This window comes from Streptomyces sp. NPDC027962, assembly GCF_055566095.1.
This window is the reverse complement of the sequence record NZ_JBVHTA010000019.1, coordinates 92,808-144,355: the sequence shown is the minus strand read 5'-3', so window position 1 is coordinate 144,355 and position 51,548 is coordinate 92,808. Positions and strand designations below refer to the sequence as shown.

Sequence of the window (51,548 nt, the reverse complement as noted above, 5' to 3'; positions counted from 1 at the left end):
GAGATGTCTCTCCGCCCTTTCGAACGGCCACTGGCCCTCCTCGGACTCAGCTGACCAGCACCGCCCCCAGAACCTCAGACTTTGCAATCACCCTGGTAAGACTGGCGCCGTGGTGCGCACATCTGGAGACGGTGAGGTGCGTGCTGCAACCAGACCGGTCATCGAGCTGGCTTTCTATGGCGATCTCTTCCCGGATGACACCTACGCGGAAGGCTACCTCCCCTGGAAGGGCAGGCATCCGGGCACTGTTGACGGAACCTCGGATGTGTGGACGGCGAACCGTACTCCCGAGGTGGGAGACGAACTGCTGCGTCCGTTGGTGGCCGCCGCTCTATATGTGACGGAGCACATCGCGCCGCGGATCATCGAGCTGCGCAAGCAGGTACCCGATGAGGCGCCGGCCTTTGGGAATCGGTACCCGAGAAAGCCGCCGATCCGGGAGTTCCAACAGCTTCTCCAGCGGTACGTCCGGTCCGGGATGCCGCTCCCTCAGGTCTACGTCGCAAAGGTCGTTGAACGGCTCAATGATGGCTGGTCAGCAGAGGATCCGTTGCTGCTGCTGTCGTTGTCGCATCTGGCGAGGGAGGCGGGTTTCCGGCAGTTCCGTCGCCCCTGGCTCGATAAGTTGCGGCCGTTCTTCGAGGAAGCCGTAGCCCAAGTAGGAATCGAGTACCCCTACGGACGAGACGCGGAACTCATCAGACGGGCAGACGGAGAGGGCGAGGTTCCTTGGACAGAGCCGGTATCCCCTCGGGACGTCGCTCTCCAGATGTCTATGCTGGTTTGGGCAGCAGCGGTGATCGTGGTGGCTGCTGTGGCCGGCATGCGGTCGTGTGAGTTGATGGAATTCAAGCGTGATTGCTGCTTGCCGCCTGAAGAGCGTGCTCCGGGGCTTTTTCGCTATCGCGTCCAGGGGAAACTGATCAAGGGGCAGAAGTTGGGCGGAGTTCGCGACGAGTGGGTCGTGGTGAAGGAGGTGTGGGACGCTATGAGGACTGCGGCAGCTGTGACTCCCACCCGTGAGCGGGCCGGCCGAATCTTCGGACGATTCGCCTTTGACTCATGGTCCAATCAGTTTCGCGCCTGGGTCAACGGGCACGCTGGACGTCGTCTGGGGCTTGATCCGATCCCGGACGGCGCGGTCACGTTGAGGATGCTGCGGCGGACGCTCGCTGTGGAGATGGCATACCGGCCGCACGGGCTGATGGCGACGAAGTTTGCACTGAAACATCTGCATGCGACCACGACCGAGGGCTACACACGCCGTCCGGGTGGCGCCCAGGGCAAGTTCCTTGCCGAGGTTCAGAGTCTGGAGGAGACCCGCAACGTGGAGATCCTCGTGGAGGAGTTCGCGAACTTCCAGGACGGAATCATGCCCGCCGGACGGGGAGCGACTGAACTTGTGACGTTCTTCGAGTACATCGACGAGCTTGTGAAGGAGCACGCGGCGGACGAGACGAATGTGCTCATGAACGACACAGAAATTTTGGGGCTGATGCGCAAACGCGCGAGCATCCTCCACGTTGGGCTGGCGAACTACTGTTGGTTCGCTGATCCTTCCCGGGCGCTCTGTCTGATCCTGGCCGGCTCCACGGACGCGGATCAGCCCTTGATCGGGATGTGCGACTCGGCCCGCTGCCCGCAGGCGACCCATCATCAGCGACATCGGCCTGTATGGGCCGAACACGAACGTAAGCAGAAGGTGTTCCTCGGGCAGCTCGGTGTCACGCGCAAGCTGGAGGGCCCGCGCCAGCAGGCCGAACTGGAGCGGACTCAGCGGGTCTTGGCAGAAATCGACGCCGCAGGAGCGGAGACGTGAGGATCACGGCCGAGCAGAGGCGGCAGAACGAGGACCGAATCCGCGCCGCCATGGATCGCTTGCTGCGAGGCGAGATTCCAGCCGGTGGCAGGTGTGACGTACAGACTCTGGCGGCCGAAGCTCAAGTGGCGCGGGCCGCATTCTACAGCGGTCGCCCGTACGAGCATCTGCGCAATGAGTTTGAGCGCAGGTTGGCCGCCCTACGTGAAAGCGGGGCGATCCCCGACCCGAGGGACGCGCAGATCGCCCGCTTGAAGGAGTCGATCGCGAAATTGAAGGAGCGATTGGCCGTCAGCGAGGCGAAGGAAACCGAGCACGACAGCTTCCGTGAGCTGGCTCTGTCACGACTGGCTGCCCAGCATGACGAGATCGAAAGGCTTCGGGAGTTGCTGAACGTCAGTGGCGCGGTTCTACCGCTCGTCGGGAGGGTTCCAGGTCAGAAGTGATCAATCCTTACTGAAGAATGCTCGCCGATTATGGAGAGCGTGCTTACCCCACTGGATGGGCGTTGATCCAGGAGAGACCACCGAGGTCGAGTCGGTGGCGTGCGCGTGTGACGGCGACGTAGGCGAGGCGGGCGTCGGTGTCGGTGATCGGTTCCGGGACCGGCTGTCCCTGAGCATCGAGTTGGTCAGTGTCCTTGGGAGGCGGGAAGTCGTCGCCGATCTTCACCGTGGACCATTCGCGTCCTTTCGCTTTGTGAGCCGTGGATACGGTCACGTCGGCATGCTCCTCGTCCGTGAGTTCATCGACCGAGGCGAGGATCGCATCGGGACCGTGCGTGTCGACGAGGTCGACGAAGGGCTGGAGGTCGCCGCCGGCGGGGTCGTGGACCGCGTAGTCCTGTACTTCGCCCCAGGAAGAGAAGAGGACGAGTTCGGGGTGGTTGGTGCGACGTCCTTCTTTGAGATCGCGAGCCGCCAGCGCCAGTGCGGCGAGCGTGTGCCCACCACGGGTGAGTGCTACGCGGTGGCCTTCGGACAGGAGTCGCATGACTTCAGCCATGGCGCCGATGTTGGTGCGGCACAGCACCGCATCTGGGTGGGCGATGTCGCCGACTTCAGTGGGGATGACCTCGCTGCCGGTCAGGCGGATTGGCGCGTCGGCGAGTTCGAGCCAGCGGTTGGCCTCGGCGGCGAGGAGGGGGCCGAAGCGGAAGGAACGCGACAGCATGAGGGCGTTGGCGTCGAAGTCGGTCATCACGTCGCGGGCGCCACGCCAGCCGTAGATGGCCTGGGCAGAGTCGCCGACCATGACGAGTTGGGCGTGGGCGCGCTGGGTGTTGAAGACCTGTTCCAGTACGGGGTTGGTGTCCTGGGCTTCGTCGAGGAAGAGGAAGTCCGCTTCGATCTTGGGTTGGGTCAGGGCCCACATCTTCAGGTAGTGGTCGTGTTCGAAGCGGACCGCGCCTTGGTCCGGGTTTTGCAGGTCAGTCCAAGCCTTGGCTGCGAACGGCAGGACTGCGTCGGCGAGTTGGAGGTGTTCGGCGTTCGTCGCCAGGCGGCGAAGTTGCGGTACATGGTGGCGGGCCAGTGCGCGGTCGGCTGAGTAGCAGAAGCGCGTCACGGTGCGTAGCACTGTGTGGGAGAGCGTCTTGTGGCTGATCTCGTGTTCGCCGATGCGGGTCGGCCGGGTGATGCCGAGGGCCTGGCCGGTCTTCCAGGCAGGCTGGCGGGGGCCGTTGAGTCGGCTGGCATAACGGTGGCCGAGTGCTGCGTATGCGGTCGCATGGGCAGTCTTGCACGTCACCGTACGTGGGAAGCGTGTGGCGGCGTCGCGAGCGATGTCCTTGTTGAAGGCGAGGTAGCGGCCACGTCGTTTGGTGCTGGCGGCGAGCATCGTGAGCGTCGTGGTCTTGCCCGTTCCGGCTCCCGCTTGCAGGACGAGATGGCGTCCTGCTTGGAAGACGTCGGCGGCTTGGACCTGCTCGTCGGTCGGTGTGGGCACAAAGGCTCCTCAGGAAGAGGTGGCGGAAGGCTTGCCGCCTGGTCGGCGGTTGTGATGGCTGAGGAGAGTGTTCGCTGCGCAGAGCAGCAGTTCTTCTGGGGTGTGTTGTGCCAGCAGCGCGTCCAACTGGGTCGCCAGATGGCGGGCGCGCTCTTCTTCGTGCCGAGCAACAGTGTCGGTCACGGTCTTTCTCAGGAAGTCCCGGGGCCGTTGACCGCAGGCTGCCGCAGTCTGTCGTAGGGCGGGCAGTGTGGCTGAGAGCGAAGTTCAGCAGGGCCCGGCCCTGCCGGTCCGGGTAATGACTGGTCAGTACATCGAGGGGCAGCACAGCAACGAGTCGATGCCGAAGTGCTCGCAGCGCGCGCCCAGGAGTCTTCGCGCGCTGCAGAGTCAGCAGTCGGGTGTGGTCGGCGTTACTGGCCAGAGTTACAAGACGACGGGCACGATGTAGCTCACAGTCGGTGGCGGGCCGGGTCAGGGTGATCTCAATCGCATGATGCGCGGTCACGACTGCGCGGCCCTCCTGCTCCGGCCGGCAGGCCCATGAGGTCGGGCGAGTGTCGGTAGCCGGGTGTGGATGTGCTCGTGGTGGATGAGCGGATCGAAGGGCTCCCACTCGGTCACCGTCACATCGGCGGCCGTGGGAGTGACGGCGTGCTCGGGGCAGCGTTGAGCCCTCCACCGCAGTTGCTCGGCATAAGGCAGGCCGGTGAGCGTGTAGACAGCCATTGCCGCGCCGGGCAAAGGAAGTTGGCCGTGCGTTGTGATGGTGGGCACGAGAGTCCACACGCCCGCCCAGGTCTCAGGTGTGAGCAGTGGACTCGTGCAGCGGTGGCGGCGTCGGGTCTGCGCGACGCACTGGATCTCGTCCACCGGTCGGTTGGCGAGGTAGCGCACGTACAGAAGTTGCACGACAGGACGGGTCGGCCGGCAGGTAGTCGTCGGTGGGGCTTCGGTGTTCGACAGGGCGGAACGGGAAACGAATGCTCCGCTGTCGATCAGGCGCCGGCTGCAGACCGCCAGAGGTCGCAATCCTGCCAGTTCGGGTACGAGCGGAAGGGCGTCGCGGGCGGGGCACAGAATGGCGTGCGGCAGGCGGCACCAGCCGCATCCGTCGCCTGCCGGATTAGCGACACCGCAGCTGACGTGCCAGTGGCAGGTAGCGGGCACCTTCTCGGCAGGCAACTCCTGAGGATGCAGGCGGATGGGCCGCTCGCCGGTGCGGTGGTACCACTCGACTCGGTTGCCGCAATCCCGGCAGCGGTCACTCTGACCGCACTACAACAAACGGCTGGCACTATCGCCGCCTACGCGCAGAGAACGCCTCGCGCGGACATGGACGAAGCTGCCATCCCAACGACGTGGGGAAGGGGGTGTAGATCGCATGCGGGTGAACCTGCCAGCCGACACGCCATTCAACCGGCGTCACTACCGCAGGTGTCCCTCGGACTGCCGCATCAAGTGAGACTGACATTCGGGAATGCGCTCGCGCGTTCTTATCGGGCCACCCATTCGGGCGGTTGGCGATTGCCGCCCCCGAGGGCTGTCAGCCGTCGACCTTCTCGGGGGGCTCGTGTCCGTTGCACAAGGTGGCGAAGAGCTCGTCGAGCGGGGTGCTCAGGGCGTGCGCGAGGGCATGCCAGGTCTTCAGAGTCCCGATCGTCCGGCCCTGCTCAATCTCGATAAGCGTCCGTCTGGCGAGGCCGCTACGGGCGGCGAGCTCGTCATAGCTCCATCCTCGGGCCGCCCGCAGGCGCGCGAGCTCCAGGCGGAGTGCCTCGAAGTCCGGATCGGGCGGAAAGATCGTCACTTGACCATCCGACGGGGCAGACCCCTGCCCTGTCAGTGCAGACCTCTGCCCTATTTCCCCAGGTGGTGGCGCGGGCGAGAGGGCAGATGTCTGCACTACCGTGTGCGGCCGTCGCTCTCTCTTGAGCGGACAACGGCGCGGGACAGGACTGGGAGGAGCGCGCGCCCTATGAGGCTCCGCACAACACACCCGACGGCGCGGCGTGCCTGGATTGTGGAGCTGCGGCCCAGTTCTGGCGGGCCGCAGCTTGTGTGTCAGCAGTGCGACCACCAGGGCGCGCTGCTCGCTGCCGTATCCGCGCGCTCCGCGGCGCTCGAGCATCTGGCTGGACATGCTCGGCGTGACGTTCTGCCGACATACCTGCGCACCTGTCAGTGCCATGAACGAGGCTGTCGCTGGCACCCCCGGCACCGTGGCTGCGCCGGTCCTATCCGTTTGCTTCTGGCGCGTGAGCGGGGTGGACGGCTCTGGCGCCTCGCCGATGCGTGTACGGCCTGTGCGTCGGTGACGGAGCAGGCCGCCATGGTTCCGGAAACCTTCCTGCGTGCGGCGGTGACGTCGTCGGACAGTGTCGCGCGGCGCCGCAAGCGACGGCCCAGGGGGCCGGGCGACCAGATTCGGGTCCGGGAGATGCTCAGTTACCTGGCCGCAGCCCTGCCAATCCGCACCGGGGCTGGGGCCCGGCTGCTCGCCGTGCAGTGCGCACTACGCATGGACTCTCAAGGACGGGTCCGGCTGCCGACTGGAGTCCTGCGCAGCCTTCGCCTCGGTCATGATCCGCTGCCGTGGAGCGAACTGGAGCAGGCGCGGTGGCTCCGTAGAACGCCGACCGCCCCGGGCTCTGCCAGCAGGGTAGTGGTTGCCCAGATCCTCGACGAAATGTTGTTTGCCCCCGCACGCCCAGACCGCAGGAGTGCTGCTGACTGGGCGCTGCGCATGGCGAAAGGCGGCTGTGCGGGCACTGATGACCCCCTTGTGCGGTTGACCGTCCTCTGCCTTGCGGCACACACGGACCCATCTACCGGTCGAGGGTGTGCTGAGACGGACCGGATCGCGCGTGAGTGTGGACTCATCCCTGCGGCTCTGTTTCCAGTGCTCGACCGAATGGCGGCATCCCTCGCCTCCTGGGGCGTGGCCCTTGCCTCAGGAGACCTGTGGTGGGAGCTGCTGCCGATGGGCGGTCGGTGCCAGCAGGCGGTCGGCCGATCGGGCGGCGGTGTGAGTCCCGAGGGCTGACGCGACCCCCCGGTGCTTGATTCGTTACGAAAGGTGTCGGTCGGCTGCAAACCGTTACCCGTCCGCCCCGTCCTGAGTTACTGCATCACGCCTGCGTGAGGTGCGTCGAAGGGGTGATTTTCCCAACTGTGCTGCCTGGTTGCGGAAGTGACGGGGTGGTGCCTGTTTCGTTCGTTGCTCACCTCGCCAAAGAATCGCTGATGTGTTCGAATCTAGTCGCTGACCGGGGCTGATGGGGTTAGAGTAATCGAACGAGCGTACGATGAGCATATCGGGCTTATGGATGAAAAGGGGTGGAGTGATGGAGGTGCGGCATGGCGGGCTTCGCTCATCTGCACGTCGCGTCCGGTTACTCCGCTCGCTACGGCGCATCTCACCCCGAGCAGCTCGCCCGGCGGGCGGCCGGGCGGGGCATGTCCGCGCTCGCGCTCACCGACCGGGACACGGTCACCGGCGCCGTCCGGTTCGCGCAGGCCTGCGCGAAGGACGGGATCCGGCCCCTCTTCGGCGTCGATCTGGCAGTAGAAGCCCTTGTGCCCTCGCCAGCCGCCCAGCGCCGCCGCGCCCCGGCGCGTGGCGGTGCACACGTTGTCGAGCCGCCGCTGCGGTTCGTGCTGCTCGCACAGAACCGGGCGGGCTGGGCGCGGCTGTGCCGCATCACGTCGGCCGCCCACGTCGGTGCTGTGTCTGGTACAGCGCCGGTGGTGTCGTGGGAGGCGCTGCGCGAGTACGGCGGGCCCGGCCTGACCGTGCTGCTCGGACCGCTCTCAGAGCCTGTGCGGGCGCTGTCGGTGGGCCGGGAGGACGTCGCGATGAAGTTGCTGGCGCCCTGGAAGGAGATCTTCGGAATGGGGGCCCGATTGGAAGCCGTTGCGCAGAAACGTTTCGGCATCGGTCCGGGATCCCTGCGTCTGGCCGCCCGCACTCTCGCCCTGGCCGACCGCGCCCACACCCCCGCCGTGCTCTCCAACGCCGTCCGCTACGCCGACCCCGACCAGCACCGCCTCGCCGACGTCCTGGACGCTGCACGACTACTGAGGCCGATCGACCGGCGTCGCCTGGACAGCGGACAGCGCTGGCTCAAGGGCGAGCGAGGAATGGAAACCGTCGCGCGAATGATCGCCGAATGTGCCGGAGGGGACATTCGGCGGACCCGCCGCCTCGTAGCGGACACTGCCGCCACGGCGGCCGAGTGCACCGTCGATCCGGTGGCGGACCTCGGGCTCGGCGCCCGGCACTTCCCGGAACCGGCGCTGTTCGGCGCCGAGCCCCGAGCGGGCGCAGCCGCGCAGCTGCTGCGGCGGCGGTGCGAGGCGGGCATGGTTCGACGCGGCCTCGACCGTGACCGAAGGGCGCTCGACCGGCTGGACGAAGAACTCAAGGTGATCTCCGCGCTGGACTATGACTCGTATTTCCTCGCCGTCGGCCAGGTCGTGGCCGACATCCGGGCAAAGGGCATCCGGGTCGCGGCCCGCGGCTCCGGCGCCGGCTCGATGGTCTGCCACGCGCTGGACATCGCCACCGCCAACCCGCTCGATCACCGTCTTCTGTTCGAGCGCTTCCTCAGCGTGCGCCGGGCCTCGCTGCCCGACATCGACATCGACGTGGAATCCGCCCGACGGCTGGAGTGCTACGACACGATCTTCGACCGGTTCGGCAAGGAACGGGTCGCCGTCACCGCGATGCCCGAGACCTACCGTGCCCGCCGGGCATTGCGTGACACCGGCCTGGCCCTCGGCATCGCACCCGCGGACGTAGACCGGATCGCCAAGAGCTTCCCGCACCTCCGCGCTGCCGACATCACCGGCGCCCTCGCCGAACTGCCCGAACTGCGCCAACTGGCTGCCGAGGCGCACCGCTACGGTTCGCTGTGGGAGCTCGCCGAAGGCCTCGACTCCCTGGTCCACGGCATGGCCATGCACCCCTGCGGCGTGGTCATCAGCGACGCCACCCTCCTGGACCGACTGCCGGTGCAACCCACCCCACAGGGCGATTACCCCATGGCCATGGCCGCGAAGGAGGAGATCGAGGCGCTGGGCAATATCAAACTGGACGTCTTGGGCGTCCGGATGTTGTCCTCAATGACTCATGCGATCACCGAGATCGAACGGGTGACCGGCAACCGCATCGATCTGGACGACCCGAAGCAGGTGCCGCTCGATGACGTCTTCGCATTCAAGCTCATCCAGGACAGCCGGACCCTGGGCCTGTTCCAGCTGGAGTCGCCCGGCCAGCAAGACCTGCTGTCCCGGCTGCAGCCGCGCAACCCGCAGGACGTCATCGCCGACATCAGCCTCTTCCGCCCCGGCCCGGTTGCCGGCGGCATGCCCGAGCGCTACATCGCCGCCCGCCATGGCGGCACACCGTCGTACGCCCATCCGGACCTGGAGCCGGTGCTCGCCGACACCTATGGCGTGACCATCTGGCACGAGCAGATCATCGAGACCCTGTCGGTCATGACCGGCTGCGACTACGCGCTGGCGGAGATCGCCCGGCGAGCGCTCGGCGACAAGGAGCGGCTGCCGCAGATCAGGGAGTGGTTCCACGGCCTGGCACGCACGCGTGGCTACAGTGCGGCGGTCCGGGACGAGGTCTGGAAGACCGTCGAGGCCTTCGGCGCCTACGGCTTCTGCCGGGCGCATGCGGTCGCCTTCGCTGTACCGGCTCTGCAGAGCGCCTGGCTCAAGGCGCACTACCCGGCGTTCCTGCTGGCAGGCCTCCTGGAACACGACCCCGGTATGTGGCCCAAGCGGGTCCTGGTCGCCGACGCCCGCCGGGGCGGCGTACAGATCCTGCCCGTCGACATCAACCGTTCCCAGGCGAAGCACACCGTGGAGAAGACCGACGGAGACCAGTGGGGCGTGCGGCTCGCGCTGTCCGCGGTGCACGGCATCAGCGAGGAGGAGTGTGCTCGGATCGAAGAGGGGCAGCTATACGGATCGCTGTCGGACTTCTGGCAGCGGGCACGCCCCAGCAGACCGGTCGCCGAACGCCTCGCCGAGGTCGGTGCCCTGAACTGCCTCCACGACGGCCGCCTCACTCGGCGTGATCTTCTGCTCCAGATCGCCGAGTTGCACCGGCAGTCCCGCACCCGTTCTGCGCACGAGGGGCAACTGCCCATCGACGCGAACGCTGTTGGCGGAGCGGAGCCGAGCGGCCTGCCAGAGATGACCGGACGCGAAGCCCTGAGCGCGGAATTGAGCACCCTGGGCATCGACGTCTCCAAGCACCTGATGGAGCACCACCACCGCCTCCTGCGGGAGATCGGCGCGACCGACGCGGCACACCTGGCCAGCTTGCGCGCCGGGCAGCAGGTTCTCGTCGCCGGTGTACGGGCCTCCACCCAGACCCCGCCGATCGCCAGCGGCCGGCGCGTCATCTTCGTCACCCTGGAGGACGGCTCCGGCCTGGTCGACCTGGCCTTCTTCGAGGACTCCCATCCCGCCTGCGCGCACACCGTCTTCCACAGCGGGCTGCTGCTGGTGCGTGGCGCGGTCCAGGTGCGCGGCACCCGCCGTACCGTCGTCGGCACCATGGCTTGGGACCTGGACGAGATCGCCGCCGCCCGCCGCGACAACGGCCCCGAGGCCGCCCTCGCCCTCCTCGGCGAGAGCCGCCCGCACCCGACCCCCGCCCAGCCGCAGCGCACCTTGGCCAACGGCACCACCGGCGCCCGCCTCCACCCCTACGCCGACCTCCAGCCCGCAGGCACCCGCTCCGCCGACCTGAAGAAGTTCGGCCACCGCAGCCCCGGGAGCGCGGGATGAACGGGATGACCACGCGGCAGCGCCACATTGCCCACCTTTACCTGCACGCCGTGCTGACCGGGGATCAGTACGCCGATGTAATCGAACTGATGTCTGGCGTCACGCCTCATGTCCAGGCCGTCCCGCCCAACGCCGTGCAATTGGACCTGACATCGGCGCTCCGGTACTTCGATCTGTCTCCCTACAACGTGGTCCAGTTGGCGAAGATCAGGCTGAAGGCGCTGTACGGCATTGACAGCAGCGCCGGGCTCGCGGGCAACCGCATGCTGGCGGCCATGGCCGCCGACGCCTCTGCACCGGGAGACACCACCTGTGTTCCGATGGGTCAAGCGGCCGACTGGTTGTATCCGCGGCTGGTCACTGCCCTGCCCGGGATCGGCCGCACCACAGCGGAGACGCTACGCAGATACGGCCTGCACACCATCGGGCAGGTCGTCGATCTGCCCGCCGGAACCCTGCAGCGACTGCTCGGCGCAGGTCCCGCCCGGCTGCTGGTCGAGCGCGCCCGTGGACACGACCCACGCCTGGTCACCCCGGGGGAACCTGCGGCGCATCTGGTCGCTGACCTGGCGCTGGAGCGGGACTGTCTCGACCCGGCACAGCATCACCGAGCAGTCCTGGGGCTCGCCGACCAGATAGGCCAACGCCTGCGCGGCGAACGCCGGATCACCAGTCGGCTCACCCTCACCGTGCGGTACGCCGACAGCAGTTCCACCACACGTACGCGCACGCTGCCGGAACCCACCAACCACTCACCCGCCCTTGCGGCAACCGCCCTGGGTTTGCTGAACGCCCTTGGGCTGCAGCGGGCGAGAGTTCGCGCCTTCGTGATCCGTGCCGACGCACTGCTGCCGGCCGACAGCGCCTACCACCAACTCTCCATGGATCCGGGCGACGATCGCGCCCGCGTGGCCGAAGCCGCCGCCGACCGCGCCCGCCGCCGCTTTGGACCCGGGGCCATCCGCCCAGCGACTCTGGCGGACTGACTGCTGCGCACCTCGCCGGGGGTTCGATGCTGTTGCACCCCGGCCGCCACGCGGACCGACTGGGTGTCGATGATCACCAGGGACGGGTCCTCTAATCGTCTGGACCGCTCCCGCACCTGGCAGCGCAGGATCTCCTGGATCCGCTGGTCAAGGCCATCCTGGCGCCACAGGGTGAAGTAGTAGAACACCGCCGACCAGGCTGGGAGGGCGTGCGGCAGGAGCCGCCACTGACAGCCCGTCCGGTTCTGGTAGAGCAGCGCGTTCACTACCTCACGCAGGCCGCAGGATCCCGGGTCCCCCGGTAGCCGACCGCGCACCCGCTCCTGCTTCCACGCGGTGACCAGCGGCTCGATCAACGCCCACAGCCCGTCGGACAGGTTCCTCGCCAAGAAGCACCTGCGCACCAGGAAGTTCGGCTGGGCGGTTGTTGCCTTCGCCGCCGAGGACTCCCTGGGACTGATCGCCCTGCACGGAACCGTTGTTGCACCCAGACCGTTTCGGGACTGGCGAGGTGGGCCGAATGCCGGTGGTGAACGGCGTCGGTGAGCCGTGTGCGGGAGAACCGCACGCACTCCGCCACCGCGCCAGTCCCCGCCCCTACATGAAGCGGACTGTCCGAGGTTTGACCAAAACGCGGGAAGTGCTCCTGATCTGCAACGATAGGACTTGCTGAGGGTCCCGTTGGTTGCGAGGAGAGAAGCACTTCTCAGGTGAAGTAGCGTATCGGGTCGTACCCGCCTGTCCGTGTCGAGGGCGGCGGCCGCGGGGTGGTCTCCCAGGCCGGCTCCGTCCTGCTGGTGGAGACGATCCGCAAGACCGGCCTTGATCAGGCGATATCCGCCGCGCTCGCTCCGTGGCGCAAGCACCGGACCTTCCACGACCCGAGGAAGGTCCTCCTGGACGTCGCCCTCGCGGTCGCGCTGGGCGCGGACTGCCTGGCCGGCGTCGGCATGCTGCGGGCGGAGCCGGGCGTGTTCAGGGCCGATGGCCTCCGCCTGACGGTCTCCCGCCTGATCGGCAGTCGGCCGCAGGAGGGATGCGGGTTCTGGCCGCGCTCCGTACGGCCCGAGCCGAAGTACGCGAACACGTCTGGAGGTTGGCCGGTGACGCGGCGCCGGACTTAGTCGGACAGGTGATCGCGGACATCGATGGGGTCCTCGTCCTGGCGCACTCCGAGAAGCAGGACGCCGCTGCGATGGTCGGTCTGGAACGCGCGCCCGGTGCCGGGCTAGGGTCGCCCACGCTCAGTGGCGCGTCCTGGCCCGGCGATGCGCCCGAAGGCGCACGGAGGAGTCGCTCAGCCGACACACTCGCCCGGTGTTGGCAGCCAACGCCGGATCGGCTTCTTCGCCGCCGCCGCGCCAATGTGGTGCGCGCCTCGCCGTCGTGGGTGACGCGTTCCCACGCAGATCGCTTGACGGGCTCGCGCAGTCGCCACCGCGCGTCATGTGCGTGCTTCCGCCAGGCGTGCGGCTGGAGGATCACCCCCGGGGCTCACGAACGTGGTCCTCCCGCTCGAAGACCACGAAGCTCATGGGGGTTCCGGCGGAGAGAACGTCGATAATCGCAAGCCCGTAGTGCTCCGCACAGGTCGCATTGGTGATCGCCACAGTGTGTCCGGTGTCAGCGACGGCACGGCGACACGCAACGCTGTTCGACGTTACCGGCTCGGCCTTCACGTGGTCCGCGAGGGACAGCGAGGCCAGCAACCGGACGGTGGCCGGATGGTGGTAGATCTTCGAAAAGCCGGTGGGCCGTTGAGCGTTCCGCGACGGAACAGCCAGCACCATGTCCGGCAGCGGCGCAACGAAGGCCTCGACCGCCCGCAGAGCGGGGTCGAAGAAGAACCGTCGGATCTCAGGGTAGGCACCGGCCACCAGAAGCGCATCGTGGTGGCCCGCTTTCACTCTCTCTGCGGCCTTCTCGAAGGTCGGGTAGCCCAGCAACGTACTTGCTCGGCCTTGGGCGGCCCACTCCATTCCCACCGTCACACAGCACGTGAGGCCGGCAGGGTCGTCTGCCAGCGTGGCGGCAGAACGGGACCGAAGAGCGTGATCGAACTCTGCGCGAAAAGCAGGCTTAAGATCATTCATTGTTTTCAGTTCCATGAAGAATAAATTCACCGTCCTCAGAGGAATGCTCTCCGTGAAACGAGCGGAGCGCGTCGCGGCCACGAGAAAACCAGTCTTCATGCACCGTGATGCGCTGGGTCTCTGCGATCACCACTCAAAATCCGTAATCACCCAGGTGGAGAATTCTTGCCACTCTGCCACGCCACGCCGATGCACTGGGTGATAAAGGTAAGTTTCTACGTCCGCCTGATTCTTGAAGCCGCCGATGATGGCATAGTCATATGCAATCTCTCGTTGAGCCAGATTGCGCCCGCATTCCCATTCAAGAATCTCTGGTATTTCGTTCGGAAGGGCCCGGACGTTCGCTTCTGCTTCGAGGAATCTCGGGTCGTCCCAGCTTACGCCGACGTCAAACTTGAACAGAACGACATGTCGAATCACTGCTTCTCCATCTTGAATGCGTTTTCATGGAAACTTCGGAAATGCCGCCACATTTACCCGTAGCTTCAGGAAGACCGGGTGGACTCTGGGTGCGGTAGAAGGGAAGGCGGACGCCCGGGTTCCATTTCAGCGGGAGGGGCACTGCTCCAGGTTATGGTTGTAGTGGACCTTCAAGCGGCGGACTTGCGGTGGTTGACATTACCCGACAACGCCAGCTAGCGTCAGGGAAAATTCGGTTGACTACTGTATGAGCTAATGTCCGTTTCGCGCTACATGGATCTGCTATGCGGAGACTGTGGATGTGGGTGGTCGGAGCGCATTTCCCTTTCGATCCCTAGCTGTGGACCGTCTGCAGTGCACCTGGGGGGCAGTGCCGCAGGCGCCACTTTGCGTCTTTGGCGGTAGCACCTCCTCATTTTCGCAATCGGCGCACGGCAGTGTCTAAGGATTTCCCCCAGCCTTGCTCAGGCGACTGCGAGCACATGGAGATCCCCTGGCTGGCAACTCGGTCATTAAAACCTGCTCGCGTCATCCGTGGGGGAGCGCTCAGCTCACTCCAGAATATTAGCGAGGATATAATGAAGATCGCCGATTTGAACCTCGTCCCGAGTGAGGAACAGAGCCAGCTCATTGCGCTGAGCAGGGGAGGTACTCTGCCTTTTCCTGCGGAGAAGACTGCTGCCGATCTCTTCCGGGAAAGGGCAGCAGAATCGCCTGGTAACCGGGCTGTCGTGTTCGGGGAGGAGCATCTCACCTACCAGCAGCTGGACGAATGGTCGGATCGGGTTGCCTGCGATCTCATTGAAGAGTACGGAATTTCCACGGATAGCGTTGTTGCGTTGTGCTTCGGTCGTAGCATTGAGATGATCGTCGCAATACTCGCCGTGTGGAAGGCCGGTGGTTCCTACGCCCCCATGGAACCGGACATCCCCGATGATCGAGTGCGGTACATCCTGGAGGACACTGCCGCGCGGATAGTCCTCTGCTGCGAGGGGCAGCTGAACCGGGTGTCCGATCTTTGCGCAGAAAGTGAAAACAGGGCGGCCAGAGTCCTCGACGGCGAGTGGGGGCGCCAAGGACGCCGGCGGGATCACCCGGTGGCGCGGAATGCCGAGACTACCGCTGGCAGTCTGGCTTATGTCATCTACACCTCAGGGACGACCGGGTTGCCCAAGGGGGTGGCAATCGAGCACCGATCCGTTGTAAACCATGTGTCGGTAAGCGCGGCCCGATACGGCATGGCGGGTTCGGGAGAGGAGGTGCTGCTCCAACTGCTCAGCTACGCCTTCGACGGCGGCGTGTACCCGATGGTTCTTGCCCTGCTGACCGGAAACACGCTGGTCCTGACCCCGGATCAACTCTGGCTGTACGGCGACCGCTTCACGGACTACCTCAAAACTCATGGCGTCACCCATGTGAACGGGACGCCTACTCTTTTCCAGCATGCTGGCATAGGTGCAGTACCCACGCTGAAGCGCCTGGTGGTCGGGGCTGAAGTGCTTGATGCCGCGTGCCTCAACGAGATGACCCGTGTCAACAAGGTTCCCGTCTTCAACGAGTACGGACCGACGGAAGCCACGGTGTCGACCGTTTCGCAGCAGGTGCGGAAATTCGATCTTGCCATTGGTCGGCCCCATGACAATGCGCAGGTCCTGGTGCTTGACGACGCAATGCGGCCGGTTCCAGTGGGTGCGGTGGGTGAGATCTTCCTCGCTGGACCAGGCGTAGCTCGCGGCTATTTGAATCAACCACAGCTTACAGCGGAAAAGTTCATTCCAAATCCTTTCCAGACTGACGCCGACAAGGCAGACCTCTCGCATGGCCCCGGGGGGGCTTATAGCCGCCTGTACCGCACTGGGGATCTCGCTCGATGGCGTTCAGATGGAGTCCTTGACTATGTGGGACGTAACGATTCTCAAATAAAGATTCGCGGATTCCGGGTAGAAGTCGCCGAGGTCGAGTCGGTGATCAGCTCGTACCCCGGGGTAATGGACAGCGTGGTGCTGCCCATTTGGTCCGCCGCGCGAGATGCCGAGGAGGGAGGTGTTACTGCTCTCGTCGGCTACTACGTTGCCGACACGGCACTGGTCGAACGGGAGATGCTGCGGCACCTGGAATGCAAGCTGCCGTCCTACATGGTTCCCGGTGCGCTGATCCACATCACTGAACTGCCGGTGACGACGAATGGAAAGTTGGACACCCAAGCACTGCGTGCCCTTCAACCAGCCAGTAAGAGCGATGACGCAAACATCGGCACAGAATTGGAAGTCCGCATACAGTCCATTGCGGCAGAGATCATCGGGGTCGCACCGGAGGCGATTGGTTTGGAGGACGATCTTTTCCAGCTCGGTCTCAACAGTATTCTGGCGGTCAAGCTGATCACCCGCCTCGAGTCAGATCTGCAGAGCGAGATCGGGGTCGCCGCCCTTTTCTCGTATCCGTCGGTCGCGGAACTCGCGGCAAGCCCGGAGGTGGCCGACGCGGCTTCTCTCACCTGAACGTTCACAGCACGGGGTGTAGAGCGAACGGGGCGTCCGCCGGCTGAAGAGCCGGCAACGACTTCACACTGATGTCGAGTTGACGATTGCGACGCGTGACGGCGAGGCTCCTGGCAGGCGTGGACGACTCTGGTCAAGAAGTCAAGGAATCGTCTGCCAGGAGCCTCGTGGGCTCCGACCCGTCCGTGATCGTTCCGAGCAGCAGCCTACGAAACAACTGTTGACCGTGTCCTATGTGGTGACGCGGATGACGGTAGTTGCGGGGGCGTTCGTAGCGGTGGTTGAGTCGGCGGTAGCCGGTCAGCCAGGACATGGTTCGTGGGTGTTTGCGGCGGAGACGCCGACGACGAGGGGTAGTCCGTTCGCGTCCGACAGGACGTGCATTTTGGAACCCGGTTTGCCCGGGTCCCACGGGGCTCGGACCTGTGAGTTCACCCCCTTTTTCGCCCTCACCCACATCAGGCGTGTCCTGCGTACCACCGCCCTGCGGACGCGTCTTCGACAGAGGGATTAGCGGCTCGGTGATCTCCCACAGCCCGTCCGGAACAATCCAACTCCACGTACCCAGCCCCATGAACAGCCCAACGGCCGCCTCACCACAAAGGACACGGGCTAAATACTCAGGCGGTGCTTGATTTGAGCAAAGTACGGAATGTGCTGGTAGTCCTTCACCTCTGAATCGAAGACAGTGTAGGCGTCCGTGAGCCCGAGGAGCCTCTCCTTCACCGCTTCGACCGGCTCCGAGTGGATGCGGCTTTCAATGCTCTCAATTTCTCCGATGAAGGCCGCGAGTACTGCGGGTAGATCGGGAGTGAGACCGATCCTGCCCTCTACGAGGCGAATACCACCGTGCTCCGAGAGATAGTTGAAGAGCAGTTGCGAGGCGACTGCGTCGTAATTGGGGCGCGGAATTCCTTCGACAGCGTACCGCAGAAGCCGCTCTGCGAGAATGAATTCGTAGGCCAAAACGGCCTCTTCGCGAGGCAGATCCTCGTCATTCAGGCAGACGAGCATCCCGGATACGTCGACCCGTAGCTCTTCCAGACCTGCCAGAGGTTTCGCCTTCTTCGATGAGAGGAAGTTCGGAATAGGCATGTCTCCCTGCCGGTGATGGTACTCGTGCAGCCGGACCCACCAGGCAGCCGCCTGCTCAACTTTCTTGTCGGAAGCTCCCTGGATCACGGGAAAGCTACCCAGCACCATGACTGCGTCGATCATTTTCCGGGTGATCCGATTGTGCCGCTCAACAAACTTGTCGATGAAGTAGAAGATAAGGTCGTCAGGCTCTTGGATTCCGTCGATGTGATTCTCCGGAAAGAGAGCAACCACGACCCTGGAACGGAACCCGGCGGTTGAACCAACGATGCTGACAGGCATGGTGTTGCTTGCATACCGGTCCGCCAGGTGAGGATCCGTTTCCAGGGCCTCGTAAGCCAGGAAGTCCAGGCTCAACTTGGGAAAGTAAGATGCATCGAAAAGTGAAAAAATGTGGTTGTCCCGACGCGTGTTGATGTGCGCCTTGACGGCTTCGAGGCGACTTCCTTCCCGAAAGGATCGCGCATCCTCGAGAAAAGCCTGCACAGCGGCGAGACGGTACAGCGAGGGGCTGCGCTCAATTTCTTTGACGATCCTCTTGAGATTCTCTTCATCACGAAGTTCGGAGCGCCCTGGAAGCGTATTCCGGATTTCGTGAACTGCCGCAACTATCTCGTCCATTTTATCCACTCCGTGACAATTTGAATGATTACCGGGACCCAGTCGGCACCGACTCCTGGCCGGCTCAGGATTCAAGAGCAAGGGAGATGAGATCCCGCTCCATCGCTGTAAGGAGAGCACACATCTCATCAAGACTGAAAGTTGAGGAGTTTGCGAACATAGAGATGCCGAGGTGCGAATCGGTCTCCATGAACTGAATCAGGAAATGCCAGATTCGCATGTCCATCGAATCCTCCTCCTCTAGTTGCGAGGAATTTCTGAGCTTGAATATCTCCTTAGCTGTCAATATATCCTGGATCCGTTTACGCGGCTCACGGATATAGTTTGCATGGTAGAGAAAACTATCAGGGTCGAACCCGCGCCGGACGGCGATCTCCTGCTCGATGGAGTTACGCTCGGCAGGGTCGTATGCCCCATTGAGCAGCGAAAGGAATACCTCTCGGTTCGCTGCTCCACTGCCTATGGCATTGCCTTCCTTCCCTCTGTCGAAGAACGCTATACCACGCTGAGCCAGAACTCCGATGTATGAGTCCGTCTCTGGCCTTGTTCTGTTCGATGACATCACCGGCAGGGGGCACTGAGGGGAGTCGAAATGGCTGCACAACCGGTGAGCCAAGGTTTTGAAATACACTGCGGACCGAATACTCTTGTGGTGTTGAACGAAGCGGTCGACGGCGTGGAGAGCGGCAGGTGAGTTCAATGTCATTCTGAGGGTTTTCGAGCTCCTCTTACCGGAGAGAGGCAAAAGGGGCGTCGAGACGCGGGAAAGGCGGTCCTCCCAGTGCTTAAGGCTTTTGGCGCCGGCCCGCCGGCCCTCCTCGGAGCCCTCGTAGGCGGCTTGGTCCAGTGGCTGCAGGCTCAGCGGCTCCAGCACACTCTGCTGCACGTGCCCCAGGTAGCGTTGCCTCAGCAGAGTGCCACCCGTCGCGTCCGACACAATGGGGCTCGAGATGAGAAACGCCTTGTCTAGCCGTCCCCGGTGGGTGAACAGGACCGCCCGCACGGGAGGGGCCGAGGCGTGGTCCAGACGCCTGGGCAGGAGCTCACCGATCACCTCGCCCGCTTCCTCGCCGGCTTCGCACAGATCAACCCGCATCCGGTAGCCGGATCGCACGGTCTGCCTCGGCTCTCCGCTCTCGTCGGAGTAAGTCGTCCTGAGCGTCTCGCATTCCTCCATCAGCCGGGCCAACGCGGTCAGTCCGGTGGGCACGCTCACTCCCGTCGGCACAGGCAACTCCAAAAGAGTATTGAGATTTCCCTGACGGTCCGCCAAGCCAGCGAGGGCGTCCCATTTGTCGCGTTGCGCCCAGGTGAGCGCAGCTGAAGAATCTCCCCTTGCTCCCTTGATGTGGATTTCTTCGACACGCATGGACATAAGCCTGGTCTTTCTCTTTCGAAGGAGAGTGGGACACCGACGGACCGAGGTCGCGCGAACGGCAGTGAAATGCTCCGCGCCCGACGTCTGTCATGGCGTCATTCAGGTTTGATTCCCTCACAGATGGCCGTCGAGAAATCTTCGAAGCTCCCCGAGCCAAGCAGCTCAGCCAGATCGATCTCCTGCGCCAGGATTTCTTCCAGCCGGGTCGCCAGTTTCACCGCAGTGAGGGAGTCTCCGCCGAGGTCGAAGAAGTTGTCCGTAGCCTTGACCTGTGTACCGAAGGCTTCGCTCGCTACGCGGAGCACCACCGAAAGGTTTTCTGCGGCTTCCATGTCTATCTTCTCTCAATGTGTTGTGATCGCCGACGGGAATCGACGCACGCAGCGGAAAGGCGATGAGTCTCGTCAGATTACGCGCCACATCCAATCATGACGGTCCGCTACCTTGCCGTACTGAATGGCGAGAAGGTGTTCACGCAGCGCCACGGTCCGTTTCCCCGGAGTGCCCTCACCCATCACAAAACTGTAGTTCTCCCCCTTGAATCCGACGACCGGGGTAATCGCTGCAGCAGTACCCGAGGCGAACGCCTCGGTGAAGCTTCCCTCAGCCACCCCGGAGCGCAGCTCATCGAGAGAAATAGACCGCTCAGCGGGAATCAGTCCGAATTCCGGCGCCAGGGTGAGTACGGAATCACGGGTAACTCCTCCCAGAATTGTCCCGAGCTTGGGAGTGACCAGGTAGCCGTCCGAGGTGACGAAGAAGAGATTCATCGTGCCGGCCTCGTCCACGTTCCCGCTTCCTCCGACGCCGTCCAGGTACACGACCTGATCACAGCCATGCTGCTTGGCCTCGAGTTGCGCGGCAACGCCCGCGGCGTAATTTCCTCCACATTTCACTTCACCCGTGCCGCCCAATGTGGAGCGGGTATAGCGGCTAGTGACCCACAGCTGCACTCCCTGCTGGCCGGAGGCGAACAGAGAGCCGGCCGGGCAGGCTATGACGGAATAGATGGCGCGTTCAGCAGGTCGAACGCCCAGGAACTCGCCCGCAGCGAACATGAAAGGTCGGAGATAAAGGCTCCCGTCTCCCGTGGTGGTTGGAACCCACGGCTCGTCCGCGCGCAGGAGCGCTTCGACACTTGCGATGAATTCCTCTTCCGGCAGTGGAGGAAGCGCCAGACGCTCTGCGGAGCGCGCGAACCGCCGAGCGTTGAACATCGGCCGGAAGAGGAAGACTCCGCCGTCTCCGTGCCGGTACGCCTTTAACCCTTCGAAGATCTCCTGCGCGTAGTGCAGCGCGGCCGTGCCCGGGTGCAGAGTGAAAGATTCGAGTGGACTGATCCGACGCTCGTGCCAGTTCTTCTCGGGCGTCCACACCGCTGTTGCCATATGGTCAGTGAAGTGCCGACCGAACTCCGGCGATGCGAGAATGTCGTGGCGATCCGCGTCAGGCAGGGGAGCCGTGGAGCGGGTGAGAGGGTAGTGGGGAGTCATGGACTGCTCACCTCCACAGGTCCAGGGTCGGCTCGGCCGGCTTCACTTCGCCCTCGCAATCTGCGTCAGGATGGATTGGTAGGTGGCCGCAAAGCCCTCGATCGTGCCCTGATCGAACAAAGAGGTGGCATAGATGATGGTTCCCGCCAGTGACTCACCCGCATCGTTCACGACCAAGCCGAGATCGAACTTGGACATGACGTCCGACTCGTTCTCGGACGAGTGTCCGTCCGGGGTGTGGGTCCGCAGCAGCGAGGCAGCACGGGACTCTTCCTCGGTTTTCCGGTCAGCTTCCCTTTCTGCAAACGAGTTGACGTCGAACCAGATCTGGAAGAGCGGATGGCGCGAAGGGTCCGCGGGCAGTTTCAGCTCGGCGACGAGTCGCTCGAAGGGCAGTTCCTGGTGCTCTTGAGCCTCGACCACGCGCGCACCGACTTTTCTGATCAGCGCCTCCACTTCGTCTTCGGCATCGATGTCGAAGTCAAGTGCGAGCGAGTTGATGAAGCAGCCGATGAGTTCGTGCGTCTGGCGGTGCGTCCGGTTGGCGACGGGGACGCCGACGAGCAGGTCGGAACGACCGGTGTACGCCTGGAGCGTCAGGAAGTAGGCGGAGAGCAGCACGCTAAACAGTCCGGCTTCGGTCTTCCGCGCCAGTCGCCGCACCGCCAACGACGTCTGCGGGTCGAGCTCGAACATCACTCGATGACCGCGGTGGTCCATCCTGGGTGGGCGGGGCCGGTCAGTGGGCAGATCAAGCCGCCGCCGTCCTTGCAGCCGTCCCTTCCAGTGGCCGAGCAACTCGGTGAGGCGCGCACCATCGATGCGCTCACGTTCCCAGGCGGCATAGTCCTTGTACTGGATGGACGGCTCGGACAGCTCCACCGCTCCTTCGTACAGCCGCTCGAGCTCTTCCAGCAACAGGTCGGCGGACCACCCGTCGAACGCGATGTGGTGGACGAGTATGCCGACGAACGTGCGGTGTCGTGCGCCCTCGCCCGCCTGCTGCTGGTAGAAGGTGACGCGCAGAGGTGCCTCGTTCGCCAAGTCGAATGCGTAAGCACCTTCCGCACCGAAGCGTGTGGCCAGGTCGTCCTCGTCCGTCACCGTAAGGTGCCGGATGTCGAGCGGTGCCGTCTCGGGGGTGAGCACCGCTTGGTACAGGTCGCCGTCGGGCCGCTGACGAATGACCGTTCGCAGCGCCTCATGGCGCCGGCTCACTTCGCGGAAGCATCGCTCGAGCACGCTTGTGTCGACGTCTGGCACGACCTCGTAGCACAAGTGGATGTTGTACGCGGTTGTTCCGTTCTCGTACCGGTTGAGGAACCAGTGGCGTTCTTGCGCGAACGACACCACCTGCTCGGACTCCGAATCCACCGCGAGACGCGGAATGGCCGCCGTCCCAGCTGACGTCAATGTCAGGCAGTCGACCAAGCCCGCGACGGAGCGGTGCCGGAAGACGGACGCGATGTTGACTTCGGTGCCGAGTTCAGTGCTCAGCCGGCTCGCCAACTTGATCGAAAGGATGCTGTTGCCACCCAGTTGGAAGAAGTCGTCGTGCACGCTGATCTGTTCGGAATCGGCATCCAGTACCTCGGCCAGCACCCGGCGAGCCACCGCTTCGCGGTCGTTGCGCGGTGCGACCAGCTCACGGGCGGAACTGAGCTGTGGCGCGGGCAGGGAGGCGGTATCGAGCTTTCCGCTGATCTTGCGTGGAAGTGCGTCGACCTGGACCAGGGCTGCGGGGACCATGTAGGTCGGCAGCTTCGCCTGCAGCTGCTCGAACAGCGTGTCAGGAGCAGTTCCGGAGTCAGCCACGTAGTAGCCGACCAGATGACTCTGCTCACCGTCGGCGCCGGCCTTTCGGACGACGACGGCACACTGGCGCACCCCCGAGACCTTGGACATGACGGCCTCGATCTCCCCCAACTCGATCCGGTGGCCGCGGATCTTGACCTGGAAGTCATTGCGCCCGACGAAACGCAGGGTGTGGTTCGGTGCCCAGCGAACGAGGTCTCCGCTCCTGTACAATCGTGCGTTCGACTCCGCGTCGCGACCAGTGGCGAAAGGATTGGCGATGAACTTGCGAGCCGTCAGGTCCGGGAGGTTGAGGAGCTCCGCCGCGAGGCCCGCGCCGCCGATGTGCAACTCCCCGACCGCTCCCATCGGCAGCAGCCGCTGCTGGGCGTCGAGGACGTATCCTGCGACGTCCGGAATCAGCGAGCCGATGTCAGTCGAACCCTGGTCCGCTTCGCCGTAGATCTTGTAACAGGTGAAGACCGTCGTCTCCGTGGTGCCGTATCCCATGGCCAGCTGCGGACGGTCGTAGCCGTACTGCTCGAACCACCCCGCCAGCAGCGAAACGTTCAGCGGTTCGCCTCCGAAGAACACGTACCTCAGGTCGTCCACACGGTGGCGATCGTCCTTGCCAAGGGCGACGTTGACGAATTGATAGAACGCGGTTGGAGTCTGGCAGAGCATGGTGACGCGCTCCTTGCGGCACAGCGCGTAGTATTCCTCCGGGTCACGCGTCTGCTCGAACGTCGGCACCACGAGTCGGCCGCCGTACAGAAAGGCGCCCCACATTTCCCACACCGTGAAATCGAATACGTAGTTGTGGAAGAGAGTCCACACGTCGTCCTCGCGGATGTGGTAGATCCCCTCAAGCGCGGTGAACAGACGCGCGACGTTGGCGTGAGTCTGCGGCACGCCCTTCGGATTGCCCGTGGTGCCTGAGGTGTAGAGGATGTACGCGAGGTCACCCGGTGCGGCCTCAGTCTCCGGGTCCGTCTCCGGCATTGTGCGGAGTGTTTCTTGCGCACACGGATCATCGACTGCGATGACCTCGATGTTCTCCAGCCGCACATCGTGTTGTCCGGCTTGGGCCAGAATTCGGGTGAAACGCTCGACGTATCGACGCTGCGTGAGGACCGTACGTGTTCCCGCGTCGGCGAGCATGAAGCCGATGCGATCGTCGGGATAGGCCGGGTCGACCGGCAGGTAGCCGCCGCCCGCCTTGAGCGTGGCCAGGATCGAGACGACGACGTCCACTCCACGATCCAGGCAGAGCATGACGACCGTGTTCGGCGCGCACTCGGTGCTGCGGATGAGGTGATGAGCGAGCTGGTTGGCCTCCGTGTTGAGATTCCCGTACGTGAGCCGGCGCTCTTGTCCCACCAGAGCGACGCGATCGGGTGAGCGCCGGGCGTGCGTCTCCACCGATCGGTGCAAGAGCGTCCCCGAATCGAACTGGCGCCGGGGGGCGCTCCACTGCTCCGCCATCTCACGGTGCCGCTCTGCGTCCAGGTACACCAGATCAGAGATCGCGGTGTCCTGCTGCTCGGACTCGGTTCCGGCCAGATCGGCGAATTGACGGAGGATGGTGAGGAACGTCCGGCCGAAACTGTCGGCAGTCGCGCGGTCGAAGAGGCTCGTCGCGTAGTTAATGTCGACCTGGAGGGATTCCAGCGAGTCATCGATCAACGTACCCAGATCGAATCTGGCAGCTGTGTAAAGCTCCGTGGTCTCCGGAGCCGTGCGCAGGATCGGCTGCGAAGATCCGTCAGTGTCCCGTACCGGCGCGCCAAAACTCTGGACGCCGAAGGTGACCTGAAAGATCGGGTGCTGACTGACATCCCGCTCGACGTCGAGCAGCTCGAGCAATTGCTCGAACGGAAGCTCCTGGTGGCGGAGTGCGTCCAGCACCCCGCGAGCCGTGTCCCGGACGTAGTCCACGATCCGTGCTCGACCGTCGATGCGCGAGCGGAGGGGCAGCGTGTTGACGAAGAAGCCCACCAGGCCCGCCAGCTGGGGGTGGTCCCGGTTGGCTATCGGCGTGCCGACGACGATGTCGTCCTGACCGCTGAAGCAGCGCAAGGTGAGGAAGTGGGCGCTCAGCAGCAGACTGTACAGGCTGACACGCAGTTCCTCAGCAAGCTGCCGCAGCTTCCGCGATGTCTCCGCCCCGACCTCGAAGCGGGTGTTGGCTCCTTGATACTCCTTGCTGTCCGGGCGCGGCCGGTCCGGCACGAGAGCGAGGTTCTGATAGTCGTCGAGCTCCTGTTCCCAGAACGTCCGGAGCCGCTCGAGTCGCCGGCCGGTCAAGTAGGACCGCTGCCACACGGCGAAGTCCCGATACCGTAGCTGCGGTGCGGGCAGGCCCAGGAACGGATCGGTGTCGGGCACGGCGTGTGCGACGAGGTCGTACGCCACGACCAGGTCCTGTAGCAGCACGTCGATCGACCAGCCGTCGAACGCGGCGTGGTGGATGATGAACACCAGGCTGCGACCGACGCCCGGGATCTCGTAGAGGCGCACACGCAGGGGGCCCTCACCGGCAAGGTCGAAAACGCGCTCCAGATCACGACGGATCTCCGCACGCATCGCACCGCGGTCCGGCACGGACACCGCGTCGAACACGAACGGCGCTTCTTCCTCACCCAGAACGCACTGGTACGCAGCACCGTCCTTCGTCTGCCGCAACACGGTGCGCAGCACGTCGTGCCGGGCGACCACACCTCTGACGGCGGCTTCCAGCGTCCGGGTATCCACGGCGTCGGCGACGTCGAAGACGAACGGCAGGTTGTAGGCGCTGGTGCCGCCTTCGAAACGCTCGATGAACCACAGGCGCTCCTGGGCGAAGGACAGCTTCTGGTCCTCGGTCCGGGCGAAGGTCGCGACGGGGATGGCTACCCGGTCGCTGTGGAACGCGTCAAGATCGTCGACGAACTCACGAACCGTGCGGTGCGACAGGAGGTACGCCGGCGACGTCGACAGGCCCAGCTCACGCTCGGCGGCCGAGACCAGCTTGATGCTGAGGAGGCTCGTCCCACCGAGCTGAAAGAAGTCGTCGTCGATACCGACGTCGACCGGGTCCAGGCCGAGCACCCGCGCCACCAGTGCACACAGGTCGGCATCGGTACCGGACCGCGGCGGCACGTGTGCGCGGGCACCGCCGGCGCTCGGCCGGGGCAGTGCCGCACGATCGATCTTGCCGTTGATCGTCAGCGGCATGTTCCCGAGGCGGATGAACCTGCCCGGCACCATGTATCCGGGCAGTGAGCGCCGCAGATGCTCGTCGAGTTCTGCCGAGGAGTCCTCTCCGTCACCCACGTAGTAGCAGACCAGGGTCGGGGCTCCGAGCTCCAGGACGAGCACCACGCACTGTCGCACCGCCGGGTGGGCAGCGAGCGTGCCTTCGACCTCGCCCAGCTCGATCCGGTGTCCGCTGACCTTGACCTGGTCGTCGTTGCGTCCGATGAACTCCAACACGCCGGACGGCAGCAACCGGACGAGGTCCCCGGTGCGGTAGAGCCGGGTGGACCGTGCGTCACCGAGCGGAACGTCGGCGAAGCGTTCGGCGGTCAGCTCCTCCTTGTTGAGATAGCCGCGCGCCTGCCCGTCACCGCCGATGCAGAGTTCGCCGACCGCACCTACCGGCAGGTGCCGAAGCGCGCTGTCGAGGACGTGTACCGACTCCCCGGCGAGCGGCGTGCCGATGCTCACCGGGAGCCCCTGCAAACCATCGGCATGCCGGTACAGGCACGACGTGGACCAGATCGTCGTCTCCGTCGGCCCGTACACATTGACGAGGTCTATGGAACGCGCAAGCACCCGTTCGATCTGTTGCTTCGGCAGCCGCTCACCGCCCACCAGCAGCAACAGGTCATCCGGCACGTTGACCAGACGGTCGAGGATCACGCCGCAGACGCTCGGGGTCATCTGAACGAAATCGAGACCGGTGCAATCGAGCCTCATGGGAAGGTCCGGAGGCAGTGCGACGCTCCCACCGGTCGACAGCGGCAGGCCGAATTCCAGGCCGAAGATGTCAAAGACGTGGTTGGTGAGGCTGAGCGTGCTCACCGTCTCAAGACCAGCGAAATGACGGACCTTCATGGCCTCGATCGTCTGGGCGAAGGCCCGGTGCTCGATCATTACGCCCTTGGGGGCGCCCGTGGTTCCAGAGGTGTAGAGCACGTACATCAGCGCGTCCACCGGCGCATACGACTCGGGAGCGTCCGGGCTCGCCGCCGCCAGAGCGCTTCGGGTCTCCGGAGCGTCGAGGGCGAGCACGGTCGCGGGCCGGCCCGGTCCGCTCACCGCCCGAAGCCGGTCGTGGTGCTGACCGGTCGTGACGACCAGTCCGCTGCCCGTGTCCCGCATGATGTAGGAGAGACGTTCGTCCGGGTAGACCGGATCCGTCAGCACGTACGCAGCCCGGGCCTTGAGCACCGCCAGGATACTGACGATGAGCTCCGGCCCCTTGTCGAGGCAGAGCACGACGAGGTCTTGCGGCTGAACACCGCACGTGTCGGTGAGCAGGTCGGCCAGACGGTTGGCCTGCTCGTCCAGCGCGGCGTAGCTGAGGGTGGTCCCCTCGAAGACGACGGCGTCGCGGTCCGGGTATCCGCGTACCTGCTCCTCGAAGGCCTCCACAAACGTGCGGGCCTTCGGGAGTCGCTCGGTGGCGGGGTTCAGCACGGCGTCCAGCTCACCGCGCCGCGCCTCGGAGAGCAGGTCGACCTCTCGCCACGGGCGCTCTCCGTCGGCGAGCAACTCGTCCAGAAGGTGTCGCTGCATGTCGAGCATGTCCGCCATGTATCGGGCGTCGAACAACTCGGCCGCGTACACCAGGCGGAACTGGATGCTCCCGGAGTTCTCGGACACAATCACGGACAGCGGATAGTCCAACTTCTCGTAGTCCGCGCCCATGCGCGCTCCGAGTCGCGACTGCCAGCCGTCTGAACTGATCTTGGGCCAGTTCTCGTAGATGAAGAGCGTGTCAAACAGACGGTCGGCACCGCCGTGCAGGTCAGTCAGGTTGACCGTGCTGTGTGCGTTCAGCTCGTTGAGCCGCCGCTGCACCTCCCGGACTCCTTCGCGGACCGACTCCTCGCCGGTGCCGTGCGAAACGATGAGCGGCAGGGTGTTGATGAACAGGCCGACACTGGACTCGATGTCGTTGACCGGGATGCTCCGGCCCGACAGCACGCTGCCCGTGATCGTCCGTGTCGCCCCCGTGTAGCAGGCGAGAGTCTTATGCCACGCATACTGCATCAGCGCACTGAGAGTGACGGTGGAGTCCCGGGTGAACCGTTGCAGCATCGCCAACTGCTCGCCCGAGACCGTGAAACTCAGCTCTCGCATGTCCTGAACGCGGCGGGCCGCGCCGATGCTCAGTCCACTCTCACGCGCTTCCGGCCGGAGCAGCCCTTCCAGGTCCATACGCTCGTCATAGGAGGCAAGGTGATGCCGCCAGAACTCCGCGTGATCGTCACGGTGTTCCTGTAGGTGCTTCTGCCCGGCCGAGAAACTGCGATCAGGCGTCGTGTCGAGGGGCGCGCCGGCGAGGAGACGTTCGTACAACTCGTGAACCCGCCGCAGCAGAAGCGTATTGCTCCACCCGTCCAGGATCGAGTGGTGGTGGCTGAAGATGCAGAAGAACTCTGCCGGTCCCTGTTTGACGAGGTAGATCCGGAACAGAGGGCCGGAGCCGAGGTCGTAGGGCTCGCTGCGGTCCTGCCGGCGAAGGCCGCGCACCGCGGCCTCCGCCTCGTCGACCGACGCCTCCGAGAGGTCGACGTAACACCAGCGGAGTGCAGCCTCCGCATCGATGATCTGGACCACTTCCTCCTTCCAGCCGAAGCGCAAGCGCAGCGCGGGGAACTCGCGTTGCGCCCGAATCCACGCCTCCCGCATGGTGTCACCGTCGATCGGCGCGGCGTAGTCCCAGGTCATCTGCACCGTGTAGGCGTCGTCGTTCCGGCCGTGCGTGACGTTCTGATAGACGAACCCCTGCTGGAGGCTGTTCGCCAGGTAGACGCCCTGGATTTCTCGTTCAGCCTGGAGTTCGTCAAGGTAGTCGGCCGAGACGACTTGATCGACGTCCGAGGGGGTGAGATGGATGCTCGGGCTCGCGGACAGTTCCGCGGTGAGTTCGACCAAGCCCTGCTCGTACTGCCGGGCCAGGCGGTCGCCGACGTCCTGACCGAGCTTGTGCGCGATGGTGAGGGTGAAATAGCCGTCGGTGACCCAGCCGTTGATCCTCATGATGATGTTGTCGTGGTTGTCCGGATGCTCGGGTTCTCCGAAGGGCTCACGCGTCAACCGCCAACGTGCGCCGTCCGCCGTCGCGTGTTCGGCGTCCAGTCGCCCGAGGTAGTTGAAGTTGATCCGGGGTAGCCGGCTGTCGTGATAGCCGTACAGGGCACCGTAGCCGATGCCCTTCGCCGGAACGTCGCGCAAGGTCTCCTTGGTTTCACGTAGCGTCGCCAGTTGGTCGGTGCCCGTCCGAAGGCGGACCGGGAACATGGTGGTGAACCAGCCCACGGCCCGGCCCATGTCCAGTCCCGGATCTATTTCCTCCCGGCCGTGGCCTTCGAGGATGACGTGATTGACCGCCTCACCGGTCAAGTCCGTCAGGGCGTGGGCGAACGCGGCCAGCAGGACGTCGTTGATCTGCGTGCGATAGGACCGGTGGCAGTGCAACAGACGCTTGGTGTCGTCTCGATCGAGAGTCAGCCGGGACACCGTCATGGTGTCTTCGCTCTGGACGAGACGCTCCAGCGCCGCGGCTCCGGTCCTCTCGTAATCGGACTGGACCTCGGACCAGTAGCGGTCTTCCGAGGGATGCTGAGACGCGTACTGCCGCACTGCCGTGGTCCACTGCTGATAGGTGCTCCCCACGGGCGGAAGGCTCCACCCGTGGTACAGCGCCTCAAGGTCTTCCGCGAGAATCCGCCAGCTCATCGCGTCGACGATCAAGTGGTGGCAGGCGATGAACACGCGGGCGCTTCCGTCGACCAGTCCGTCCAGATAGCCGATCCGGTAAACGGGGCCGGCGTCCAGGTCGAAATCTGCCTGCCATTCGGTGAGCTGAGCGTGGAGATCCTGAATTTCGTCAACCGAGCACGTTACGAGTTCTGTCGGCTCGTGGTCCTCCGTATAGCACTGGACGACCTCGCCTGCGTCATTGTGCCGGTATCGCATACGAAATGCGTCGTGCCTCCTGCCGAGCTCCCGCACGCACTCCCGTAGCCGATCCACGTCCAGCTGGGGAGTAGCAATCAGGAACGCCTGGTTCCAGTGGTTCGGGCGGGCGAACTCGCTACGGAAGAACCACTCCTGGATGGGAAGCAACGGAACTTCTCCGTCGATCCGGTCCGTCTGAACGCCGTCGCCGTCGCCGTCGCCGTCGCCGTCGCCGTCGGCGGGACTCTGGAGCTCAGCAAGCTGATCGGCCAAGAACTTGCAGAACTGTTCCACTGTCGGGCGGGCCATCAAGTCCTGGACCGGAAGGTGGATGCCGAAGCGCCGGCGGAGCCGGCCTAGCAGTTGGATGGCGACAATGCTGTCGCCTCCCAGGAGGAAGAAGTCGTCCCGGACTCCCACCCTGTCGATGCCGAGCACCTGCTTCCAGATCTCGGCGGTGGCCTCCTCGAGTTCGTTGCGCGGGGCAGCGTACTCGTCGCCCATGTCCAGGCGGCGGCCGTCAGGAACGGGCAAGGACTTGCGATCGACCTTGCCGTTCAGCGTCAACGGCAGTGACTCCAGGGCCACGAAGGCCGACGGCACCATGTAATCGGGCAGCCGGTCCTTCAGATACGACTGCAGTTGCGCCGTCGTCGGCGTCGCGGCTCCCGCCACCACCACGTACGCGACCAGCCGCTTGTCTCCGGGGGACTCGTCCCGCGCCACCACGACACATGAGTCGACGGAGTGATGGGCACCGAGCGTGGCCTCGATCTCGCCCAGCTCGATCCGGAAGCCCCGCACCTTCACCTGGTCGTCGACCCGGCCGATGAACTCCAGGGTGCCATCGGGCAGCCACCGCACCACATCGCCGGTCCGGTAGACCCGGTCCTTTGGATCACCGGAGAACGGATGGGGAACGAACCGCTCTGCGGTCAGCTCCGGCCGATTCAGGTACCCCCTGGCCACAGACCCGCCGCCTATCCACAGCTCGCCCGCCACCCCCACTGGTACCGGGCGGCCGAACAGGTCCATCACGAACACCTGGGTGTTGGCGACCGGCCGGCCGATGGGGACCGGGGAAGTCGGTCCATGGATCTCGGCCATTGTTGCCGTGACGGTGGCTTCACTGGGGCCGTAGGCGTTGAAGACCGGCGTGCTGCTGTGCTCGAACCACCTCTCGAGGAGGCCGGGCGGCACGGCCTCACCCGCGAATATCAGCTTGCGGAGGGTGCTCTGGGCCAGTTGAGGGGTGCGTGAGGGGCTCAGCAATTGCCCCCAGACCGACGCCGGCGCCTCCAGGAGAGTGACACCGTCGCGCAGGATGGAAGCGACTACGGCCTCGGGCTCGAAGTCCCTTCCTCGCAGTACGAGCGACGCACCGGCCATCAACGCCGGGAAGATCTGCTCGACCGAGCTGTCGAAGGATATCGAGGCGAACTGCAGAACCCGGTCGCTCGGGGTCAGCCCGTAGCGTTGGCGCATTTCCCACATCCGGCACATCAGGTTGCTGTGCTCGATCTGCACGCCCTTGGGAATACCCGTGGAGCCGGACGTGTAAATGATGTAGGCCAGGTCGTCGGGGCCGGCCGAGGGAACAGGGTCGGTGCTCGGACAGGCGGTGATGGCAGCGCCATCGGCGTCCATCAGCACCAGGGCGCAGGCCCCGTCAGTGGAGAAGCGGCCCTCCAGACGAGTCTGGGTGATCACCACAGGGGCTGCGGTGTCCTCGATCATGAACGCCAGTCTCTCGGCAGGGTAGGCCGGATCCATCGGTACATAGCCGCCACCGGCCTTGAGGACGCCCAGCATCCCGACAATCATTTCCGGGCCACGCTCCACGCAGATGCCGACGAGAACCCCGGGCCCCACTCCGATATCACGCAGGTGGTGCGCCAGCTGGTTGGCCCTCTCGTTCAGCTCACGGTAAGAAAGGCTCACACCGTCGTACATCACGGCCACTGAGTCCGGTGACGCTGCGGCCTGCTGCTCGATCAGTTGGTGAACGCGCCGGTCGCGGGGGTAGTCCGCGGCAGTGTCGTTCCACTCCTCCAGGATCTGCCGACGTTCTGCTCGGGTCAGCATGTCCAACTGGCTCAGCCGCGCCTTGGGGTTGGCCACCACACCGGCTAGCAGAGTCCGGAAATGCTCCGCCATCCCCTCCACCGTGACAGCCTCGAACAGGTCCGTGCTGTACTCCAGCCCGACGCGGAATTCGCCGGCCCGCTCTCGAACCGTCATCGCCAGATCGAAACGGGGAAGCTTCGCCCCGGCCGCCGCGGCACTCATGTCCGTGCCGGAGGGCACATCCTCGTCGGTGATGGCGTCCTGCGGTGCGATCCACACCTGGAACAGCGGAATCCGTGCCGGATCCCGCGTCGGAATCAGCTCCTCGGCCAGGCGCTCGAGGGGAAGGTCCTGGTGAGGGCCGGCCGTCAGGATGCCCTCCCTCGTCTGCCGGATCAGTTCGCTGACGGCAGGATCGCCCGACAAATCACCGTGGAGAACGCGGGTGTTCGCGCCCTCGGCTGGTCTGTCGCCCTCCGAGCGGGTCTCCCCGGAGACCGACGTGCCGACCGCGATTCCTTCCTGGCCGCTGTACTTGGCCAGCAGCACCTGGAATACGGACAGCAGCACCACGGACAGCGTGGCGCTTTCGCGTTCGGCCATGTCCCGGAGGTCGTCTGCGAGTTCAGCCTCCAACGTAAGGCCCACTGATCCGTACGACTCCGAGCGCAGTACCGGTCGGGGACGGTCGGTCGGCAGCTCCAACGGCATCGCTCCCGACAACTGCTCACGCCAGAAACCCAGTTGCCGACCGAACTCGGAGACCTGGTCAGACACGATTGGATCCTAACTATCAATACGGTGTCACCATGACACAGGGCGATTTACTTCACGCATGGGCGCCGCTTTCCGGCCTCACGGCTTTTGCATCACTGGGCGCCATTCAGGAGCTGGACACGCTGCAGAGAGAACACCGGCCGAGACAACCACCTACGTCGAGGAGGTCCACAGCGCATGATCTGTACACGCAAGCGGTTCAGGAACCCTGCCTTGCGGGAGTGAGGCGGACCGGCAGCGCTTGCGGACCATTCACGACAATGGAGGACAGAAGAGTCGGCTCCTCAGCCTGCTCGATCCTGTCGAAGCGTGCAGCCAACTCGCCATATAGGATTTGTAGTTCAGCACGCGCCAGTATGCCGCCTATGCAGAAGTGCTCTCCCGTCCCGAGGGCGAGATGACGATTCGGCGTGCGCTGAATATCGAACGTGTCAGCCGAAGCGAAGACGTCTTCGTCCCGATTGGCAGAGGGCATCCAGAGCACCACGCGCTCCCCCTCGCCGAGGGTGCGTTCCCCAATCGTCACCGGCGCTCGCGTCGTCCGGAGAAGGTGCGTCGGAGTAGTGGTCCATCGCAGCACTTCCTCGACCGCGCCAGGGAGCAAATCCGGATTGCTCCGAAGGGCTTGCCACTGCGCTGGCTCCTTGAGGAACTGCAGGAATCCAGCGGAGGCCGCAATGCGCACGTTCTCCGTGCCGCCAATAAATATGTTGTCAGAGTTGACGAGCAATTCGCTCTCGGTGAGACGCCGGCCGTCGACTTCGGCGGCCCCGAGGACGCTGATGATGTCTTCTCCAGGAACCCGGCGCTTTTCATCGACAAGTTCGAGGAGGTACTCCATGAGCTGCACATGAGACGAACGCCGCTCACCCGGATCCTCCGAGCAGAATGCTCGAATGGTTATCCCGAACAGATATTCGCGATCACTGTCAGGAACCCCCATCATTCGACATATCACATAGAGAGGAAGTCGAGCGGCGACATCGTTTACGAACTCGACCGTTTCCCGCTCGGCAGCCTCGGCAATCAAGCCTTGCGCTATTTCGCGTATAGTCGGTTTCAGCTGCCGAACTGCCCGCTCGGAGAACCAGGATTTTACAACCGCCCGAAGCTGACGATGGCGTGGAGGGTCCGTCAGAGCGAGGGTGCGCCCCCCGCCCGGATCTCGTCCATGACTGGCCGGACGGAGTAGAATTCCTTGTGCAGAACTGAACACTTCTGGATTTCCCAGCACGGACACGATATCGTGGTACTTGGTTAGGGCCCAGAATCCAGGCATTCCCCGCGAAGGCTCATGCCAGTACACGGGACTGTTGTGGCGCAGCCAACGCCATACCGCGTGCGGGTCACCCACTGAGTACAGTAGCGGGTCGACGAGATCAACATGGGGGGCACGGCTTTTCTCGGCGGCAGGTGGTAGCGGATTCGTCATCTTCTGAGGCCTCTGTCAGAGTGAGGGAGATTGCATCGACGGTCAGGCTTCCAGGCGAGGGAAGTAGGATTTCAGGCTGCCTGTGCGCCGGACGTCCACCGTGCAACAGTGGAAGCTCCCGCCAAATGGGTACACGTTCGCGAACGGTATGGCGATCACCCGGAAGCCAAAAGACTTGAGGAATTCGATCATCGGCTTCTCCCTCTCTTCGCAGATGATCGTGTCCTCGTTCACGTTGAAGATATTCATAGATATCCATTTGCTGACTTCCACCGTGCGCATGTAGCCGGCCCTGGCGGAAGGCGGTGCCATGACCACCTTCCAGTCGTTCTCCTCAAGGAGTTTGACCGTGTTGTCGACCGGCGGCCGGTCTGGGTTCAGCATCATGAGCCCGCGGCGCAACGGCACCATCGTGGCGTCGATGTGCTGCGGATGAGCGTCAGCGAACCGGACACGGTGCAGCCGGTACTCCGGGCCGAGATGACGAGCCAGCCACCGAGCACCGAAATCGTTCGTCACAATGTCGGGCTGGTAGAAGATGTCCCGTCCGCACCGAGCGAAGCTGGCAGCGTCGAAGCAGGGTTCCGCGTCGCTCAGAGACGGGTTGGTATCGGCGTCGAAGCCGCCACCGTCCGCTGAGAAATCGCCGACGTACATGCGGTCGGCCATGCTGGGCTTCGGCGCGGCTACCCAGCGGGCTCCGGCCTCGAAGTACTCGGCCACAAGCTTGCGGTACGGCAGGTACTCGAAGAACCTGCTGCGCATGGCCATAGAAGCTTCGATGATCTCGTCCCCCACCACGAGCAGGACATCCCGCGGGCATGTGCTTGAATTCTGGCTACGCACCTGGAAGTCAGGCGTGCGCACCTCGGTGTAGAAATCCATCGGCTCAGGCCGGCGGACGACAACGCCCTCCTGCCTGAGCACCTCCGCCAGTGTGTCCAGCTGCTCCTGAGCTGCTTTCAGCTCCTGACCACTGCGGCGTGCGGCGTCGAACCCATGGTCGGAAGGGTCGGGGAAGTAGGGCCGCAGGGCAGGCTCGAACCCCGGTCGCGCGCCGTGGCCCACACTGCCCACGATCACTTCTTCCAAGGGGTCCCAGCCGTTATGGGAGTTGACGAGGGAGAGCATGCTGGGCATGACAGTGCCTCCGATAGATCGTGATCAGGAGATGCGTGCGGCTGGCGCGATCCAGAACAAGCTCCAGAGGACTTACCTGGGTGTCCTGGGTGCGCTGCGGCGTGTCCGGGCGGCAGAAGTGGACTGAAGTGTGGAGGGCTTCGCAGCGACACCGATCTCTGCTCCAGAGCAGGCTCACCGGTCGTGTACCGCGATTTCCAGCGCCTGTGTGTGCGGCCGTACGGGGTGGCGGTCAAACCGCTGCGGCATCGAAGTACGTGTTGCGTTCGACCACCTCGAGGCCGGAGAACCTCCAGAAGTCAGCAAAACGCACGGCTAGCACTTCCCCGCTATGTGAGGTGCCGCGGAAAGTACCGCGCACGGCTACCGTGTCGGCGTCCTCTACGATCGACTCCAGGTCGTGACGGCCAGTGGAAATCACTCGGTCATCAGAGTAGAACGCACTGATCTCGGTCAGGCCGATGAACGGGTCATATCCCGGACGACGGTAGACTCCATCCGAGGCGAAGCAGGCCAGAGCCGCTTCGATGTCATCCTGATCTATGTAGCGGTAGTAGTCGCCGACCAAAGCCGACAGCCGGCCGGACCTGTCTCCCGCCGCATCCGTCAAGTCCATGCGACCACAGTCCTGTCGTCGGTGAACCCAAGGATCCCGGAGAGCGTCACCCGCTGCGCGTCGGGGTCCCGGACCGGCTCGACAGCGTGCACATGGCCGGCGTTGAACAGATAGATGTCGCCCGGCCGCACGTCGAGGTGCGCTTTGTCGATGTCGGCCAGCCACTCGGTGGCGTACGGCGAACCGGTGTAGCGGACTCCGAGCCGGTCCCGAGTGGTCTCGTCCGGGCGCAAGTTCCACACCGTCAGCCGACCGTCCGTGCCGTTGTCCAGACAGATGTTCAGCCCCACGATGTGGTGCGCGGTCACCTGCTGTATCTCAAAGCCCAGCTGCCTCGAGTCCTCGCACTGTCCGCGGTCCTCGTGCGGTTCGAGTGCGAACTCCCGTTGCCCGAGCCAGGAGCGGAAGATTCCGATGCCGGCCTCCCGGCCTTCGTGCCGGGCGGGGCGGAACCCGACATCGCTCAGGGCGAGCTCCCGCTCCAGCCCTCGGTAGAAGGAACGCAGCGGGTCGTTCGGCACGTCCAGAGCGGCCCGCAAATCCGCCTCGACCATGTCCACTTGATCGAGGTAGCCGTCGATCGTCTTGGCGTAATGGTATGCGCCAAGGTACTCGCCGGGTGCGTCCACTCCGCGGGTGCGGCGCCCGGGACTGGTCAGGAAGTTGGCGATCAGCGCGCGGCGGGTCTCATCCGGCACCACTCCTCGGAACACCGCACCAAGGCGCCGCCCACGGAGTACGTCCACGGCCAGAGAGGGCGACACTGATTCACATTCGGCGAAACGGAAGTACTCCGCCGAGCCCTCCCATCCCGTCACTCCCGGATGTCGAGAACTCTCCGGCAACCGCAGAGCAGCATCAGAAGAGGCGTAATTCGACGCCAAAGTTCCCCCACTGACTAAAGAAAGACTTGCCTGGCTGCGAGAAGCTGACTTCGCATGTCAGGTTTCATTTATGCATCACGAACCGACTAGATTGAGCTAAACCGTAAGTTGAGGCTGAAGCACTGTCAAGACTTGTCGATCATTCTCACTTTGGTGCAGGCTAGCCGTGGACGGAAGGCTGCTGAGATACGACAAAAGAACCTGCAAGGGGGATAATAAGGACATTGGGGATAGTCGCGGGACGGTCACTTTGCACCATTCCGCGCGAATGTGGCCCTGGTCAGCCCCTTTCGGTATCACGGCGAGATATTCCGGTCACTCGCGACATCTCCGAGGTGTCACGCGTACGCCGCGGGCCCGACCTCCATGGATGGACGCGACACCCCCGCTGAGATTTCTTTGCCGAATGGCTGAAATTCGCCACTCGTCCAACCTGACAAAAGGGATACCCGTGATCATCTGCGGTATAAAGGCATCGCATGACGGTGCGGTTGCAGTCATTGAGGATGGTCGTCTCCGGTTCAGTATCGAGGCGGAAAAAATTGATAACGGCGTCCGCTACAGCTCGCTAGAGGATCTGGGGCGAGTGTCCGACATCCTGGCCCGCGAGGGGTTGTCGCCATCCGATGTGGACCAGTTCGTGATTGACGGCTGGTACACGACCGGCGCAGACGGAAATCACGCCCTCACCTTTAGAAACGGCGACTCGCCGACAGAGCTCGCTGTCGCGCCTTACGTGGAATCTCCGGGCGACGAAGGGCCACTGCAGCGGCGCTGTTTCAACAGCGACGCCTTCACCCACGGCCGTGGTTACGCCAGCTTCAATCACGTGACCAACCACATCCTCGGCGCCTACTGCTCAAGTCCCTTCGCCGCACGTGGCGAGGACTCCCTGGCCCTGGTGTGGGACGGAGGCATCGTGCCGCGGCTCTACCAAGTGCGGGCCGCCGTAGGGGAGGTAACGCTGGTCTCCGCTCTGCTGCCGATCACCGGCAACACCTTCGCGGACTTCTGCGCGCAGTTCGGCCCGTACGCGGCCGACCTCGACGGTCTGACACCGGACGAGGCGATTCGCCGTCACCTGTCCATCGCGGGCAAGGCCATGGCCTACTCCGCACTGGGCAAGCCGGAGCCGGAGGCGTTCTCGCTCTTCGACGACCTCATCGCCGGCTTCCCCAGCGTCGACACGGAGAACGCCGAGGCCATGGGGGCGAAGATCGCTGCGAACCGGGACAACCTCATGCCAGGCATGTCCGATGCGGACATCATCGCCACGTTCCAGGACTACCTCGGCAGGCGCCTGCTGGACCGGCTTGCCGCAGTCGTGAAGCGGAGGTTTCCCGGTCAGCGCACCAACCTGGTGCTCGGCGGCGGTTGTGCGCTCAATATCAAGTGGAATACGTTGATACGCGCCAGTGGGCTCTTCCAGGACGTGTTCGCGCCGCCGTTTCCGAACGACGCCGGGGCGGCGATCGGCACGGCGGTGTGCGAGTCGTTCCACCGTGGGAACCTCGCACTGGATTGGGACGTGTACAGCGGGCCGAAACTGGTCGACAGCCGGCTGCCCGACGGCTGGCAGGCCCAGCCCTACGACGAACGACAACTGGCGCAGCTGCTGCACACCGAGGGCGAGCCAGTCGTAGTCCTTTCGGACCGCGCCGAGTTGGGCCCTCGTGCCCTGGGCAATCGCAGCATCCTGGCTCCCGCTACCGATCCCGGCATGAAAACGCGGCTCAACGCGATCAAGGGGCGGGCCGACTACCGGCCGGTGGCCCCGATCTGTCTTGAGAGTCGGGCGCCCGAGGTGTTCACCCCGGGCAGTCCTGACCCGTACATGCTCTTCGAGCACCGTATGCGGCCCACGTGGGCAAATCGCGTTCCGGCCATCGTCCACCTGGACGGCACGGCCAGGCTGCAGACCATCGATGAGCGCGCTCCCTCCGCCATCGCCCGCATCCTCGCCTCGTACGAGGAGATCAGCGGTGTTCCCGTGCTGTGCAACACCAGCGCGAACTTCGAGGGGCGCGGCTTCTTCCCCGACGTGGCATCAGCGGCGCGGTGGGGAAGGACACGCTACATCTGGTCTGAAGGTGTGCTGTACACCAATCCGGATTCCCGATGATGGGCGTTGAGAGACCGAAGTGGATCAGATGTCGATCTACGGCGAGCCACAACGGAAAGGCAGAACCGCATGGACCGTACAGTCTCGCCAGGTGGTAGCGAGCACACGAACCCGAAAGCGGGTTCCGATCGTCACCGCACCGCTGCCGGTGGCCCCGGCACGCACACGACGGCTCCCGTCACGGACGCGTCGGAGCTCTCTCCGTCCGACGGCGAGCCAACGGTCGCGCCCCCGGCGTCCGCCCGAGAGTTGCTCTTGCGGGTACTACGCCGCAATGGCCGCGCTCTGGCGGGTTCCTTCTTCCTGCTTTCGGTCTGGCAACTGTCCGAGGCTCTGGTCCCTGTGGTCGTCGGCGGCTTCATCGATCACGCCGTCGTATCGGGCGACGTGGACGCTTTCCTCACATGGGGAGCGCTCCTGACCCTGGTGTTCGCATCACTCATGTTCACCTACCGTTACGGGGCGCTGATCGCCTACCGGATCGATCAAGTCGAAGCCAACAGGCTCCGCACCGAGATCGCCCGCCACGTCCTCCGCCCGCTCGGTGCGCGCACAGACAGACTTCCCGGTGCGACCCTCTCTCTGGCCACGGCTGACGCCGACGGTGTAGGCACGCTGTCCCAGTCGGCCGGGAACACCTGTGCCTCGGCAGTGGCCGTGGTGGTGAGCGCCGTCGTACTGCTGCAGATCGACATCACGATCGGGCTGACCGTGCTGCTCGGAGTGCCGTTCGTCCTGCTCATCTCGCAGCTGATCACCCCGGTGATCGCCCGCCGCAGTCGTGAGCAGCGTAGTCAAATCGCCGCCATCAGCGCCGAGTCCGCGGACCTGGTGACCGGGCTGCGGGTCCTCAAGGGCATTGGAGCCGAAGACGAGGCAGCCGCGCGGTACCGGAAGCGGAGCCAGGTCGCCAAATCCGCCGGGATCCGGGTAGCCGAGTCCCAGGCGCTCATGACGGCCACGACTACCGTGCTCAGTGGTCTCTTCTTGGCCGGCGTCACCTTCCTCGCCGGAAAGCGCGCGCTGGAACACTCCATCACGGTCGGTCAACTGATCGCGATCGTCGGTCTCACGTTGTTCATCGCGGTACCCGTTCAGACCCTCGGCCAGGTCGGCGCCTTGGCAGCGGACGGCTACGCCTCGGCGACCCGCATAGTCGAGTTCTTGCACTCGCCGCCCCTGCTGACCTCCGGAACAGCTCAGCCGTTGCCCACGGACCGTGAACTCTCACTGGACAAACTGACCACGGGCGCGCTGCACGATTTCTCCCTCGCCTCGCGCCCCGGTGAGCTGCTCGCCCTCGCGATCGACGACCCGAGCGCGACGAGAACTCTGGTGCAGTTGCTGAACTGCGAGATCTCCGCCGAGGACGGCTCTGGCGAAGTCCGGCTTGGCCAAGCCTCAATCAGGGAGCTGAGCATTCCAGCGCGCCGACAGAACCTGCTGGTGAATTCCCATCAGAGCGACCTGCTCCACGGAACGCTGCGCAGCAATCTCGACCCGGACGGCCGCCACGAGGACAGCTACATCCTACGAATCCTGGGCGCTGCGGCAGCACTTGACATCGTAGGACTCCACGAGGACGGCATCGATCAGCCCGTGGCGGCGAAGGGCAGTAGCTACTCCGGTGGGCAGCGACAACGGATCGCGCTCGCCCGGGCACTCGCGGCCGATCCCCCAATCCTCGTGCTGGACAACCCCACGACCGGAGTGGACGCAGTGACCGAGCAACAGATCGCCCTCGGCATCAGGGCGTTGCGACACGCCTCCGGCTCACGCACGACGTGGGTGGTGACCAGCAGTCCCGCACTGCTGGCCCAGGCGGATCGAGTGGTGTACGTGGAGGACGGACGCGTAGTCGCGACGGGGACGCACCGACAACTCCTCGGACGTCCGAAGTACGAGGAGCTGGTGCTGCGATGAGCCGAGAAGTCGATCTCCTGCCGATCGCCACCGCCCGGCAGACGTACTCATTCGTCCGTGCCATGCTGGCCGCCAACTGGCGTGCCACGGCCGTCATGGCCCTGATGTTTGTCCTTGCGGGCGGCGCCGGGCTCGTCGCTCCCTGGGTACTCGGCGAGATCGCCGATGACGTCGGAAACGGCCGGAACGCAGTGCTGTCCGCCGCCCTGTTCATCGCAGGTGCCGCGCTCGCGAGTGGGCTGTTCGGCGGCATAGCCGTGGTGAAGCTGGCACGTGTCGGCGAACCCGCGTTGGCCGCACTGCGGGAGCAGGTCCTCAGCAAGGCTTTGGACCTCCCGGCCGCCCGGATCGAGCGTTCCACCACTGGTGATCTGCTCTCACGGCTCTCCGACGACGTACGAACGGTGTCGGACGGGCTGAAGGGCGTCGTCCCGGTCATCGCGAACGCGGCCGTCACGGTGGTGTTCACGACCGGCGGTGTCCTCGCCCTTGACTGGCGCCTCGGATTGGCCATGCTCTCGGCCGCGCCGGTGTTCGTATTGAGCCTGCGCTGGTACCTCCCCCGCTCCCGACCGCTCTACCGCGAGCAGCGTGTCGCTCAGGGAGAGCGTGCCGAGGCGTTGCTCACGGGTGTGCACGGTGCGCCCACGGCCCGAGCGTTCGGACTCGGACCCTCGCTGTTGGGCAAGATCGACGAGACTTCGCGCCGATCCGCAGACGTGTCGACCTCCGTCTACCGGATCTCTCTTCGGTTCCTGAACCGCAACAACCTGGCCGAGTTCACGGGCCTGGCCGTGGTGTTGAGCGTCGGCTTTCTGGTGATGGACAGCAATGCCACGACTGTCGGAGCCGTCACTGCCGCCTCTCTCTATTTCCTCCGGCTGTTCGGTCCGATCGGCGGGATCCTGTTCACCTTCGATCGCTTTCAGTCGATGGGCGCCGCCCTGTCCCGGCTCGTCGGCATCGCCGCACTGACGCCCTCGATCGAACCGGAGGCGGACGCTGTTTCGGCAAGGGGCGAGATCGCTCTCCTCGGAGTTGGCCACGAGTACGAGGCCGGCAAGCCGATCCTGCACGACGTCAACCTGCAGATCGCCGCCGGCGAGCGGGTCGCCCTCGTCGGTGCGACCGGGGCGGGCAAGACCACCCTTGGTGCGATCGTCGCCGGGACGCTCCGGCCCAGCAAGGGCACCGTCACGGTCGACGGCGTGCTGCGTGACCCCTCCCTGTCCGCGGCCCACACCGGGATGTTTCTGGTGGCCCAGGACTCCCATGCCTTCGCCGGGACCGTCCGGGACTTCCTGACGCTCGCGAAGCCCGACAGCACCGACGAGGCCATCCAGCAAGCGCTGGTCACCACCCTCGCGGATCGGTGGGTCGCCGCACTCCCCGAGGGGGTGGACACGGTCATAGGCGACACCGGCCACCAGCTGACGCCTGATCAGTTGCAACATCTCGCGCTGGCACGCATCACACTCGGCGATCCATGGTTCGTCGTGATGGACGAGGCCACGGCGGAAGCCGGCTCGACCGGTGCCCGTGTCCTCGACAGGGCAGCGGAAGAGGCGATGCGCGGCCGTACCGCCCTCGTCGTGGCTCATCGGCTCACGCAGGCCAGGCCGGCCGACCGGATCGTCGTCATGCACGAGGGAGTCTTGATCGAAGAGGGGACCCACGATCAGCTGCTGGCCCTGGATGGCCGCTACGCAGAACTCTGGCTGGCGTGGAGCGGGAGCCACGCGTGACGGGACGTCGAGCAGCCCGCCGCTCCCAGGCCAGTGACCTCACCGGAAAACCCATACCGGACCGGCAAGGCGGAGAACAAAGATGCACACGCACGGAAGGGTGCCCGAGTGAACTCTGCACCGCACTTTCTGCGGATTCCATTCAAAGGAGCGCGGTCGGGAATCTTCCCCCTCACCTGGGGGCAGCAGTGGATATGGAATTCCATAACCGCGAAAGCGCCCTACTACGCCGACCTGAGCGGCATCTACACCGTGGCCGTTCCCGACGGGTGCGAAATGGCCACGATCGCTGACGCCCTCACAGCGGTTCTGAACCAGTATGAAGCATTTCGGACCAGGTACACCCTGACTCCCGACGGCGTGCCGCAGCAACTGATCATGGCCGAAGGCTGCATAATGGTCGACGTACAGGACGTCGCCCCGAACGATGCACAGGAGGCGGCCGCCGCCGCCACACGGAGATTCGACAGCCTGCCGTTCACTCTTCCGGAAATATCCCTCCGGGCAACGGTGATCGCTTCGGACGGCATTCCGAAGTTTGTCGTACTCTGTGTCTTCCACATGGCTATGGATTGCTACGGCATCATTCCCGTGTTGGAAGACTTCAGGGAATTCATGTGCGGAAAAAGTCTTGATTCGACACCCGGCGAGATAACGCATCCCGCGGACAGAGTGAGGGACGAGCAAAGCGCTAAGGGAGTCCGGCGTTCGGCACGCGGCGTGCGCTATTGGAAGCAACAGCTCGAGAAATTTCCAGACACCCCTCTTCCTTATACCGGCCGACGTCCTGAGGTTCCGCGGTATCGCACGTACGGCATGCACTCTTCCTCCGCGTTCGCCGCATCGGTCGCGCTTGCCACAGAACTGGGAGTGAGCACCTCATCCGTCGTCCTCGCAGCAGTGGCGTCGCTGCTCGCCGAGAGGAGCGGGAACCAAAACTGCGGAATCATTCTGTCAGCTAGCCACAGGTACGACGACGCATCCGTGCCGTACCCGGGCACTCTCGTTCACGGCGTACCGGTGGCCCTCGACGTCTCCGGACTTCCACCGCACGAACTTATCTCCCAATGCCATCGCGCGGGAATGCTCGGCGCCCTGACCGGAAACTGCCATCCAGAACACGTGGCCGAGATGCTGAGCGAGTCATTCGACCCAGGTGTCGAGGACAGGCTGACCTGTGTGGTGAACCTCAACCTTCCCGAGGCCGCAGATCTGGCAGGACGGACCAACACCGCCCGAGTCACCAGCATCGAGGCAGAGCGCCTTCTGCAAGATTCGCGATATGAATATATCGATGGAACTCCGCTGGAGCAGGAGAGATTCTACCTCGCCGCGAATTGCGACGCGACGAACTTCTTCATCACCCTGCGGGCTGACACCGCGGTACTCACATCCACAGAGATCGAGGAATTTTTGCGAAAACTTGAGTGCACTCTCGTCGAATATCTGTACCAGGCCTCCGCAATCCCGGAAATCCGGGCGGTCGAGAAATGAATCAGGCAGCAAACGCATTGCGGAAACCTGGTCGCGCTCAAGAAAATCCCAAGAAGGTCTTGTCAGCGCCCAGATTTGACGAGGAAATCCAATGAGCCAAGCAACTCCCCTATCGCATGGTCTCCCCATGGAACGCGATGCGGGCCCCTTCGCGCCTCCCCACTGCATCAGCCGGCTACGCGATACCCGCCCCGTCAGTCCCATGCTCTTCCCCGACGGTCACGAGGGTTGGATCGTCACCGGCTACGATGAGGCCCGCCAGCTTCTGGCCGACACTCGGTTCAGCTCTCGACAGGACCTCGGTCCTCTCCATATGCCGTACGTAACACCCGGCATGCCCCGCGCTACCGGACCGTCCCCGCAGGTACCCGGCCTGTTCGTCGGTATGGATCCGCCGGCTCACACGAGGCTGCGGCGCCCACTCATCGGCGCATTCACTGTGCGGCGTGTTCAGCAGCTCGAACAACGCATTGTTGACATTGCGGAGCAGCGAATAGCCGAAGTGGCGCGCATGACACCGCCGGTGGACCTGGTCAATGAGTTTGCCATGCCGGTTCCCTTGCTGGTGATCTGCGAACTGCTCGGGGCCCCCTACGCGGACCGGGAGACCTTCCAGGCCAACTCCGCCAAGTTCCTGGAACAGACCGTCTCGCTCGATGAAAAAATGGCCGCGTACATCAGCTTGACCACATACCTCTCCGATCTGGTCAGGCAGAAGCGCGCTGCACCCAGTGAAGACATACTGTCTGACCTCACCCGTCACGAAGACCTCAGCACGGAGGAGCTGACGGGCAGCGCCTTCCTGCTACTGCTCGCGGGTTACGAGTCCACCGCGAGCATGCTGGCACTCGGTGCATTCGCGCTCCTGGAGCATCCCGAGCAGTTGGCCCAACTCCGTGCCGACCCAGATCTGATGGCTGATGCCGTGGAAGAGCTCATACGCTATCTGTCTGTTGCCGATATCTTCCTCCGCTATGCCACGGAGGACATCGAACTCGGCGGTGAGACGATCGGCGAGGGTTCGACCGTCGTTGTCTCACTGCTGGCCGCCAATCGCGACCCCCGGCGCTTCAAAGATCCCGACATGCTGAACATTCGTCGTAAGGCACGCGGGCACCTGTCCCTGGGCCACGGCGTGCACCAGTGCCTTGGACAACAACTGGCCCGTATGGTGCTGCGTGCCGGCTTCACCGGCCTGCTGGGGCGCTTTCCGAGTCTGGAGCTCGCTGTCCCCGCCAGCGAGGTGAAATTCAAGCCCGACAGGAATAACCACGGTATCCACGAACTACCCATCACCTGGTAATCGAGCCAGTAGAACGGTCAGTAGAGCCAGAGATTTCGTGGGCGCGGTGGCCGGATGGCCGACGGTCAAGCCGGTCCTTTTACTTGTCGTTTCTGATCAGCTTTGTAGTCACAAAGCTGAAAGTCCACCATAATGGTGGCATGGATCTTGAACTGAAGAATAGGGTTTACGTCGTAACCGGAGGCTCGCGTGGCCTGGGCCTCGCGACAGCTGAACAGTTGGTGGCCGAGGGCGCGCGAGTGGTTCTCGCAGGCCGCGATCTGAAGCGAGCGGTGGGCGCAGCTGCTCTTCTCGGGGACAACGCGGTGGGGCTGGCTGCGGACATTGCAGATCCTGCGACTCCCGACCGGCTCATAGCGGCAGCGCACAGCCATTTCGGACGCTTCGACGGCATGATGATCAGCACTGGGGGGCCAGTTCCAGGGCTTGCCGTCGAGGATGCGGAGGAGCAGTGGCTGGCCGCGATCAACACTGTTTTTCTCGGCTCAGTGCGGCTCGCTAGAAAGGCAGTGGAGCGACTTCCTCGGGGAGGAGTGGTCGTGTTCGTCCTCTCCACCTCAGTGTACGAGCCGATTCCAGGCCTCGCGATCTCAAATAGCCTCCGCCCTGGCCTGGCAGGATTCGCCAAATCTCTCGCAGATGAAGTGGGGCCCCAGGGGATTCGAGTTCTTGGAATGCTACCGTACAGGATATACACGGAAAGGGCTCGCGAAATCGACGCACTCAGCGGGGACGCGGAGTCCACCCACCTGAAAAATGCCGCGAATATTCCACTACGCCGATACGGCACCCCAGAGGAATTTGGAAAGCTCGCAGCCTTCCTGATGTCGGATGCGGCCTCCTACGTTACGGGGGTCATGCTGCCGGTGGACGGCGGCGGGCTGCGCAGTTTCTGAGCTTGAGGTTTAACGTCGCTGGTCACTCGACCTGCTGAGGTCGGCCGGATTCGGGCATGCGTAGGGCGGCCGTTCTCCACGCTTCGAGATGTCGAGTACGAAGTGCGAGAGAGCGGCCGCTGCACATGAGTCTGCCCGTCGATGCCCGCAGGTGAGGCGTTGGGTCCGTTGTCCCGCTTTGGGGTCGAGTTCTACGTGTGTCTCTACAAGCGGGCGGATGCGCTCTTCGAGCTCACTGACGCGGTGCTGTGTGCGAACGGGCCGGTGAAGACGCTGGTCGAGTTGTCGCTGGCGGCCGAGCACCGGCGGGGACACGCAGCGCGGTTTGCGGCCTTGGACCGGGGCTGGCGCTGGAGCCAGCGTGGTTGCGCCGCGCCCTGGCTGGCCTGCCGCTGCCGAGGGCGGCCGATGGGCGGATCGTGATCGCTGTGGATGTCTCGCACTGGCTGCGACCTGATGCGCCGACCAGCAACGAGCGGCTGTTCTGCCACGTGTTCGGACGCGGAGACTGCAGCAGCGGCCAATTCGTTCCCGGCTGGCCGTACTTCTTCGTTGCCGCCCTGGAGTAGAGGGCGATGAACCAGGCGGAGGTGGTCTTGCCGGTGCCGCCCTTGAGTATGCCGACGACGATCACGAACGCGTGGAAGGCGCTCGTTGTGGCGGCGGCCAGAGTGCCGTATGGGTAGGACGCACTCTCGCTTCAGGGCCGGTCAAGACCGTCCGCGGCCACCGGCTGTCCGACCACGGCGGGCCTGGAGCAGGACGCCGCTGGTGTTCAGGCGGAAGCGGGCCATGGGAACGCTGACGCCGGCTGCGGCTGCGAGGGTCGCAGCATCTGCTCCGGCGTACACGTGGCGGAGCAGAAGCTGACGGGGGAGCAGCAGACAGCCAGCCAGCCAGTTGGCTTCTTCTTCCTGTTCTGGGTCGCATGTGAAGAACGCGTGCCCGCCGATCTGCTGCAGTTCGCGAACCTCGTGGCCGAGCAGGACATGGGCCAGTTCATGGGCGATGTCGCTCTTGGTGCGCGCAGGCTCATTGCAGGGGTTGTAGACGGCTACGGTGCGGCCACCCGGCAGGTGGAAGGTGGCCGCGGAGAACGCGCCGGGCTGCAGTGCCTCGAGCTCTCGAAGGCTGTCCATGCCGACCAGTTCCTGCGCGTCGACAACCTCGACGCGCAGGTGCTCAGCCAGCTGACGAATGTCCGGGGGGACATCGGAACGCAGACCGAGCTGTGTGCGCACGCGGTCCGCCAGCCGTTCCGCTTCTGACTTGAACCCTCGTCGCACTTCCTAGCCCCCTTCCTGGGGCGAGCGGCCTGTGTCCGAGGCCACCAGCTTGGTCTGCATGGTGCCGAGAAGGTCGGCGAGCATACGGCTGGCCTGCGGCGTGAAAGTAGAGGCCGCGCGCAGATGCACCTTCACCTCGGTCTCGCGGGCCGCCAGACTGCCGTACAGCTCCTTGACCAGTCCGGCGATCTTCTCGGCCGCGGCGTCGGTGAGGTTGGGGTCGCGTGACAGGTGATAGGCGATGACGTCCGGGGTGCTCTCCGTACGGAGCCGTGTGGGCTGGAAGAAACGCTCCGGAGGGAGTCCCAGCCAATCGACGATCCGGGTGAAGTTGGCGAGGTCCGGCAAGTGCCCCTTCTCCACCCTGGCCAGGGTGTTGAACGGCACATCGGCTTGCTCCGCTGCCGCCCGCAGGCTCAGCCCCAGCTGAGCGCGATGTTGCTGTACAAGCGTCTGCAGGGCCTCGATGTCGATCGGTTCGTCCATGCCTGCCACCTCCTTCCGCCGGGCGTCTTCCAGCGCACCGTAGCGTGGTGACTCTAGGACGATCACCTGGGCGTGATCATTCCACCCCTCCGCAACGTGCCTCCTAAGTCAGTTGTACCTCTTCCGGTACACGTCGTATAGTGTGAGTCAATGCTGGTCTCTCTGGCTGCATTCCGGACCTCCAGCACCGCTGTGCACTTCTGTTCGCCTTGCCGCGTGGATCCGGAAGGGACCGCCTGATGAGCGAAACCGCACGACTGCACGCCTTGCCCCGCTCCCTGCCCGATGAGTTGACCCAGGGGATCGCGGATGCCCGCCTGCTGCCGGACCAGGAGTTCCGGGAGGCCTGGTCGAGCATCGCACTGCCCACTGACATGAAGGAGCGGATGCTCCGAGGCGCGGTGGCCAGCATTCGACTGCGCCAAGCCGTTCCCTTCGACGCCGTGCCCTTGCACGGCATCACGCTGCTCACGGGTGCACCGGGGGTCGGCAAGACCACCGTCGCCCGGGGGCTCGCAGACAAGATCGCCCGCACTCTCGGCTCCTCCACCCCCTGGTTGTTCATCGAAGTCGACCCTCACGCTCTGGCCAGCGCCTCACTCGGCCGAAGCCAGCGCAGCGTGGAGGCCCTGTTCGGCACCGTCATCGAGGAGTTGGCGTTCGCCGGCCCCCTGGTGGTGCTGGTCGACGAGGTCGAGACGCTCCTCACCGATCGCGCGGCCCTATCCATGGACGCCAACCCCATCGACGTACACCGCGCAGTGGACGCGGCCCTTGTCGGACTCGACCGGCTCGCACGTCGGCACACCGACGTATTCGTCCTCGCCACCAGCAACTTCCCCGACGCGATCGACCCGGCTCTCGCCTCCCGCGCGGACAACGTCATCCAGGTGCCGCTTCCCGACCGCAGTGCTCGGCGCTGGATCCTGGAGCACACCGTCATGGCCGTTGCCCACGCGTTCCCCGGAGCCCAGTCACTGGCCGCCGCCGATGCCCTTGACGCGGCTGCTGAGCAGGCCGAGGGCTTGGACGGCCGGCGCCTGCGCAAGGCCGTCGCCGCCGCGTGCGCCTACAGGCCGGAGACCCAGGGCGACCCGAACCGCGTCACCGTTCAGGATCTCCTGGGTGCCATCGAGCACGCTCGGGGGACCGTATGAGTGTCATCGCGCGCCGCGTCGCCTCGGTGCCCCATCGGACCTCCTCCCAGACCTGGGAGGCGATCGTCGACCTGCTCGCCCCGAGTGCCGGATCGGCCCGTACCGCTCTGCTCGAGGTTACCGGACCGGCGTCGGTGATCATTGCTGAGGAGTACACGAACAGTGCTCCCATCGTGGTTCTCCCTGCCGAAGGCCCGCGTATCAGAATCCGTACGGCCCACGGCGGTGACGCTGTCGACGCCGCAGGGGACGAGATGCCCTTGATGTCCCCCCCGCTGGATCAGCCGGGCTGGCGTCTGTCTTTGCCCTGCGCCGAGGACGACCTGGACGAGCTGCGCGCGGCCCTCGCCGGAAACTCGCAGATCAGTGTCCGCGCCCTCGACGACGTACCTGACGAGACCAAGGCCCGCGCCGGTTCCGCCCGGATCGTCATCAACACCGACGAGTTGGAGCTGCCGTGAGCACCGCCGTCCACGTCAACACTCATGCGCACGCCGTCACTCACGTGTCGACCGGCCTCATCAGGAGCCTGCGTCAGATCATCAAGGAGAGCGGGCTCGACCCCGCCAAGATGACCAACCAGTGGCCGACTCTGGAGAACGGCGTCGAGGTCTGGCTCACCTCCAGGCACCTGCGGTCCCTCGTGCTGGAGATCCATGACCCGAGCCGACGTCACGGCGACGATCTCGTCGGGCGCTTCGACTTCACCATCAACTACGGCTACTACCCGGACGCCGACGGCGAATTGTGGCTCGACCCGGACACCGTCTACTACACCGTCCGCAAAGCCGGAGCCTTCCCGTCCCTCTGCGACTACCGCATCGTCGCCGACAACGAGCCTGGCCGTCCGGACGTCGCCGGATGGTCCACGACCAGCCTGCGCTCCACCGCCGGATTCACCCGCCACGAGGTCGGCACCGCCATCGGCGGCGGCAGCCTCGGTGCCGGGCTCTCCTACTACACCCGGACAGGATCATGATCAGCGTCAGTGAGGCTTTCGAGAACTTCAGCGGCAATCTGGAGATCACACCGACCGAGTCGGACCAGGCCAGCAAGCGTCAACAGAGCATGCGCGAGCACCTCGACGACAGCACCCTCGGCATCGCCGACACGTTCCTTACCGGTGCCTATCGGCGGGCGACCAAGACCAAGCCGCTGGCCGATGTCGACATCATGGCCGTGCTCAACGACAGGACCTACCTCGACAAGCATCCGCACAAGGTCCTCGAGGACGTACGCGCGATCTTGGCGCCGATCTACGGCGAGGACCGCGTCTGTTGTGACCGGCGTGCCGTACGCGTCGACTTCGGCGTGAAACTGGTCGACGACCTCACGGGCGACGTGGTTTCCTTCGACGTCGTGCCCGCCTTCACTGAGGACGACCACTACCTGATCCCCGACGACGTACTCGCGAAGTGGATCCCCACCAACCCCAAGGTCCACGAGGATCTTGCGGTCCAGGCGAACAAGGACTTCTCCGAGCGGTGGAAGCCCCTCGTGAAGATGATCAAGACCTGGAATCGGCACCACGGCCACCCCATCGAAGCGTCGTTCCTCATCGAGGTCATGGCGCTGGAACTCGTCAAGGGTGTGTGGGCCGGGCCCTACCCCCGGGAGCTGCGACAGTTCTTCGCCACTGCCGTCAACGCCATCGCGGAGCGCTGGCCGGACCCGGCCCACTTGGGCCCGGATGTCTCCGACATGTTCGACGGCCATCCCGAGAAGCTCCAGGCCGCCCAGTCGGCCCTGCGAGCCGCAGAGGCTGCGTGCACCGAGGCGCTCCGGCTTGAACGTGCGGGACGTACCGGCGACGCGCTGGCGCAGTGGCAGCTTCTCTTCGGCCCGCTCTTCACCAAGTCATGACCGCCGGCCAGCAGTCTCCTGTGCCACCGGGCGCCTCCGCCCGGATCAAGGAACGCCAAGATCAGCCAGAACACCTCAACAGACTGCTGGCCTACTCCCACCTGTACAAGACAGCGATGTGGTGGCGCCGCCTTAGGACGTGGGGCAACGTCCTTCTGGCTCTGACGGCACCGCTCTTCGCGGTGTTCCTCCCGGCGGGGGCGAGCACCCGCGGGGCGATCGCCGCG

At 64.5% G+C, this 51,548-nt stretch carries 34 protein-coding genes and 5 pseudogenes (1 of these 39 only partly in view); 19 read left to right on the top strand and 20 right to left on the bottom strand.

Annotation, left to right across the window (positions count from 1 at the left end; all coding sequences use genetic code 11):
- Window positions 1-109: 109 nt before the first annotated feature.
- Together ACZ4SA_RS19755 and ACZ4SA_RS19750 are read left to right on the top strand one after the other, a co-directional pair.
- The gene (locus tag ACZ4SA_RS19755; RefSeq protein WP_468276046.1) at window positions 110-1,819 is read left to right on the top strand and encodes a site-specific integrase; all 1,710 of its coding nucleotides are present in this window, start codon (window positions 110-112) and stop codon (window positions 1,817-1,819) included.
- The gene (locus tag ACZ4SA_RS19750; RefSeq protein WP_403466450.1) at window positions 1,816-2,265 is read left to right on the top strand and encodes a hypothetical protein; all 450 of its coding nucleotides are present in this window, start codon (window positions 1,816-1,818) and stop codon (window positions 2,263-2,265) included. Before ACZ4SA_RS19755 ends, ACZ4SA_RS19750 begins: the two co-directional genes overlap by 4 nt.
- Window positions 2,266-2,308: 43 nt before the next feature.
- Here ACZ4SA_RS19750 and ACZ4SA_RS19745 read toward each other — a convergent pair whose 3' ends face one another.
- Complete coding sequence (locus ACZ4SA_RS19745; protein WP_468276043.1) at window positions 2,309-3,766, bottom strand: UvrD-helicase domain-containing protein; 1,458 nt, start codon at window positions 3,764-3,766, stop codon at window positions 2,309-2,311.
- A 9-nt stretch (window positions 3,767-3,775) separates the two neighbouring features.
- Window positions 3,776-3,949, bottom strand: a complete 174-nt coding sequence (locus ACZ4SA_RS19740; protein ID WP_468276041.1) for a hypothetical protein — start codon at window positions 3,947-3,949, stop codon at window positions 3,776-3,778.
- Window positions 3,950-4,016: 67 nt separating this feature from the next.
- Between ACZ4SA_RS19740 and ACZ4SA_RS19735 the strand changes: the two genes are divergently transcribed.
- Window positions 4,017-4,217 carry a hypothetical protein gene (locus ACZ4SA_RS19735; protein WP_468276038.1) on the top strand — a complete coding sequence of 67 codons (201 nt, stop codon included), beginning with the start codon at window positions 4,017-4,019 and terminating at the stop codon, window positions 4,215-4,217.
- Between the two features lie 53 nt (window positions 4,218-4,270).
- Here the strand turns inward: ACZ4SA_RS19735 and ACZ4SA_RS19730 are convergent, their stop codons facing one another.
- The 3 genes and pseudogenes from ACZ4SA_RS19730 to ACZ4SA_RS19720 form a co-directional block, all read right to left on the bottom strand.
- Window positions 4,271-4,678 (bottom strand): hypothetical protein, encoded by a 408-nt coding sequence (locus ACZ4SA_RS19730; RefSeq protein ID WP_468276036.1) that lies wholly within the window; start codon window positions 4,676-4,678, stop codon window positions 4,271-4,273.
- A 93-nt stretch (window positions 4,679-4,771) separates the two neighbouring features.
- Window positions 4,772-5,032, bottom strand: a pseudogene (locus ACZ4SA_RS19725) (DUF6083 domain-containing protein); the annotation flags it as partial.
- A 280-nt stretch (window positions 5,033-5,312) separates the two neighbouring features.
- On the bottom strand, window positions 5,313-5,576 hold the full coding sequence (locus ACZ4SA_RS19720; protein WP_405893120.1) for a helix-turn-helix transcriptional regulator: 264 nt from the start codon (window positions 5,574-5,576) through the stop codon (window positions 5,313-5,315).
- 1,550 nt (window positions 5,577-7,126) lie between these two features.
- Between ACZ4SA_RS19720 and ACZ4SA_RS19715 the strand changes: the two genes are divergently transcribed.
- Window positions 7,127-10,579 (top strand): DNA polymerase III subunit alpha, encoded by a 3,453-nt coding sequence (locus ACZ4SA_RS19715; RefSeq protein WP_468276033.1) that lies wholly within the window; start codon window positions 7,127-7,129, stop codon window positions 10,577-10,579.
- Window positions 10,580-10,584: 5 nt separating this feature from the next.
- Window positions 10,585-11,565 carry a DNA polymerase Y family protein gene (locus ACZ4SA_RS19710; protein ID WP_468276031.1) on the top strand — a complete coding sequence of 327 codons (981 nt, stop codon included), beginning with the start codon at window positions 10,585-10,587 and terminating at the stop codon, window positions 11,563-11,565.
- Here ACZ4SA_RS19710 and ACZ4SA_RS19705 read toward each other — a convergent pair.
- Window positions 11,544-11,969: pseudogene (locus ACZ4SA_RS19705) on the bottom strand (transposase); the annotation flags it as partial. The gene ACZ4SA_RS19710 and the pseudogene ACZ4SA_RS19705 overlap by 22 nt on opposite strands.
- A gap of 318 nt (window positions 11,970-12,287) precedes the next feature.
- Between ACZ4SA_RS19705 and ACZ4SA_RS19700 the strand changes: the two are divergent.
- Window positions 12,288-12,760 (top strand): annotated as a pseudogene (locus ACZ4SA_RS19700) (transposase); the annotation flags it as partial.
- A 286-nt stretch (window positions 12,761-13,046) separates the two neighbouring features.
- Here the strand turns inward: ACZ4SA_RS19700 and ACZ4SA_RS19695 are convergent.
- Together ACZ4SA_RS19695 and ACZ4SA_RS19690 are read right to left on the bottom strand one after the other, a co-directional pair.
- The gene (locus ACZ4SA_RS19695) at window positions 13,047-13,757 is read right to left on the bottom strand and encodes a hypothetical protein (RefSeq protein WP_468276029.1); all 711 of its coding nucleotides are present in this window, start codon (window positions 13,755-13,757) and stop codon (window positions 13,047-13,049) included.
- 27 nt (window positions 13,758-13,784) lie between these two features.
- Complete coding sequence (locus ACZ4SA_RS19690) at window positions 13,785-14,078, bottom strand: Dabb family protein (protein WP_468276027.1); 294 nt, start codon at window positions 14,076-14,078, stop codon at window positions 13,785-13,787.
- A gap of 578 nt (window positions 14,079-14,656) precedes the next feature.
- On the opposite strand from ACZ4SA_RS19690, the gene ACZ4SA_RS19685 reads away from it, so the two are divergent.
- Window positions 14,657-16,576: a non-ribosomal peptide synthetase gene (locus ACZ4SA_RS19685; protein WP_468276025.1), complete on the top strand. Its 1,920-nt coding sequence runs from the start codon at window positions 14,657-14,659 to the stop codon at window positions 16,574-16,576.
- A gap of 315 nt (window positions 16,577-16,891) precedes the next feature.
- On the opposite strand, the pseudogene ACZ4SA_RS19680 reads toward ACZ4SA_RS19685, so the two are convergent.
- From ACZ4SA_RS19680 to ACZ4SA_RS19635, 10 genes and pseudogenes are all read right to left on the bottom strand, one after another.
- Window positions 16,892-17,150: pseudogene (locus ACZ4SA_RS19680) on the bottom strand (IS5/IS1182 family transposase); the annotation flags it as partial.
- Window positions 17,151-17,188: 38 nt separating this feature from the next.
- Window positions 17,189-18,292, bottom strand: coding sequence for a DUF6421 family protein (locus ACZ4SA_RS19675; RefSeq protein ID WP_468276023.1), 1,104 nt, complete (start codon window positions 18,290-18,292; stop codon window positions 17,189-17,191).
- A 64-nt stretch (window positions 18,293-18,356) separates the two neighbouring features.
- On the bottom strand, window positions 18,357-19,661 hold the full coding sequence (locus tag ACZ4SA_RS19670; protein WP_468276020.1) for a hypothetical protein: 1,305 nt from the start codon (window positions 19,659-19,661) through the stop codon (window positions 18,357-18,359).
- 104 nt (window positions 19,662-19,765) lie between these two features.
- Entirely contained in the window at window positions 19,766-20,002 is a 237-nt protein-coding gene (locus ACZ4SA_RS19665) for a phosphopantetheine-binding protein (protein WP_468276018.1), read from the bottom strand.
- 72 nt (window positions 20,003-20,074) lie between these two features.
- The gene (locus tag ACZ4SA_RS19660; RefSeq protein WP_468276016.1) at window positions 20,075-21,163 is read right to left on the bottom strand and encodes a branched-chain amino acid aminotransferase; all 1,089 of its coding nucleotides are present in this window, start codon (window positions 21,161-21,163) and stop codon (window positions 20,075-20,077) included.
- 42 nt (window positions 21,164-21,205) lie between these two features.
- Entirely contained in the window at window positions 21,206-32,974 is an 11,769-nt protein-coding gene (locus ACZ4SA_RS19655; RefSeq protein WP_468276015.1) for an amino acid adenylation domain-containing protein, read from the bottom strand.
- 199 nt (window positions 32,975-33,173) lie between these two features.
- Window positions 33,174-34,214 carry a cytochrome P450 gene (locus ACZ4SA_RS19650; protein WP_468276012.1) on the bottom strand — a complete coding sequence of 347 codons (1,041 nt, stop codon included), beginning with the start codon at window positions 34,212-34,214 and terminating at the stop codon, window positions 33,174-33,176.
- Between the two features lie 234 nt (window positions 34,215-34,448).
- Entirely contained in the window at window positions 34,449-35,546 is a 1,098-nt protein-coding gene (locus ACZ4SA_RS19645; protein ID WP_468276010.1) for a glycine amidinotransferase, read from the bottom strand.
- Between the two features lie 232 nt (window positions 35,547-35,778).
- The gene (locus ACZ4SA_RS19640) at window positions 35,779-36,162 is read right to left on the bottom strand and encodes a nuclear transport factor 2 family protein (protein ID WP_468276008.1); all 384 of its coding nucleotides are present in this window, start codon (window positions 36,160-36,162) and stop codon (window positions 35,779-35,781) included.
- A complete protein-coding gene (locus tag ACZ4SA_RS19635; protein ID WP_468276006.1) occupies window positions 36,153-36,860 on the bottom strand; it encodes a 2OG-Fe(II)-dependent halogenase WelO5 family protein in 708 nt (235 codons plus the stop codon). The genes ACZ4SA_RS19640 and ACZ4SA_RS19635 overlap by 10 nt, the downstream gene beginning before the upstream one ends.
- 592 nt (window positions 36,861-37,452) lie before the next feature.
- On the opposite strand from ACZ4SA_RS19635, the gene ACZ4SA_RS19630 reads away from it, so the two are divergent.
- The 7 genes and pseudogenes from ACZ4SA_RS19630 to ACZ4SA_RS19600 all read left to right on the top strand — a co-directional run.
- Window positions 37,453-39,168, top strand: a complete 1,716-nt coding sequence (locus ACZ4SA_RS19630) for a carbamoyltransferase N-terminal domain-containing protein (RefSeq protein WP_468276003.1) — start codon at window positions 37,453-37,455, stop codon at window positions 39,166-39,168.
- A 255-nt stretch (window positions 39,169-39,423) separates the two neighbouring features.
- On the top strand, window positions 39,424-41,091 hold the full coding sequence (locus ACZ4SA_RS19625; protein WP_468276000.1) for an ABC transporter transmembrane domain-containing protein: 1,668 nt from the start codon (window positions 39,424-39,426) through the stop codon (window positions 41,089-41,091).
- Window positions 41,088-42,836 (top strand): ABC transporter ATP-binding protein, encoded by a 1,749-nt coding sequence (locus tag ACZ4SA_RS19620; RefSeq protein WP_468275997.1) that lies wholly within the window; start codon window positions 41,088-41,090, stop codon window positions 42,834-42,836. The genes ACZ4SA_RS19625 and ACZ4SA_RS19620 overlap by 4 nt, the downstream gene beginning before the upstream one ends.
- 108 nt (window positions 42,837-42,944) lie before the next feature.
- Complete coding sequence (locus ACZ4SA_RS19615) at window positions 42,945-44,330, top strand: condensation domain-containing protein (protein WP_468275995.1); 1,386 nt, start codon at window positions 42,945-42,947, stop codon at window positions 44,328-44,330.
- Between the two features lie 91 nt (window positions 44,331-44,421).
- Window positions 44,422-45,633 (top strand): cytochrome P450, encoded by a 1,212-nt coding sequence (locus ACZ4SA_RS19610; RefSeq protein ID WP_468275994.1) that lies wholly within the window; start codon window positions 44,422-44,424, stop codon window positions 45,631-45,633.
- 140 nt (window positions 45,634-45,773) lie between these two features.
- A complete protein-coding gene (locus ACZ4SA_RS19605) occupies window positions 45,774-46,529 on the top strand; it encodes an SDR family NAD(P)-dependent oxidoreductase (protein ID WP_468275991.1) in 756 nt (251 codons plus the stop codon).
- Between the two features lie 141 nt (window positions 46,530-46,670).
- Window positions 46,671-47,095, top strand: a pseudogene (locus ACZ4SA_RS19600) (transposase); the annotation flags it as partial.
- A 144-nt stretch (window positions 47,096-47,239) separates the two neighbouring features.
- On the opposite strand, the gene ACZ4SA_RS19595 reads toward ACZ4SA_RS19600, so the two are convergent.
- The gene (locus tag ACZ4SA_RS19595; protein WP_468276053.1) at window positions 47,240-47,668 is read right to left on the bottom strand and encodes an ImmA/IrrE family metallo-endopeptidase; all 429 of its coding nucleotides are present in this window, start codon (window positions 47,666-47,668) and stop codon (window positions 47,240-47,242) included.
- 150 nt (window positions 47,669-47,818) lie between these two features.
- A complete protein-coding gene (locus ACZ4SA_RS19590; protein ID WP_371658901.1) occupies window positions 47,819-48,301 on the bottom strand; it encodes a helix-turn-helix domain-containing protein in 483 nt (160 codons plus the stop codon).
- 239 nt (window positions 48,302-48,540) lie between these two features.
- Between ACZ4SA_RS19590 and ACZ4SA_RS19585 the strand changes: the two genes are divergently transcribed.
- The 5 genes in view from ACZ4SA_RS19585 to ACZ4SA_RS19565 are tightly spaced (each overlapping or abutting the next) and all read left to right on the top strand, a layout consistent with a single transcriptional unit that may run on beyond the window.
- Window positions 48,541-49,458, top strand: a complete 918-nt coding sequence (locus tag ACZ4SA_RS19585; RefSeq protein ID WP_468275987.1) for an AAA family ATPase — start codon at window positions 48,541-48,543, stop codon at window positions 49,456-49,458.
- Window positions 49,455-49,919 carry a hypothetical protein gene (locus tag ACZ4SA_RS19580; RefSeq protein WP_403466431.1) on the top strand — a complete coding sequence of 155 codons (465 nt, stop codon included), beginning with the start codon at window positions 49,455-49,457 and terminating at the stop codon, window positions 49,917-49,919. The genes ACZ4SA_RS19585 and ACZ4SA_RS19580 overlap by 4 nt, the downstream gene beginning before the upstream one ends.
- Window positions 49,916-50,437: an HORMA domain containing protein gene (locus tag ACZ4SA_RS19575; RefSeq protein WP_095749562.1), complete on the top strand. Its 522-nt coding sequence runs from the start codon at window positions 49,916-49,918 to the stop codon at window positions 50,435-50,437. Before ACZ4SA_RS19580 ends, ACZ4SA_RS19575 begins: the two co-directional genes overlap by 4 nt.
- Window positions 50,434-51,321 (top strand): CBASS oligonucleotide cyclase, encoded by an 888-nt coding sequence (locus tag ACZ4SA_RS19570; protein WP_468275985.1) that lies wholly within the window; start codon window positions 50,434-50,436, stop codon window positions 51,319-51,321. The genes ACZ4SA_RS19575 and ACZ4SA_RS19570 overlap by 4 nt, the downstream gene beginning before the upstream one ends.
- Window positions 51,318-51,548: the start of an S-4TM family putative pore-forming effector gene (locus ACZ4SA_RS19565; RefSeq protein WP_468275982.1), read on the top strand. The gene runs 693 nt beyond the window's last position; only the first 231 of its 924 coding nucleotides appear in the window; the start codon lies at window positions 51,318-51,320; the stop codon falls past the right edge of the window. The genes ACZ4SA_RS19570 and ACZ4SA_RS19565 overlap by 4 nt, the downstream gene beginning before the upstream one ends.

What these genes read in the sequence shown, in the direction of transcription:
- ACZ4SA_RS19715 (WP_468276033.1), top strand. Translation starts at nt 7,127, where the DNA reads ATGGCGGGCTTCGCTCATCTGCACGTCGCGTCCGGTTACTCCGCTCGC.
- ACZ4SA_RS19710 (WP_468276031.1), top strand. Translation starts at nt 10,585, where the DNA reads ATGACCACGCGGCAGCGCCACATTGCCCACCTTTACCTGCACGCCGTG.
- ACZ4SA_RS19695 (WP_468276029.1), bottom strand. Translation starts at nt 13,757, where the DNA reads ATGAAGACTGGTTTTCTCGTGGCCGCGACGCGCTCCGCTCGTTTCACG.
- ACZ4SA_RS19685 (WP_468276025.1), top strand. Translation starts at nt 14,657, where the DNA reads ATGAAGATCGCCGATTTGAACCTCGTCCCGAGTGAGGAACAGAGCCAG.
- ACZ4SA_RS19675 (WP_468276023.1), bottom strand. Translation starts at nt 18,292, where the DNA reads ATGGACGAGATAGTTGCGGCAGTTCACGAAATCCGGAATACGCTTCCA.
- ACZ4SA_RS19670 (WP_468276020.1), bottom strand. Translation starts at nt 19,661, where the DNA reads ATGCGTGTCGAAGAAATCCACATCAAGGGAGCAAGGGGAGATTCTTCA.
- ACZ4SA_RS19665 (WP_468276018.1), bottom strand. Translation starts at nt 20,002, where the DNA reads ATGGAAGCCGCAGAAAACCTTTCGGTGGTGCTCCGCGTAGCGAGCGAA.
- ACZ4SA_RS19660 (WP_468276016.1), bottom strand. Translation starts at nt 21,163, where the DNA reads ATGACTCCCCACTACCCTCTCACCCGCTCCACGGCTCCCCTGCCTGAC.
- ACZ4SA_RS19645 (WP_468276010.1), bottom strand. Translation starts at nt 35,546, where the DNA reads ATGCCCAGCATGCTCTCCCTCGTCAACTCCCATAACGGCTGGGACCCC.
- ACZ4SA_RS19640 (WP_468276008.1), bottom strand. Translation starts at nt 36,162, where the DNA reads ATGGACTTGACGGATGCGGCGGGAGACAGGTCCGGCCGGCTGTCGGCT.
- ACZ4SA_RS19630 (WP_468276003.1), top strand. Translation starts at nt 37,453, where the DNA reads ATGGCTGAAATTCGCCACTCGTCCAACCTGACAAAAGGGATACCCGTG.
- ACZ4SA_RS19620 (WP_468275997.1), top strand. Translation starts at nt 41,088, where the DNA reads ATGAGCCGAGAAGTCGATCTCCTGCCGATCGCCACCGCCCGGCAGACG.
- ACZ4SA_RS19610 (WP_468275994.1), top strand. Translation starts at nt 44,422, where the DNA reads ATGAGCCAAGCAACTCCCCTATCGCATGGTCTCCCCATGGAACGCGAT.
- ACZ4SA_RS19605 (WP_468275991.1), top strand. Translation starts at nt 45,774, where the DNA reads ATGGATCTTGAACTGAAGAATAGGGTTTACGTCGTAACCGGAGGCTCG.
- ACZ4SA_RS19595 (WP_468276053.1), bottom strand. Translation starts at nt 47,668, where the DNA reads ATGGACAGCCTTCGAGAGCTCGAGGCACTGCAGCCCGGCGCGTTCTCC.
- ACZ4SA_RS19590 (WP_371658901.1), bottom strand. Translation starts at nt 48,301, where the DNA reads ATGGACGAACCGATCGACATCGAGGCCCTGCAGACGCTTGTACAGCAA.
- ACZ4SA_RS19585 (WP_468275987.1), top strand. Translation starts at nt 48,541, where the DNA reads ATGAGCGAAACCGCACGACTGCACGCCTTGCCCCGCTCCCTGCCCGAT.
- ACZ4SA_RS19580 (WP_403466431.1), top strand. Translation starts at nt 49,455, where the DNA reads ATGAGTGTCATCGCGCGCCGCGTCGCCTCGGTGCCCCATCGGACCTCC.
- ACZ4SA_RS19570 (WP_468275985.1), top strand. Translation starts at nt 50,434, where the DNA reads ATGATCAGCGTCAGTGAGGCTTTCGAGAACTTCAGCGGCAATCTGGAG.